Source organism: Rossellomorea sp. H136, from assembly GCF_056838065.1.
Window position 1 is genome coordinate 4,507,501 of record NZ_CM166371.1, and the last position, 57,671, is coordinate 4,565,171.

Annotated in this window: 42 protein-coding genes, 17 tRNA genes, 1 pseudogene and 1 riboswitch (2 of these 61 only partly in view); of the genes and pseudogenes, 8 read left to right on the top strand and 52 right to left on the bottom strand. The window is 42.7% G+C overall.

All coding sequences use genetic code 11. The features are described from left to right. From ACYH0O_RS22680 to ACYH0O_RS22760, 17 genes are all read right to left on the bottom strand, one after another. A tRNA-Tyr gene (locus ACYH0O_RS22680) sits at positions 1 to 45 on the bottom strand (it extends 39 nt beyond the left edge of the window). Between the two features lie 36 nt (positions 46 to 81). Continuing rightward, a tRNA-Phe gene (locus ACYH0O_RS22685) sits at positions 82 to 157 on the bottom strand. A 48-nt stretch (positions 158 to 205) separates the two neighbouring features. Then, positions 206 to 282 (bottom strand) — tRNA-Asp (locus ACYH0O_RS22690). A gap of 79 nt (positions 283 to 361) precedes the next feature. After that, positions 362 to 435, bottom strand: a tRNA-Met gene (locus ACYH0O_RS22695). A 27-nt stretch (positions 436 to 462) separates the two neighbouring features. Next, a tRNA-Ser gene (locus tag ACYH0O_RS22700) sits at positions 463 to 555 on the bottom strand. An 8-nt stretch (positions 556 to 563) separates the two neighbouring features. Further along, a tRNA-Ile gene (locus ACYH0O_RS22705) sits at positions 564 to 637 on the bottom strand. Between the two features lie 28 nt (positions 638 to 665). Continuing rightward, a tRNA-Met gene (locus ACYH0O_RS22710) sits at positions 666 to 739 on the bottom strand. A 74-nt stretch (positions 740 to 813) separates the two neighbouring features. Beyond that, a tRNA-Ala gene (locus ACYH0O_RS22715) sits at positions 814 to 889 on the bottom strand. Between the two features lie 8 nt (positions 890 to 897). Beyond that, positions 898 to 974: transfer RNA gene (locus ACYH0O_RS22720), tRNA-Pro, on the bottom strand. Between the two features lie 7 nt (positions 975 to 981). Then, a tRNA-Arg gene (locus ACYH0O_RS22725) sits at positions 982 to 1,058 on the bottom strand. 24 nt (positions 1,059 to 1,082) lie between these two features. After that, a tRNA-Leu gene (locus tag ACYH0O_RS22730) sits at positions 1,083 to 1,171 on the bottom strand. Between the two features lie 5 nt (positions 1,172 to 1,176). Next, a tRNA-Gly gene (locus tag ACYH0O_RS22735) sits at positions 1,177 to 1,251 on the bottom strand. A gap of 8 nt (positions 1,252 to 1,259) precedes the next feature. Beyond that, positions 1,260 to 1,344, bottom strand: a tRNA-Leu gene (locus tag ACYH0O_RS22740). A gap of 41 nt (positions 1,345 to 1,385) precedes the next feature. Continuing rightward, a tRNA-Lys gene (locus ACYH0O_RS22745) sits at positions 1,386 to 1,461 on the bottom strand. A gap of 29 nt (positions 1,462 to 1,490) precedes the next feature. Then, positions 1,491 to 1,566 (bottom strand) — tRNA-Thr (locus ACYH0O_RS22750). A 98-nt stretch (positions 1,567 to 1,664) separates the two neighbouring features. Further along, positions 1,665 to 1,740 (bottom strand) — tRNA-Val (locus ACYH0O_RS22755). Positions 1,741 to 1,744: 4 nt separating this feature from the next. Beyond that, positions 1,745 to 1,819: transfer RNA gene (locus ACYH0O_RS22760), tRNA-Glu, on the bottom strand. An 835-nt stretch (positions 1,820 to 2,654) separates the two neighbouring features. On the opposite strand from ACYH0O_RS22760, the gene ACYH0O_RS22765 reads away from it, so the two are divergent. Next, on the top strand, positions 2,655 to 3,881 hold the full coding sequence (locus ACYH0O_RS22765) for an SGNH/GDSL hydrolase family protein (protein WP_482632646.1): 1,227 nt from the start codon (positions 2,655 to 2,657) through the stop codon (positions 3,879 to 3,881). Between the two features lie 308 nt (positions 3,882 to 4,189). Then, positions 4,190 to 4,275, bottom strand: a riboswitch (cyclic di-GMP riboswitch). A gap of 386 nt (positions 4,276 to 4,661) precedes the next feature. Here ACYH0O_RS22765 and ACYH0O_RS22770 read toward each other — a convergent pair. The 4 genes from ACYH0O_RS22770 to ACYH0O_RS22785 all read right to left on the bottom strand — a co-directional run bounded on the left by ACYH0O_RS22770 (position 4,662) and on the right by ACYH0O_RS22785 (position 14,986). Then, positions 4,662 to 10,259: a pullulanase gene (locus ACYH0O_RS22770; RefSeq protein ID WP_482630434.1), complete on the bottom strand. Its 5,598-nt coding sequence runs from the start codon at positions 10,257 to 10,259 to the stop codon at positions 4,662 to 4,664. Between the two features lie 649 nt (positions 10,260 to 10,908). Continuing rightward, a complete protein-coding gene (locus ACYH0O_RS22775) occupies positions 10,909 to 13,020 on the bottom strand; it encodes an SA1320 family protein (RefSeq protein WP_482630435.1) in 2,112 nt (703 codons plus the stop codon). Positions 13,021 to 13,031: 11 nt separating this feature from the next. Then, on the bottom strand, positions 13,032 to 13,961 hold the full coding sequence (locus tag ACYH0O_RS22780; protein ID WP_482630436.1) for a DUF1672 family protein: 930 nt from the start codon (positions 13,959 to 13,961) through the stop codon (positions 13,032 to 13,034). Positions 13,962 to 14,767: 806 nt separating this feature from the next. Further along, entirely contained in the window at positions 14,768 to 14,986 is a 219-nt protein-coding gene (locus ACYH0O_RS22785; protein ID WP_149154622.1) for a DUF1672 family protein, read from the bottom strand. A gap of 575 nt (positions 14,987 to 15,561) precedes the next feature. Between ACYH0O_RS22785 and ACYH0O_RS22790 the strand changes: the two genes are divergently transcribed. Further along, positions 15,562 to 17,664, top strand: a complete 2,103-nt coding sequence (locus tag ACYH0O_RS22790; protein WP_482630437.1) for a GDYXXLXY domain-containing protein — start codon at positions 15,562 to 15,564, stop codon at positions 17,662 to 17,664. A 454-nt stretch (positions 17,665 to 18,118) separates the two neighbouring features. Here the strand turns inward: ACYH0O_RS22790 and ACYH0O_RS22795 are convergent, their stop codons facing one another. Continuing rightward, positions 18,119 to 20,098, bottom strand: a complete 1,980-nt coding sequence (locus ACYH0O_RS22795) for an acyltransferase family protein (RefSeq protein WP_482630438.1) — start codon at positions 20,096 to 20,098, stop codon at positions 18,119 to 18,121. Between the two features lie 285 nt (positions 20,099 to 20,383). Between ACYH0O_RS22795 and ACYH0O_RS22800 the strand changes: the two genes are divergently transcribed. Next, on the top strand, positions 20,384 to 21,616 hold the full coding sequence (locus tag ACYH0O_RS22800) for a LysM peptidoglycan-binding domain-containing protein (RefSeq protein WP_482630439.1): 1,233 nt from the start codon (positions 20,384 to 20,386) through the stop codon (positions 21,614 to 21,616). 54 nt (positions 21,617 to 21,670) lie between these two features. Here the strand turns inward: ACYH0O_RS22800 and ACYH0O_RS22805 are convergent, their stop codons facing one another. From ACYH0O_RS22805 to ACYH0O_RS22820, 4 genes and pseudogenes are all read right to left on the bottom strand, one after another. Beyond that, complete coding sequence (locus tag ACYH0O_RS22805) at positions 21,671 to 21,886, bottom strand: hypothetical protein (protein ID WP_188048388.1); 216 nt, start codon at positions 21,884 to 21,886, stop codon at positions 21,671 to 21,673. A 26-nt stretch (positions 21,887 to 21,912) separates the two neighbouring features. Next, the gene (locus tag ACYH0O_RS22810) at positions 21,913 to 22,608 is read right to left on the bottom strand and encodes a hypothetical protein (protein WP_482630440.1); all 696 of its coding nucleotides are present in this window, start codon (positions 22,606 to 22,608) and stop codon (positions 21,913 to 21,915) included. A gap of 495 nt (positions 22,609 to 23,103) precedes the next feature. Next, a complete protein-coding gene (gene comJ / locus ACYH0O_RS22815) occupies positions 23,104 to 23,571 on the bottom strand; it encodes a competence protein ComJ (RefSeq protein WP_482630441.1) in 468 nt (155 codons plus the stop codon). A gap of 20 nt (positions 23,572 to 23,591) precedes the next feature. Continuing rightward, a pseudogene (locus ACYH0O_RS22820) lies at positions 23,592 to 23,771 on the bottom strand (NucA/NucB deoxyribonuclease domain-containing protein); the annotation flags it as partial. Here ACYH0O_RS22820 and ACYH0O_RS22825 point away from each other — a divergent pair. Continuing rightward, positions 23,726 to 24,106 carry a hypothetical protein gene (locus tag ACYH0O_RS22825; protein ID WP_482630442.1) on the top strand — a complete coding sequence of 127 codons (381 nt, stop codon included), beginning with the start codon at positions 23,726 to 23,728 and terminating at the stop codon, positions 24,104 to 24,106. The pseudogene ACYH0O_RS22820 and the gene ACYH0O_RS22825 overlap by 46 nt on opposite strands. On the opposite strand, the gene ACYH0O_RS22830 is transcribed toward ACYH0O_RS22825, so the two are convergent. The 11 genes from ACYH0O_RS22830 to ACYH0O_RS22880 form a co-directional block, all read right to left on the bottom strand. Then, the gene (locus ACYH0O_RS22830; RefSeq protein ID WP_482630443.1) at positions 24,103 to 24,411 is read right to left on the bottom strand and encodes a hypothetical protein; all 309 of its coding nucleotides are present in this window, start codon (positions 24,409 to 24,411) and stop codon (positions 24,103 to 24,105) included. The two genes, ACYH0O_RS22825 and ACYH0O_RS22830, sit on opposite strands and share 4 nt — an antisense overlap. A gap of 339 nt (positions 24,412 to 24,750) precedes the next feature. Further along, positions 24,751 to 25,923 carry an N-acetylglucosamine-6-phosphate deacetylase gene (gene nagA / locus ACYH0O_RS22835; protein ID WP_482630444.1) on the bottom strand — a complete coding sequence of 391 codons (1,173 nt, stop codon included), beginning with the start codon at positions 25,921 to 25,923 and terminating at the stop codon, positions 24,751 to 24,753. A gap of 62 nt (positions 25,924 to 25,985) precedes the next feature. After that, positions 25,986 to 26,903 (bottom strand): ROK family protein, encoded by a 918-nt coding sequence (locus ACYH0O_RS22840; RefSeq protein WP_482630445.1) that lies wholly within the window; start codon positions 26,901 to 26,903, stop codon positions 25,986 to 25,988. After that, the gene (gene pfkB, locus ACYH0O_RS22845; protein ID WP_482630446.1) at positions 26,881 to 27,852 is read right to left on the bottom strand and encodes a 1-phosphofructokinase; all 972 of its coding nucleotides are present in this window, start codon (positions 27,850 to 27,852) and stop codon (positions 26,881 to 26,883) included. The genes ACYH0O_RS22840 and pfkB overlap by 23 nt, the downstream gene beginning before the upstream one ends. Then, positions 27,845 to 28,696, bottom strand: a complete 852-nt coding sequence (gatY, locus tag ACYH0O_RS22850) for a tagatose-bisphosphate aldolase subunit GatY (protein WP_482630447.1) — start codon at positions 28,694 to 28,696, stop codon at positions 27,845 to 27,847. Before gatY ends, pfkB begins: the two co-directional genes overlap by 8 nt. Beyond that, a complete protein-coding gene (locus ACYH0O_RS22855) occupies positions 28,693 to 29,892 on the bottom strand; it encodes an SIS domain-containing protein (protein ID WP_482630448.1) in 1,200 nt (399 codons plus the stop codon). The genes gatY and ACYH0O_RS22855 overlap by 4 nt, the downstream gene beginning before the upstream one ends. A 65-nt stretch (positions 29,893 to 29,957) precedes the next feature. After that, positions 29,958 to 30,677 carry a GntR family transcriptional regulator gene (locus ACYH0O_RS22860; RefSeq protein WP_482630449.1) on the bottom strand — a complete coding sequence of 240 codons (720 nt, stop codon included), beginning with the start codon at positions 30,675 to 30,677 and terminating at the stop codon, positions 29,958 to 29,960. Positions 30,678 to 30,763: 86 nt separating this feature from the next. After that, positions 30,764 to 32,023, bottom strand: a complete 1,260-nt coding sequence (locus ACYH0O_RS22865; RefSeq protein ID WP_482630450.1) for a Gfo/Idh/MocA family protein — start codon at positions 32,021 to 32,023, stop codon at positions 30,764 to 30,766. 29 nt (positions 32,024 to 32,052) lie between these two features. Continuing rightward, positions 32,053 to 32,886, bottom strand: coding sequence for a carbohydrate ABC transporter permease (locus ACYH0O_RS22870; RefSeq protein ID WP_482630451.1), 834 nt, complete (start codon positions 32,884 to 32,886; stop codon positions 32,053 to 32,055). A gap of 14 nt (positions 32,887 to 32,900) precedes the next feature. Next, positions 32,901 to 33,842: a carbohydrate ABC transporter permease gene (locus ACYH0O_RS22875; protein WP_482630452.1), complete on the bottom strand. Its 942-nt coding sequence runs from the start codon at positions 33,840 to 33,842 to the stop codon at positions 32,901 to 32,903. A gap of 61 nt (positions 33,843 to 33,903) precedes the next feature. Further along, positions 33,904 to 35,151, bottom strand: coding sequence for an ABC transporter substrate-binding protein (locus ACYH0O_RS22880; protein WP_482632647.1), 1,248 nt, complete (start codon positions 35,149 to 35,151; stop codon positions 33,904 to 33,906). A 471-nt stretch (positions 35,152 to 35,622) separates the two neighbouring features. Here ACYH0O_RS22880 and pgaC point away from each other — a divergent pair, with 471 nt between their 5' ends. Both pgaC and pgaD read left to right on the top strand, forming a co-directional pair. Further along, positions 35,623 to 36,858: a poly-beta-1,6-N-acetyl-D-glucosamine synthase gene (pgaC, locus tag ACYH0O_RS22885; RefSeq protein WP_482630453.1), complete on the top strand. Its 1,236-nt coding sequence runs from the start codon at positions 35,623 to 35,625 to the stop codon at positions 36,856 to 36,858. Next, entirely contained in the window at positions 36,855 to 37,211 is a 357-nt protein-coding gene (pgaD, locus tag ACYH0O_RS22890) for a poly-beta-1,6-N-acetyl-D-glucosamine biosynthesis protein PgaD (RefSeq protein ID WP_482630454.1), read from the top strand. The genes pgaC and pgaD overlap by 4 nt, the downstream gene beginning before the upstream one ends. Before the next feature lie 318 nt (positions 37,212 to 37,529). Here the strand turns inward: pgaD and ACYH0O_RS22895 are convergent, their stop codons facing one another. The 4 genes from ACYH0O_RS22895 to ACYH0O_RS22910 are packed head-to-tail and all read right to left on the bottom strand — an operon-like array spanning position 37,530 to position 42,029. Further along, positions 37,530 to 38,846 carry a (Fe-S)-binding protein gene (locus ACYH0O_RS22895; protein WP_482630455.1) on the bottom strand — a complete coding sequence of 439 codons (1,317 nt, stop codon included), beginning with the start codon at positions 38,844 to 38,846 and terminating at the stop codon, positions 37,530 to 37,532. Further along, the gene (locus ACYH0O_RS22900; RefSeq protein ID WP_149154646.1) at positions 38,839 to 40,263 is read right to left on the bottom strand and encodes an FAD-binding oxidoreductase; all 1,425 of its coding nucleotides are present in this window, start codon (positions 40,261 to 40,263) and stop codon (positions 38,839 to 38,841) included. The genes ACYH0O_RS22895 and ACYH0O_RS22900 overlap by 8 nt, the downstream gene beginning before the upstream one ends. Further along, positions 40,250 to 41,134 (bottom strand): DUF6282 family protein, encoded by an 885-nt coding sequence (locus ACYH0O_RS22905; protein WP_482630456.1) that lies wholly within the window; start codon positions 41,132 to 41,134, stop codon positions 40,250 to 40,252. The genes ACYH0O_RS22900 and ACYH0O_RS22905 overlap by 14 nt, the downstream gene beginning before the upstream one ends. After that, complete coding sequence (locus tag ACYH0O_RS22910) at positions 41,106 to 42,029, bottom strand: alpha/beta hydrolase (protein ID WP_482630457.1); 924 nt, start codon at positions 42,027 to 42,029, stop codon at positions 41,106 to 41,108. The genes ACYH0O_RS22905 and ACYH0O_RS22910 overlap by 29 nt, the downstream gene beginning before the upstream one ends. A gap of 180 nt (positions 42,030 to 42,209) precedes the next feature. Here ACYH0O_RS22910 and ACYH0O_RS22915 point away from each other — a divergent pair, with 180 nt between their 5' ends. Continuing rightward, on the top strand, positions 42,210 to 43,577 hold the full coding sequence (locus ACYH0O_RS22915) for a sodium/glutamate symporter (RefSeq protein WP_482630458.1): 1,368 nt from the start codon (positions 42,210 to 42,212) through the stop codon (positions 43,575 to 43,577). An 86-nt stretch (positions 43,578 to 43,663) separates the two neighbouring features. Further along, positions 43,664 to 44,395: a FadR/GntR family transcriptional regulator gene (locus ACYH0O_RS22920; protein ID WP_482630459.1), complete on the top strand. Its 732-nt coding sequence runs from the start codon at positions 43,664 to 43,666 to the stop codon at positions 44,393 to 44,395. Positions 44,396 to 44,572: 177 nt separating this feature from the next. Here the strand turns inward: ACYH0O_RS22920 and ACYH0O_RS22925 are convergent, their stop codons facing one another. From ACYH0O_RS22925 to ACYH0O_RS22975, 11 genes are all read right to left on the bottom strand, one after another. Next, on the bottom strand, positions 44,573 to 46,030 hold the full coding sequence (locus ACYH0O_RS22925; protein WP_482630460.1) for a CoA-acylating methylmalonate-semialdehyde dehydrogenase: 1,458 nt from the start codon (positions 46,028 to 46,030) through the stop codon (positions 44,573 to 44,575). Further along, entirely contained in the window at positions 46,030 to 47,079 is a 1,050-nt protein-coding gene (gene iolC, locus ACYH0O_RS22930; RefSeq protein ID WP_482630461.1) for a 5-dehydro-2-deoxygluconokinase, read from the bottom strand. The genes ACYH0O_RS22925 and iolC overlap by 1 nt, the downstream gene beginning before the upstream one ends. 51 nt (positions 47,080 to 47,130) lie before the next feature. Continuing rightward, positions 47,131 to 47,940 (bottom strand): 5-deoxy-glucuronate isomerase, encoded by an 810-nt coding sequence (gene iolB, locus ACYH0O_RS22935; protein ID WP_482630462.1) that lies wholly within the window; start codon positions 47,938 to 47,940, stop codon positions 47,131 to 47,133. 28 nt (positions 47,941 to 47,968) lie between these two features. Beyond that, entirely contained in the window at positions 47,969 to 48,877 is a 909-nt protein-coding gene (iolE, locus tag ACYH0O_RS22940) for a myo-inosose-2 dehydratase (protein WP_482630463.1), read from the bottom strand. A 36-nt stretch (positions 48,878 to 48,913) separates the two neighbouring features. Beyond that, positions 48,914 to 50,779: a 3D-(3,5/4)-trihydroxycyclohexane-1,2-dione acylhydrolase (decyclizing) gene (iolD, locus tag ACYH0O_RS22945; RefSeq protein ID WP_482630464.1), complete on the bottom strand. Its 1,866-nt coding sequence runs from the start codon at positions 50,777 to 50,779 to the stop codon at positions 48,914 to 48,916. Between the two features lie 60 nt (positions 50,780 to 50,839). Further along, positions 50,840 to 51,883 (bottom strand): inositol 2-dehydrogenase, encoded by a 1,044-nt coding sequence (iolG, locus tag ACYH0O_RS22950; RefSeq protein ID WP_482630465.1) that lies wholly within the window; start codon positions 51,881 to 51,883, stop codon positions 50,840 to 50,842. 48 nt (positions 51,884 to 51,931) lie between these two features. Further along, positions 51,932 to 54,034: a DUF5054 domain-containing protein gene (locus ACYH0O_RS22955; protein WP_482630466.1), complete on the bottom strand. Its 2,103-nt coding sequence runs from the start codon at positions 54,032 to 54,034 to the stop codon at positions 51,932 to 51,934. 23 nt (positions 54,035 to 54,057) lie between these two features. Then, entirely contained in the window at positions 54,058 to 54,879 is an 822-nt protein-coding gene (locus ACYH0O_RS22960) for a sugar phosphate isomerase/epimerase family protein (protein ID WP_482630467.1), read from the bottom strand. After that, positions 54,860 to 55,765: an aldo/keto reductase gene (locus ACYH0O_RS22965; protein ID WP_482632648.1), complete on the bottom strand. Its 906-nt coding sequence runs from the start codon at positions 55,763 to 55,765 to the stop codon at positions 54,860 to 54,862. The genes ACYH0O_RS22960 and ACYH0O_RS22965 overlap by 20 nt, the downstream gene beginning before the upstream one ends. A 106-nt stretch (positions 55,766 to 55,871) precedes the next feature. Continuing rightward, a complete protein-coding gene (locus ACYH0O_RS22970; RefSeq protein ID WP_482630468.1) occupies positions 55,872 to 57,125 on the bottom strand; it encodes a CehA/McbA family metallohydrolase in 1,254 nt (417 codons plus the stop codon). Then, a protein-coding gene (locus tag ACYH0O_RS22975; RefSeq protein WP_426909934.1) for a carbohydrate ABC transporter permease crosses the window boundary here: on the bottom strand, positions 57,122 to 57,671 show its 3' portion. The gene runs 308 nt beyond the window's last position; the window shows 550 of its 858 coding nt (coding positions 309-858); its start codon lies beyond the right edge, outside the window; the stop codon is at positions 57,122 to 57,124. The genes ACYH0O_RS22970 and ACYH0O_RS22975 overlap by 4 nt, the downstream gene beginning before the upstream one ends.

Below are 57,671 nucleotides of genomic sequence, written 5' to 3' on the forward strand. Positions count from 1 at the left end.
AGCGGATTTACAGTCCGCCGCGTTTAGCCACTTCGCTACCCCTCCAAATAAAACAAATACTTAAAGGTTCTTAAGTATAAATGGTGGCTCAGGACGGAATCGAACCGCCGACACATGGATTTTCAGTCCATTGCTCTACCAACTGAGCTACTGAGCCATATTATATAGAAGATTAAATTATCAAAATGAACACTAAAGAAATAAATGGCGGTCCGGACGGGACTCGAACCCGCGACCTCCTGCGTGACAGGCAGGCATTCTAACCAACTGAACTACCGGACCAAAGTTTTTTGACGACAGTCAAAATAACTATCCATGCGTGACTTATGAAGGGAAATGCTACCCTAAGTCAAAAATGGTATTGCGGGGACAGGATTTGAACCTGCGACCTTCGGGTTATGAGCCCGACGAGCTACCGAACTGCTCCACCCCGCGACGATATAAATATAGTAAAGGTAAAAATGGAGGAGGAAGGGGGATTCGAACCCCCGCGGGCTGTTACACCCCTGTCGGTTTTCAAGACCGATCCCTTCAGCCGGACTTGGGTATTCCTCCGTGTATAATGGACCCTGTAGGACTCGAACCTACGACCGGACGGTTATGAGCCGTCTGCTCTAACCAACTGAGCTAAGGGTCCTTATAATCGTGCGTCATGTATTTAGTAATAGCGGCGGAGGGGATCGAACCCCCGACCTCACGGGTATGAACCGTACGCTCTAGCCAGCTGAGCTACACCGCCACGAAACCTTTTCGATCAATCTGAATCTTGATTAAGCAAGATTCAATAAAGTTTATTTACTTTCGTAAAAAACTTGGTGGAGCCTAGCGGGATCGAACCGCTGACCTCCTGCGTGCAAAGCAGGCGCTCTCCCAGCTGAGCTAAGGCCCCAAAAGAAGTGGTCGGGAAGACAGGATTCGAACCTGCGACCCCTTGGTCCCAAACCAAGTGCTCTACCAAGCTGAGCTACTTCCCGATCTATATGGCGCGCCCGAGAGGAGTCGAACCCCTAACCTTTTGATCCGTAGTCAAACGCTCTATCCAATTGAGCTACGGGCGCTAAATGATTTTTTATAAGAAACAATGGTGCCGAGGACCGGAATCGAACCGGTACGGTAGTCACCTACCGCAGGATTTTAAGTCCTGTGCGTCTGCCAGTTCCGCCACCCCGGCAAGTCTGGAGCGGAAGACGGGATTCGAACCCGCGACCCCCACCTTGGCAAGGTGGTGTTCTACCACTGAACTACTTCCGCGAAATAAATGGTGCGGGTGAAGGGACTTGAACCCCCACGCCTTGCGGCGCCAGATCCTAAGTCTGGTGCGTCTGCCAATTCCGCCACACCCGCATGATAAAAAACATTAGATATTTCGCATTCACGAAAATCTTTGGTGAGCCATGAAGGATTCGAACCTTCGACCCTCTGATTAAAAGTCAGATGCTCTACCAACTGAGCTAATGGCTCATATAAAAAGATGATTCCCAAAACCAAAATGGTGCCGGCAAGAGGACTTGAACCCCCAACCTACTGATTACAAGTCAGTTGCTCTACCAGTTGAGCTACACCGGCATATATGATTGGTTTACTTTTATATGAAGACTAATTAATGAAAAATAGTTTTCATATAGGTATTTTAAGGATAGATATTTTGCTGACGCAAAAATCTTTGGTGGAGGATGACGGGATCGAACCGCCGACCCTCTGCTTGTAAGGCAGATGCTCTCCCAGCTGAGCTAATCCTCCATATTGGTGACCCATACGGGATTCGAACCCGTGTTACCGCCGTGAAAGGGCGGTGTCTTAACCGCTTGACCAATGGGCCGTTTTTTTGAAATGTCCCGCTTAAGGACATTTATTACTATATCATCCTATTTCGCAGAAGTCAACTTCCTAATCATAAAAAAAGAATTATTTTTCCGGTTGCTTATCAAAACCGTTTTGCAAGCCGAAGAAGAATATACCACATCTTCAAACCTTATATCAATAGGAAAATAATAAATCATTAAAAATTGCTACAGTCCAAACTACTGTCCCCTCGCCAGTCTTGAATGTGAGATAAGCGTTAAAGGTATTTACATTGCCAAAATTAATAACAATAGGAAGCGTAACTACACTCATCTTTCAAGTAGAAATCCTGGCTTCATTTGAAAGATTTCTATGATACTATTTGAATTTGAATCTTATACCCTGTTGCAATGGTAGCTTTGGTCACGGCTCGAATATCTCCGTCATAGTATGGAATGATCGAAGAGAGATTCCATAATTGCTGACACACTAAAAGCTTCTGTTAATTGGTGAATAAAAAAAGCAGCTACAAGAGCTGCATAAGTTTATCTCCATGATATTTAGATTTTTCACGAATTTTGTTGAATTGGCTTATATCACTTGTCATTTCCAATTTATAATTAAAACTGAAAAACCAAAACTTATGCCATTCTCTTTTAAAATTGCGTAACATAGAAACCCCTCCACATTATCAATCTTTTGTTCCCTGCATGTTTAGAATAGCAAATAAGTGTAAACATATATTTAAAACCATGTTAAGGTTTGTAAAATTTCTTTCTGGGTATAAAAAAGATTTTGCAATATCCTACAATAGTTCCTGTAAGTTCATATAAACTATAGAAAAAACTAGTAAATGGAAGGTTAGGAATTTGATGAAATGGAGACTCGGTCTTTTAATCACCTTAATTGTGATTTTCATTCTAATGTTGAGAATTTCCTGGAATGGAAGTTGGGATAATTTTAATAAATACAAAATAAATCAAGAAAACTGGGTAGGTGCATGGACCGCAAGTATGCAAACACCTTTAGACGATGGAATTTCCCATAAAGGATTTGAAGATCAAACGATTCGAATGATCCTCCTTCCTCATGTTGATGGTAATAAGATACGACTCCGCCTATCAAATGTCTTTTCTGAAAAACCCCTAGCCATTGAAGAGGTACATGTGGCCATTTCTCAAAAAGGCTCTGAAATTGTCCCAGATACAGATCAACAGGTGACATTTGAAGGCAAATCAACTGTGACCATCCCTCCAGGTGAGAGAAAATTCAGTGATTCCATTACATTAGAAGTCTCTGGTGATAAAGCTCTTGCAGTAAGTCTATATGTCAAAGAAAAATCCGGACCTGTCACTTGGCATCCAGTATCTATGCAAACGACCTATATTTCAAGGGGAAATGATGTTTCGATGTCCGATTCTTCGGCTTTTAACGAACTGGAAGAATCATGGTTTTGGTTGGATGGAGTAGACGTATTAACTGATTCATCTAAGAAAGGCATTGTTGTAATAGGGAGTTCTCTCGCAAATGGAAATAGTTCAACAGTAAATACAAATCGACGTTGGCCCGATTACCTGGCAAGACGATTAAATCAGGAAAATTCAGATTTGACTATCATGAATGCGGGGATCTCTGCCAATCAACTGATCAACAGTCTGCCTGATAAGGGTGAAAATGCCTTTGCAAGGCTCGAAAGGGATGTTTTCAATCAATCAGGTGTAAAAGCAGTGATCCTTCACCAGGGGTTGAATGATATAAGACATCATCCTGAATATGATGCTGACAAAATCATCGAGAGGATGAAGCAGATCATTGTTTCTACCCAAGAACAGGGCTTGACCATTTATGGTGGTACATTGACTCCTTTTAAAGGATCAGGAATGTTCACATCTAAAGGGGAAAATACACGTCAGGAAGTGAATGACTGGATAAGAACAAGCGGGGAGTTTGATGGGGTCATCGACTTTGACAAAGCTATGCGGGATCCAGATGAACCTGAACGCTACCTGCAAAAATATGACTCGGGAGATCACCTCCACCCCAATGATGCGGGTTATAAGAGAATGGCTGATACCGTTGATCTTTCATTATTCAAATAGTGGGATAAAGAGATATTGTACTTTGTCCCACATCCTTTTAATTTTGTTGTCTATGCTTCTTCCAATCATAACGCAGTTTACAAGCATTCCTTAGCGTCTTCATACGAATTCTAATGAATATTATTCAACTTCATTTCATGATACTTTATTTTTTCCTGCAACTTCTTTTTAATCTGACAGTCTAAACATCCTTCCAGCAAAACTCGGTTGTAGTGAATCCTCAAAAAATGCCATTTACATTTCATTTGCACGAATAACTGACTCACCTTCATCATCTCTCCTCCACTTCATAAATCGCAGGAGTCCGTTTCGAAAACTGGCAAGCATCGTCACTATGACCTTAGCTCCTATAGTTTTGCGTCATCACCTTTCAATGATTTTGCCCTTATCGTACGAATTATGAAAGATTCCATTAATGACAAATGCAGTGAAGCGGACAAAAATAACCGCATATTTACACATGTCTTATTTACTACTTTTGAATCGTATCATATTTTTATAAAGTACGTTTTAAATATTCCTAAAAGAATAAAAAAGGATCTATCATAATTTCATTCTTTCATTTCCTTTGCTGAATTAAATGAGTGCAAATAGAAATTGTCCACCCTTCACTCGCTTCCCGAAGAGCTCCATTTTCATAAGAGTTCTGTAGAAGTAGGATGGAACTCATCACTGTCGTAGCTATAATGAAAGTATTATAAGTCGATCGTTTGGATGAAAAAATGAAAAACCTCAACCTTATTAATAAGGTTGAGGCAAGCTCTGTGAGGTCTGACCCCATTAATGTTTCTTTTTCTTCTTACCTTTCTTACCCTGCTCATCTACCTTGATTATAACAGTAGTCAATGGATCCAAAGTTAAAGTATCTTTCTTCAATGTAAAACCAGATTTCTTGGAAACAGGCTTAGTTCCCGCTTCGTCGTTGTCTACTAGAACCCTCCCTTTAGAGAAGTCATAGCCTTCTATTGAAAGGGTACGCGCTTCGCTATCCGCATTGACAAATACGTAGTACTCACCCGTACCATCCGTGGATACGTTCTTGTAAGCAAGCATCAAGTCTGTATCGGCGATTTCAGGTAAATCAAGCAGGGATACATTCTGATCAACGAGCTCCTGCTCGCCTAAACGGAAAGCATCGGTTGATCTTCTCAGGTCAATCAAACCTTCTGTATACTCTCTTGTTGTTGTATTAACTTCATATTTCTTCTTATTCGTTGCTTTTTCCCAATCAAACTTATTGATGGCGTCGGATGAATCGTAGGAGTCATGGATGAAATAACCGAATGGGTTGCCCTCTTCATCTTCCAACTCATGATATTTCTGTTCCGGTACGCCTTCCCCTAGCCATTGCTTCGTTCTTCCATATTCCTGGCCTGCGTGGATAAAGGCCGTTCCTTGAGATGTCAAGATCATGGAGTTACCAAGGCGAATGCGCTTGTGAATCTCCAGGTTGTTTTCCGGAATGGCCGGATCCTTTTTGATCGATTGGGCAATGACATCGTATAACGGCAGGTTGTCATGTGCTGCGATGTATTGGACCATGTCGCCGGGATCGTCGTCTGCCGTGTTTCCAGGCTGCCCTTTGATGTTGTTAAAAATCGTGTTGATGTCGCGTGCGCCACCAGTGAGGAATCGTGGCTCACCTTCTGAACCGAATCCGGATTTCAGTTCATTTCGGATTTCGTCGGAGAAGACTCCTACGTCATCGGTTTTGTCCATCCAATCCTGGTCGGCACCCATTCCTTCAAGGGAAGGATCAGATAAGTGACCGGCAAATGTTCTCCAGCCTTCACCGATAAACAATGCATCCGGGTTGATTTCAGCCGCGACATCATAGGCTTTTTGGATGGATGGGTAGGTTGCGTCGCCCATCATATCGAATCGCATACCATCGATCTTGTATTCGTCGAACCAGTATTTCACTGAGTCGACCATCAGCTTTTCAGCCATGGTATGGTTAGTGGCCAGGTTGTTCCCGAAGCCTCCAAGGAAGTTTCCTTTGTCATCCTGGAACGCATAGTAGTTAGGCACGATATCGTTCAGTGTGCTTGTTTTGGCCATATGCGTGTAGACCACGTCGAGGACGACACCCATACCCTTATCATGAATGGCATCGATCAATCGTTTCGTTTCTTCGATTCGTAGTTGTGGATCAGTGGCATCCTGTGAATACGCACCATCCGGGGAGAAGTAGCTGTGTGGGTCATAGCCCCAGTTGTATTCATTGCCTCCCGCTGAATACTCTAGCTCACGTTCGCCCATATTCGTTTCATCGCCGTAGTACCATGCCATGATTGGAAGCAGTTGAACATGGGTCACACCCATTGACTTAATATAATCAAGCTTTTTGATGAAGGCGTCATAGGTGCCCCATCTTTCCTTCTTCAAATCTTTTTCAATCGAAGGATCGGAAGTAAAGTCACGGACGTGAACCTCGTAAATGACCGCGTCTTCACGTTTTTCATAGCCATCGATGGAAGCATGGCTGAATTTCTTAGGATCAGTTCCTTTTAAATCAACGATCGCCGCCTTCCCGACGTTATCGCCGTCAGGTCCCGCTTCACCCTCTGTATTCACTGTAAAAGCAGCCATGGATTTGGCGTAAGGATCCAAGACTTTTTTCGTTACGCCGTCATTGGTTACTTCATATTGATAGTAGTAGCCTTTCAGATCTTTCACCTTTAAGTCTTTGGCTTTCACGTCTGTTGACCAGACGCCTTTTTCGCCTAATGTCAATTCCACACTGCCAATTGGTTTCGCAGCATCATTTTTATCAAAGAAGTTCGCGACTACCTTGCTTGCTTTCGGTGCCCATAGTTTTAAGGTTGCATTTCCTTTATTATAAGTGGCACCAAGATCATCACCATCGTAAGCATACTTATTATCAAGCAATCTCCAGCCTGCCGCGGCTTTAACGGTTCTGCCCGAGTAGGTGATGGATAGTGGCAATTTTTCCAGGTCAAAATCAGCTTTTACTTCCACTGTTTTGTCTCCGGTGATTTCAGCACTTTCCACTGTCACATCGGATCCAGCACTGTCTTTGATGGCTAAACCGGACAATAACGCTTCTTCTGTCAAACCATCTGTCATTGTGAAATTCAAGCGGATCGTATCGTCTGAAATGACCTCAGAAGAAATCAGTCCCGTTGCCACATCCCCGTGTGGAGATACGTAGACGGTATCGTCCCCCTGCTTCACCCATAAGTGATCATATTTATCTAACAGATTGAACGTCTTGTTGCCTCCATCCTTACCGGCATCGCCTTTCGACTCATCCAGCATAATGAAGCCGATTTCTTTCGCATTTTCGTTTAACGGTATGTCTACATAAGCACCATAACGGTCTTTACCCGCTAAATCAGCGGCACCTGTCGGCCAGTTATCTGAAGGAGCTGCGACATCCCCCCAATTCCAGACACCGAAGTTCTCATAATTCCCGTCTTCACGCTCATAATGGATACGCACCGTGTTCTCCGGGAGATCAACCGGCTCATACGTATACACCTTATCCGATCCTTGTTGGATCCAAATCTCGTTTACCTCAGGTGAAGGGATCGTAAACCCTTTATCCCCACCATCTTTACCTGCATCCCCTTTTGTAATATCCATTACAAGGAAGCCAATATTTTTTGCGCCTTCAGCCAGGGGAACATCAATGTAGGCGCCATAGCTGTCGGTCTTTTCAAACATGGTAGCACCGGTCGGCCAGTTAGCCGATGGTGAAGCCACATCATTCCAAAGCCAAGCACCGTAGTTTTCATAGTTTCCATCGGTACGGTTGTAGTGGATGCGGATGTTGTTTTCCGGAACCGGCTCTACTTCAGGATCTTCACCAGAACCTGCTTCAACACCTGTAATCTTACCGCCTTCAACGGTCAACAACGCAGTACCGCCGTCTGCTTTAGAAGGAAGTGTCAGCGTAATTTCATTTCCTCCGTCAGCATTGAATGTCTCCCCGGAATACGCATTCGTCACGACTGCATCCGGAGAATCCATTGTCAAAGTAATTTCATTCGCTTCGTCCGACACGTTCAAACCAACGTAGACGGAGTCCCCATTATAGTCACGAGAGAATACCAGGAATTCATCGCTATTCGAACCACCTACCGTCTTTCTCTCCCCTTTAGCGAACACATCGGAATGCGCCCCTCTAAAGTTTAAAATCTTAGTATAGTGGTCTAATACATCATTATTTTCTACATCATCCCAGGCAAAATCATAGCGGTTATCGTACTGAGGATAATTGTTCGCTCCGCTCTGTCCAAGCTCTTCACCGTAATAAATGACCGGTTGTCCCTTCGACGTTGCCTGAAGCGAAGCGGCCACTTTCAGCTTGCCTTCATCTCCGCCTAACGAATACAAGAATCCGTCTTCATCATGACTTCCTAAAAATTGACCGAGTGTTGCTGTGTTATCGATTTTCCCGTTTCGAGCCGTCAGTTTATCATTGGCTGCTTTCAGGTCGCCGTTTACAAATTCACGTGCGATATCTTTGAAACCGAAGTCCAGAAGGGAGTCCATCATTCCAGTATCAAGATATCCTAATTGGTTGTCTGCACTTGCTCCCCAAGCTTCACCAATCATTTTGTGCTGAGGCATTTTTTCCGTGATGGCGTTTTTAAATGCCATCCACGTCGCATCTTCCACGTGCTTCACTGTGTCTACACGGAAATAATCGATTGTATTACCTTTTGCCGTTGTCGCTTTCTCGATCCAATCCGTTTGCCAATCGATGATTTGTTGGCGAACTTCTGGATTTTCCGTGATCACGTCTGGTAATCCTGCTAATTCACCGACCACTTCATCCGTACCGACATCAGTACCTTGACGAACGATGTCGCTGTACTTATCTCTTTCTGCATCGGTCGGATAACCGGCAGGACGCTTATCCTCAGCAAGCTCTCCATTGATTTCTTTTAATCCATATCCCGTATGATTCAACACCACATCGACCATGATTTTAATCCCACGGTCATGTGCCTCATCAATTAGCGTATGGAATTCTTCCATTGACCCAAAGTGAGGATTCAGCTCACCGAAGTTACTGGCCCAGTAGCCATGATATCCGAAATAAGGCTGATCAGATTCCCCGTTTGTTTCAACGGAACGGACATCATACTTAATATTCTCAACCACCGGACTGATCCAAATCGTATTCACACCAAGATTATCAAGGTAATCAAGTTTCTCCGTGATCCCTTTGAAATCTCCACCCTGGTACGTTCCTCGTTTGCTTTTATCATAATTTAGATTGTAAGGATCATCATTCGATGTATCCCCATTAAAGAATCGATCTGTCAGCATAAAATAAATGATGGATTCATCCCAATCAAGATCCGAATCACCGACAGACTGTCTTGCTTTTACTTCGATTTCAGTCGTTCCCTCATAATAGTTCCCGTAAGAATCCACTACGGTCAGAGGAATCGATTTTGTTCCTGCCGTTACATCATCATCGACTGCTAATGTCACTTCCTTTAATGAAGGATCGATTTCGAGTTTCTCTGATCCGCCTAATGAAGAAACATCCGCCGTGATTTTTTGGATTTTCACATCCTCTGTCAGTCCATCAACACCCACCGTTAAGACAGCGTTCTTGTTATAGTCCACAGCAGTTGGTGACACTGAACCCGTAACCGTCAGATCCGCTTTTTGGAAATCAAGAAACGATTCCCCATCGACTGTATTGTAAGGGTCACTTACTTCTGTCGTTTTACCATCTTTCGTGACTAAAAAGGAGTACGGGTTTTTCCCATTTGGAATGTTTTCATATGCTAGTACGAACCGTTCATTCTCCGGTTCATATGTCATTTCTCTCGTTTCCCCGTTGTACTTCAACTCTACTTTATCAATCGTATCCATCGCGTCGTTTGCGAATAATTCTTTATCACGATAATAGAACGTCGCATTTCCCTGATCGATGACAGGTGCCGATCCATCCGGTACAATACGAATCTCCTCGACACCGCTTGTTATGTACGCCTTGGTGATGGTGTCGTTTTTGTTCACTTTAATAAAACGATCGCCAAACTCCTTCTCCGCCGTATTCCAATCCTCGGTACTACGAAGAACAAAGCCGAATTGCTCTGTTTCAGGTGCCACGGCAATGTTAGCTACCGCCACTCCGTTTTCATAGGAGTCAAAGTTGATTTGATCATCCTTTACCCCTGTGTTCCAAGCCCATATATTCCAGCCGTCATACGTTTGGTCTTCACGATCATACGTGAAGCGTACTGTGCGATCACTAGACTCTGCTGATTCAACCGTGGCATTCCCATCCGCCACTGCAGATGCTGCCGGTGCAAATGGTGTCCATAGACTTAGCAGCAGCGTCAAAGTCATAAAAATCGAGAATCGACGCTTTGACCTATTTCCCATTCATGTTTCCCCCTCTTAAATTGGATTAATAGAATAATAGTAGTGCTCTTGGTGGTTGCGGAAACGTTTGCACAAACAACTAAAAAAATGTGAGGTGATTCATAGGGTAGTTATTTCGAACTGGTGCAAGCGCTTGCAATTATCTGTCTTTTTTATTTTACAATATATTCATTGAAGTAGCTATATGACAAAAGGGGGATTTTATTCCTAGTTTTTATAATGGCTCTTATCGTAATCATAATGGCTAGAATAATGTAGCCTGCTCCTTTTTGGGCGACACTGTGCTCGACTTGGAGGTCCAACGGCTATTTATTGTCTGCTTTTGGATACAGAACGACTTTAGATTGTCTTTTTTTAGCTGAAGTGGAAAGCTGAACGGATTATAGGGGGCCAGTTTGGCTTTAAATCCTGATACGCAACCCTCTCCCAGAGAAATCGATCCAGATTGGACTATTTTCAATCCGGATATGAAAAATTCAATCCTGTTTTGAAATTATTAATCCTGATTTTGAATAATTGATCTGATCCTCCGTGTCGAATTTTCTTCGAGTAGAGGCTGCTCAGAAGCAGTGATCATTCAAGTCTAAGGTTCATATTTACGCTTTGCGAAAAGAGCACAAAAAAATAGGAACAAGCGGATACCCTGTCCCTACAATGTCACACGATCCACTTGTTGACGCAGTTGGATCAAGTTGTCTTTCACTCGTTGTGAAATTTCACATAATGCTTGAATTGAATTTCCTTTATGTTGACTGAGCTGGTGGACGATGTCGTCAAAGAGCATTTCCATTTCTTCATGAATGGCCATGGCCGATACATTGTATACATGGATATTGGAGTAACTCGTTTTATCAAAAATCGCAGAGTCGATATAAGGTCTGAAGCTGTCAAGTAACGCTGGAAATCCGATCGTTAACCTGGTTAATCCGTCCCGGAGTCCTTCAATGGTTGCAGCAAGTTCGTCTATCGGCTCCAGTGCGGAAGAAACGTACGAGCGGATTTTGTCGTCGAAGTCCGAGAACATACTGATAAGCTTTCCGGGAACCGTTCCACTCAGGGCAACATTCATGGCACCCTTGATTTGAGCCGAGATGACCTCCAATGTGTTTTCGATGGCAAAAGCAAGACCCGTCAAACCGCCTAGAAGCGGAAACAGAAAACGGTGTGAAACTCCCTTGAAGGCTTCAAAGGATCCATCCAAGTAGATTTCTTTCACCTTCATACCGATGAGCATGTGATCAGACGTTTCCAACACGTAATCGTTTTTCTTCGGCATCATTACTTCATGTTGAACCGAAGCTCCTCCAGAGATGCTTGCACTTAAAGAAGAATCACGTTCTCCAAAGTTTTTTGCAAGGTCCCCAACCTGACTCTGAAATTCTGCTATGTGACTATTCATTTGCACACTATTGGCTTTGATAATCTCATAGTGTGCCAGCATCTCGTTCACAAGGAGATCCTCCAGTGTCTCCTTCCCTCCGCTAAACAGTTCCGGGATTTCTTTATGAAGGATGTTCTGCAGGAATCCTGTCAGACTGATAATCTCCTGTTTGAATTCAAGCAGCTGATTCCGGGCCTGACCGAAAATGCTTTCGACACTGATGCTTCGGTTGAATAAGTGCTCAACGAGTTCGACAGGTGGGGAATTCAACACACCATTGAGAGATTTACTGGCGTTTTCAGCCATATTAACGAGAGAAATTAGATGGTCGATTTCCGAGGTCAGACGATGTACCGTCGACGTGATGCCTATGAATAAAGGATTTCCGATCAAGTTTTCGAACGAATCCTCAAAGATCATCTGCAGGCGGCTCAACCGTTCCGAGTAACGGTCTCCTTCATGCCGGGCGATTTCCTGCGAATTGGTCAAGTAGTCCCGGGCATACCCCAATCTTGTGGTGACATCCCCAGCCAAGGCTTCAGCCAATAGGTTCAAATTGTCGCGGTTGATTTCAATTCTATCCGAATGGCCGCCATAGAGGGGTTCTCCCGTCCATATGCTTGTCATGATATGGGCATCGGCTTCAACATGGATTTTACCATAACCAGGTTCCCCATCTAGACCAATTACGTATTTCCCACCGTCGGTATACCCCGTATGATTGTTTGTCAGGATACTGAACTTCTCGCCGATCACCGGTATACCTGTCGAAATATCGTACCTCTTTCCGGGGATACGGGAATCGAGATTCAGGGCAATGAGAGTCCCCGTTAAGACATCATAGTTGGTGAAGTAATTGGTGATGTTGTCGTAGGGTTTGTCGGAATCGGCCATCCCTTTTGGGAGAAGCGCAGGATTAAGGGTAACAGATGTAACTTCGGGATGATTAATAGCAACAGAATTGGCCAATGGTCCACCCAAAGAATTACCCGTAACGGATTTAACCCCTCCAATCGACTCATATTTTTTGTTCATATTATTATAGTAATCTTGTGCTGTTTCCAATTGGGGCAGGGTAAGGTCACTTAATAGCTGAGCGTCGGTTAGGAGATCTTGTTTTCCATTTTCAGCTGCTGCATCTGTACCTACATAAACTATTGTTATTTCCTTTGTTAATTCATTTCTAACAGTAAGAGCGTCAAGTCCAGTCGGATGATTGTATTGTGTGTTTAACACTCTATATTTCGTATCATTCACTTTAATATATGAGTCTACCTTTTTCTCTTTATACGCATGTAATCCAGCTAATTCTACAAGATCCTGATCATTACTCTTAAAAGTGATTTCCTTGCTTATTAACTTATTTACTGGCTTCTCCATTTAATTCACCCTTACTTTTTAACAATGGAATCCGGAAACGTTAATTGCAAAGAATTATCTTTAATCCCATCGTCTACTTTTTCATTAATTAAATTATCATTAATGATTACACTGTAATTTCCTTTAGGTATAGAACTCATTGACTTAATATCCTGTTGAATTTTATTGAATATTTCTTTATCAGGTTCTACATTTTCATTCTCCATATATAACTGAATCGTAATATTATAATCTTCTGCTACATAATCAGCTTTTGAGAATAGCGATTTAAGTTCACTGACAGGTGTGTCCGGATCATTTAGATATGCCTCAAAAACTGGTCGGATAGCTTCGTCGTCAGGTGGAGTTGATAGATAATAGTATGGGGTCATGTAGCCTGCCCCTCCAACATTTTCAAGTGATTCTTTCGTTTTTCCAATAACTGCATTCTCAGAGACTATCTTACTTAAATATTGATCCAGGTTATGAAATTCAGCTTCGAATAAAAGGTGGTATAGACCTCCTTGAATGGCACTCTCAATTTCTCCATCTAAAGACGTAATACTGTCTTCTAAAACCTTTTTTTGACTCAAATCAATTGGCACTATTGCGGTCGTATAGAAGTGAACAGGTCCTGTTGATTCGACAAACACAGTCGCACCATCAACATTCCCTACAATATTGTGCACTTTGACGTCTATTTTATATTTTTCCATAAAAAAATCTTTAACAGCTTTTTGAACTTCATCACTTATTTCTTCTGCAATTTTATCTGCATCTTCTCCATTTCTGAGTACATATCCATCCCCTTTGTAATCTTGCACTCTCACAAAAGAATCTTTATATGGACCTGTTACCTCTTTTGAATCCACATTATTTTTTTCATTATCCATATTCATACATCCTCCAAGTAGTAATGAAAGTCCGATTCCGCATATAATCCATTTATTTTTCGTATTCATGAATGTCTGATCCTCCCTAATTGGATGGGTTCATTTAAAGAATTACCTTTATATTGTATAAAAGTCTGTAAAGTATTAACAGTTCAATCGGGTAATACTTAGAGCAATCAGATAAAACAGGAAAAAAGTAGGGGAGCAGACTTCTTTTTCGCGTTTCTTTTATACTATACATTTTGCATAAATAAACTTATGCCTTCAGACTCATACATTTGTATAATTACACCAATTATTCAAATGATAACCACGCACCATACAAAAGCGTGTTGATGGGAACGACAGCATAAGTATGTACACAGGGGTCTCCCACTGACTCTACGATCACCGAAACCCCTCCACATTCCCCACGAGATTATGGGCCCTCACCGTTGTGTTATATTCATCTAGAAAAAATCCCCACCTCTTTTTCCACTTCTTCACGATGAGACTCGGCGACCTTATCCGTTTCTTCTCCATTGTTCAGAGTACACCCTTCACCTTCGTAGTCCTGGACGCTGACGAATCGATCTTTAGTTTCGTCTTCTTTTGCCCCACACATTCGCCAAGCAACGGGTTAGATCACCTCATCACAGGTAAAGGTTGATACAAAATAATGGGGTGTCATATAACCCGATCCTTCCACATTCTGTATGGCCTCATTCGTTTTTCCAATTACTTGTCCCTCCGCTACCCTCTCTTTGAAATAACGATCAAGCTCCTTGAATTCTTCTTCATAAAGAATAGTATACAGACTTCCCCTTATTGCATTTCAACCTGTCCTTTAACTGATGACACACTGTCCGCTATCACCATTTGTTGTGTCTTATCTATCATAACCACCGATAGTGGTAGAAATGAAGCAGACCGGTGGACTCAACATACACGGTAGCCCCGTATTCATTCCCAAAGATGACCTTCACCTCTGTCTTATATTCATTTAAGAAAAACACTGTCACCGCTTTTTCGACTTCCTCACGGTGAGCTTCTGCGGTTTCATCTGTTTCGCTACCACTTTTCACTTCATACCCTTGCCCTTCATACTCCTGCACACGAACCTACCGGTCATCCTGATCACCCTCAGAAACCTCTCGTAGCTGGTAGCCTAAGGAGAATTATTATTCCTGCCGTTCCTATAAGCATCATTCTTATACTATTCAACCAAGTCCACCTTCCCTTTAACCTCTGACAATCTCATTTGGAAACGCCCGTTCAAGAGAGTTGTCTTTGACACCATCAAAGGACAGTGTCTTCTTCTATACACAACAACCTCTTACATTATCCGCATAAAAGCCATCTTATCGATAAGATGATCTACTCTATCACAATTATTTCTGCAATTTTGTCGTGTTTATTTCCATAGTGTAGGTCAATAGTTTTCATAAGCAAGATCTCCTAAGATACTATTAGAATTTTTGTAAATAAACATCTCTATAACGCTATATTGTACTATTGTATAATTACCTAAATATTGTATTTTCAACCATTTATAAATTAAATGACAAATTAATCCGCTTCTTTTCTCCTGCTCCTCCACTCCTGACTTTCTACATGCCTATACTTTCCTAACCCCACATATAGTTAAGTGAGGAGATTCACCAGAATACATGAAAAAGGTGTGAAGTGTATGAAGAAATTAATTTCACTAACGTATTTATTCGGAGTTGTTTTCCTATTAGTCAGTGCTCTTTATTTTTTTGCATCTAACTGGCAGATGTTTTCCCGATTGGAGAAAGTGGCTTTAGGGGGTTCTTTGATTGTATTGTTCTATGGAGCTGCTTTTCTGTTGGACCGTTTTTTAAAGGGGGCCCATTTCCTTTCAAACTGGATGTTGGTTAGCGGTGTAATATCCTTTGGTCTATCTGTTGCTTTACTCGGGCAGCTGTACAATTCTCACGCGGACAGCTACTTATTGTTTCTAATTTGGGCAATCCCGGCCTTCCTATTTAGCTTGTACACAAGGTATGGTGGATTTTACGTATTAACCCATATCCTCATCCATTTGGCGATATATTTTCACCTCTTTCCTTCGTCTCCATTTGCCCACTGGACACTCGGCCATACATGGATCGCGTTCGGAGTCGGAATCGTGAACACGTTCTTATTTTTGATCATAAAAAAAGGCTACACCCATTCAAAACCGTTGCTTTATCTGAGTCTGATCTCAGCCAATCTCCTCCTCATGGTCACTGCATTCGATAATGAGTATTCCGTTTTCTTCACCCTGTTTTATGTTTTCATCCTGGGGGTTGGGGGGTACCGGTCCTTTCATAGAGAAACATCCATCTTTATCATTCTTTCGATATTCGGAACGGGCTTTATCATTATCAAAATGTTCGAGTTGATGGCACAGTATGTGTCCAGTCTTTTCTTTGTCGGTCTCTTATTAGCAGCCTTTCTGTTATTAGTGGGAAGTGTATTCCTTGTTAACTATTTACGGAAGCATTCCTCTTCCCTTCATTGGACGAAGACGATCTTCGTTGCAAGTGTCACGACCATTGCCTCAGTTTTCATCATAGCTTCTGTTTTCGGACTGCTTTCATTACTAATGGTGGATGTCTCAATGGTCACTCTATTTGTATTCGCGACGGTATTTCTCGTCGTTCCAAGTACGTTAACCAGCTGGCCGTCTCCTGTAAAGTATTCACTCATGATGACCGGCATCATCGTCGGAATGATGGCAAGTGTGTTTGATGAATTTCCCTTTATTATGTTCTTCGTTCTGGCCTATGTGTTTTATGTTGAGAAACGGTTCGCCGCGAGGTTTGTATTCTACGTTCTGTTTCAATTGAACTCAGCGATCTTCTTAGGGCAAACGATGGACTTAGGTACTCATGCTCTCCTTGTCGTGATGGTACTCTTGAATGTTGCAGTGTACCTTGCTCTGACTAAAAAACATGTCATCCAGTATGGAGCGTTTCTCATTGGTTTCTTTGCCTTTTTCTCGTTAACTGCCATCGATCTTTCATCGACGCTTCATATTATCTATACCGCTCTGTTCTTTCTGACAACTACAGGATGCGTCTATTTTTTCAAAAAGCAGGATCGCACCTTCTATTGGGTCTCCTCCCTTGTGTTCTGGTTCATACTTATCGTTCAACTGTATTACGATTTGGCTTGGAAGCTTGTCCATAAATCCCTGCTCTTTGCCGGGTTAGGTCTCCTCTTCTTGATGGTGGCGGTTTACTTTGATAGGAGAGTTGGCTCCGATCAGCAATCGCACTACATGCTTGCAGGAAAAAGGCTGGGGATCCTTCTCATCATATGCCTTCAAGCCGGATGGATCGGATATCAAGTCTATTCAAACGAAACCCTATTACAAAACGGGGAAACAATCATATTAGAGCTTCAACCTGTCGATCCGAGATCTCTCCTCCAGGGGGACTATGTGGAATTGAACTACACGATTTCTCAGCTTGAAGACACCTCCATTGATGACAGCGGTCCCATCACCATTGTGTTACGTAAAAATGCACAAGACATCCACGAATATACAGGTGTTTATAGGTTTAACGGGAAATGGAATGCTCCTTACGAAAAGAAACCCGGGGATGTGCTCTTAAACGGAAAGGTTACAAGCTCCTGGGATAACAGTGCCCATGTCACATACGGAATTGAACATTTCTTCATCCCGGAAGGAACCGGACTGGATGTGGAAGGGAAGGTGAAGGCTGCCGTGGTAAAGGTGAGTGATAAGGGGGATGGGATTTTGGAGCGGTTGCGGGACTAGGGATCAGTTCTGGTCTGGAGGAAAAAGGGCTACGTTGCTGTTTTTTTGTGAGGAGTGTGAAAATTGTCCTGTAACTTTCGATTTCATCACTCTTGGACCGGTTTTGGCGCTGATTTGGAAGTGAAATCGGATCATTTCCAGGATTTTCAGTTAGAAATAGTACGATTCTCGGGGGGAGTGGGGTGATTTGAAGGTTTATCCTTGTATAAATGATCCTCTTTCCCACCTTAAGATCCAGTTTCGTGTCTTTATGATCCGTTTGTCGAAAAATGCTGTTTACTAATTAAGAATAGAGGTGGATGATGCGAAAAAAATCTCGTAGAAAAAGAAAGAGTCATTTTATTCCTTCTTGTCAACACTGTTTTCAACGACGATAACAATGAAAAGAGGAATAAAAATGACTCAATGAATAGATGATTAATTCCTTATCACAAAAATCTCATTGAAGCTTTGCTTACTCACCGGAAAGAGCATTCTTCAGCTTCTCCCCCACTGCTCCGGCCAGGGTCCTTGAATACAAAGTAGAAATATGATGATAATCTCGATATACCAATACATTCCCAACAACGGGCGGACAGGTTCCATTTTGACAGAAGTACTCCGAAAGATCAGCAAACGTGACATTTCCAGGGATCCCCTCTGTATTTTCCCAAGGGACAGTGTCGGATAAGACTTGAGCTTCTGGAACAGAACATTCCTCTACTCCTTTTTCTTCCACACATTGTGGCGGGTCCCCTTCCATGAAAGGATTGTCACGGACGGCAAAGATGTTGGTGATGCCGTCGAGTTTTTCCCATTGATGAATATACCCTTCCGGCACGGTGTCCCCTTCCCCAACGTTCGCTGTCGTAAATACCAGGTCCGGTGGATCGGACTTTAGCATCTTCAGGACTTCCTCATTCCAATCCATGCAGGATTCATTCAACAGCCCCTCGAAATCATCAGCAGAGAAGCGGCATGCGTCTTTGTTATAGATATCGATTTGCAGTTTCATCCTTTTTGATAATTCCTCCAGTGCCGGGTACCAGTGACCCGAATGGGAACCACCGATAAGGGCAACCGTATACTCAGGATCGTCCGTCTCACCGCGGGAACAGACGGTCACTTTATCATCCTCCATATTCGAGAAGCATTCAGGATTATCATAAAATGCCGGCAGGTCCTCTTTAACAATCAGGGCTGATGGAACGGGCTTTTTGTCCGGAGCAGGTTCCATGTTATCTGAAATCGCCCTTGCACCCGGATATTCATTCAAGTCATATTGTTGCTGATTCTGGTCTTTAACATATAAAGCCCACACTGTATTCAAACACAATAACGGAAGGATAAGACCCAATAATACTGTTGCCAGCCTTTTTTTAGACTGTTTAATACTGATTTTCCGAACGGGCGTTTCAAGGATTTTGACTGATAGAAACGAGAGTAAAAAAGCACTCAAAATAATCGCCACCCCGCCCATCAGAGAAACAGTATTAACATCAAAATAGCTGTAATAGAAAACCAAAAGCGGCCAATGCCACAAGTAAAACCCATAAGAAATACCTCCGAAAAACATGAAGGGTTTTGAACCAAGCAGTCTGTCTACACCAAACCGAGCAGGATTCTCAGCTGCAATGATGATCAACATCACCCCAGTTGTAGGCAGGAGGGCCGCATATCCCGGGAAAACAGTGGAGACAGGCAAAAGGATTCCCGTTAAACAGATGACAGCCAAACCAAGCCAGCCTATCACCATATTCACGGACTTTCTAAACGTTAAATATGGAATGAGAAGGGCTAATATTCCACCCAAGCTAAACTCCCATACACGTGCCAGCGTATCAAAATACGCCCATGGCTGATTCACTGCTGTCTTATAAACGGAATATCCAATCGATAGGGTGAAAAGGGTGATTAAAACAGCTAGTAATGTCTTTCTTATCGGCGTTTTCAGAACTTTTTCCGCTACTAGAAAAGAGAACAAAATGACGAATGGCCAGGTCAGATAAAATTGTCCCTGCAGAGAAAGGGCCCAATAATGCTGCAATGGACTGGCTTGATTGTTCTGAGCCAGGTAATCCACTGCACTCACAGCCAGTTGCCAATTCTGAACGTATAAAGCAGAAGAAAAGACTTCCGTGATTATTTGCTTCCATTGTGCCTGGGGCATAATCAATATGGAGAGTCCGACCGTAAACAACAGCACCGTAAAGGCCACTGGGAATAATCTCCGGGCAAGCCCCAGCCAATATTCAACTAAGTGTATCCGGCCTTCCCTCTCCACCTTTGTCAATAAGGAAGTGGTGATCAGGTAACCTGATACAATAAAGAAAACATCCACCCCGCCTGATACCGACCCAATCCATATATGATAAATGGCCACCAAAAAGGCAGCTACCGTTCTTACACCTTCTAATTCAGGGCGGAACTTTTTTTCCGGTGCTCTTAAGTCCATCCTAACCATCTCCAATACAAAACCATTTATGATTCTAGTGTTCCTGTTATGTACTCTTTTTAAGCATTGCAGGCTCGAATTGCCTATCCAGTTATAAAGTATTGTAATGGAGGAATGTAAATGGTTTACTACATTATCGTTAGAATACTGTAAATTTCTAAAACATTTGTCGAAAAATATTGTTTTCTGATACATCTAAAACCTATTTTCATTTTTTTAGCAAATTAATATAATCATATAAGGAATAAAATTCCTATACTTATATTTTCTTGAAGGAGAATGAACATGATCACGAAAAAAATGCTAACGGCTTCTGTATTGGCCACTACACTTGTGTTTTCAAGCAGTACACTCTTACATCCGGGCCATTCAGTAGAAGCCGCTCAAAGCATGAACTATCAATTGGAGTTAGATCAATTCGCCTCGCATTATGCGAAAATAATCCGAATGCTGGAAAGCTACACGACAAAAATAGATGCAGCAAAATCCGAAAAAGAAGCGATGAAGCTTTACGATGAATATATTGCCTATTTCGATGATGCCTTGGAGAAAGAGGCTCCGGTCAACTTTTCCAATAAAGAAATCGTGACCTTGGATGAATACATTTATAACAGTTTAATAGAAGTATATAACTCAGAAATCGATACCATCGACTACTTAAATGGAGACTTGTCGGAACACGACTACGGCATCGCGATGAATGATATGGAAATCAACGTAGAAAATCTGGAGAAAATGTTCAAACAGGTGGCCATGACCTATAAATCAAAGCGCCACATCACCTTCAGCAATGATATGTATTATCTGCTTGGAGAAACGCCCCCTGTGAAAACGGAAGCGAAGGGTACGTACAAAGTGAAAAAAGGTGACACTCTTTATGCCATCGCCAAGAAGTATAAGACCTCCGTCAATCAATTAAAGAAGATCAACAATCTGAAAAGTGATCACATCTACGTCGGACAAGTACTGAAGGTCTCAGGTTCCACGACGGCACCTTCCAAAAATGAGCATACCTCACCAAAGACCACAAGCTATAAGGTGAAGAAAGGCGATACCCTTTCTTCCATCGCAAAGAAAAATAAGACGACTGTCAGTAATCTAAAGAAAATCAACAGCCTGAAGAGCGATCGTATCTATGTCGGACAGGTGCTTAAGGTTTCAGGCCCTGCAACAACTCCTGCCGCGTCACCTTCGAAATCCACGACATATAAGGTGAAAAAAGGCGACACCCTGTCAGTGATTGCAAAGAAATATAAAACAACGGTAAGCAGCCTGAAAAAACTCAACAACCTAAAAAGCGATATGATCTATGTCGGACAAGTTCTTAAAGTGACAGGTTCAACACCTACTAAAGATAAAAACCCGGCTCCCGCTAAAGTCACAACGCATACAGTGAGAAAAGGGGATACGCTGTCTGCCATCGCGAAAAAATATAAAACGACGGTTTTGAAATTGAAGAAAACGAACAAATTAATCAGCGATCGAATTTATGTGGGGGAAGTATTGAAAGTTCAATAAGTTGGTTTCATAGAAAAGAAGCAAGTAATGGCCACTTGCTTCTTTTCTTATTCCCTATTTTTTTGTTTTAAACTTCCCCTGCTGCCCTTCCCTAAAAATATACTCACTCGTAATAATAGCCAATACAATCATGACCACTATGAGAATATATTCAAATACGGTATATTCTAAATCGAAGTATGGAACGACATACGATAATATATTTAGGTAAATGACAATCAATACGATTGTGACAGCATATTTAAGAACTTTTCTTACGAAGCGTTTCATTTTTCTCACTCTTTCAATAGGTAGACTTAAGCAGCCTCCCCCGCTTCGGCAGCAGCGGACCTGCGTCGAAGCCATACAGCCCCGATTAAAGAAAGAATGCCGAGGAAAGCAAGGCTGACCAAAGAGACTGTCCCCCCCTTTTGATACGGAAGATCGGTGTAATACCCATGGGTTTCATCAGAAAGTCCCCTTATCCATTGTGTCTCCAGCTTGTTCTTTGTACGAAGCGTAAATTCACTAGTGCTTATGACTCCATTCTCGTTGATGTTGTAAGTCTTATACTTGGCAGGACTGGAATCTTGCGTCTTTTTCAAGGCAATGATGAATGACTCCTTGCCTGTTTCCTTCTCCACCATCATCTTGTATTGAATCGCATCGCCAAACGCACTCATTCCTTCGTTTCCGGAGTCGACCTGAAACCCTTTAAGTTTTGCATCCGGTTCATCCTTCACCTCAAAGATGATATCCCCGCTCTTCTTACCCGATGCATCATCTTCCTCGAGAAACGTATTCAACTTCACTCCATGAAACACTTGAACCGGATCAACCACTCCATCTTCCTTCAATGATAAGTAATCATACACCCGCTCAAATTTATTTTGATAGAAGGTTTCCCTGACGCTTTGGACCAGAAAATAAAGAACGATGGAGAACAATAATAAGCCTATGAATGATAGAAGACAACTTGCATACACAAGGCGTTTCTCTTTACTGAAATTCATGGGTTCCTCCCTTCCTTTCTTTTATAGTTCATATTAAAAAATAATAGATATGTACATATTCTAGTAAAAAGGTGAAATACCTTGTTGGTTGGGGTGAAAAGGGGATTATTTAGGTGAGGAGGATGTGTTCTTTTTCAATTCACAACCTTCGGGAGTAAATCTTGGTGATACGATTAAAAAGAAGTTTAATTAGAAATCCATCCATCAAAAAACCTATGGAGTATTTCCCCGTAGGTTAATCACAAATCTATAATTAATCATTTATTTCTTTTTTACTAATGTGCATTATATAGGATTTCCAGATAATCAAAAAGGTTGTGAGTACCCCTATTTCTTTAGGTAATTTCTATTAAAAGAGCCTCTTTCTCTTCCTTTAAAATATTCACAGGCACAAGAAGGTATTTTATTGAGATAATATGGATTTCCCCAAAATAATGAAGACACTCCTTACACTAAAAATGAACGGCTAACACACAATTAGCCGTCCAATAAATTTTATATGGCTGGGGTTGCTTCCATTAATAAATTATCAGGTAAATTTAATTCATCGTCCGCTTTTAACACTTTTGCATTGGGATTTTCGTTTTCTATAAATGAAAATGTATAGTATTCTGTACTATTTAAACTTTTAGCTGTAAACAATACTTCATAAGTACCCTCAGGTATATCAATTGTAATTGTTTCCATTACAGAACCTATCTCTATGCCACCCTTTTCAACTTTAAACGGAACAACAATCGCTCTTATTATATCCTGTTCAATTTCTATCTTTTCAGTCAAATTAACAGTAATCTTACAATCAATATCACTAGACAGCGTTCCAAAGGATACTGAACCGTCTCTCCACGAAAACCCTTGATTTATATGAGTTTCATTCCAATCATTAAAAGGATTATCAATTCCATATTGAAACAATGCAATTTGTGAATAAAGTATTTCTGTTTCAAAAGAAAACTCACTCATTATATAAACCCTTCCTTCCATTATTTAAGCCTTACTCTTGTTCCATCTGGATAATTTCTTAGCTTATTCCCTAAATAGGCACCCGCACCTCGGTTATCAGACGGACTAACAGGTCTCACACTTGCACCCGTTCCCCCCTCTTTAAACATTGCTGGTGGATATTCATCTAAATCTTTTCCTGGAAATTTATCAAGATGGAGCAGTAGCTGACGGAGTAAATGCCCTCATCTATGCGGTGGATGGAGATTATAAAAACGCAGGACTGAGTTTGTTGGCTGCAGTGCCGATTTATGGAGATGGTGCGAAGCTCGGGTTGAAGGCTGGCGGGATGGTTAGTCGGGCTGTTAAGGGTAGCAGAAAATATGATATTGAAGTAACTATACCTAGCAATAGGTATCCTGAAACAAGTAAGTATATTCATGACGCACAAAAAGCAGGTCATCCAGACATATTAACAATTGGTCGTTCAGGTGCAAAATCACGAAGAAAAGATAGCTTAAGCAATTTCACTTCATTATGTAGGGTCTTGTCTTAGACTTCCTTGATGTTCCCGAAGTCATCATAGTCGTACCCTTTAACCCGTTTGGCGTCGGAGTCAACGACGTTGGTGACGCTTCCCCGTAAGTCGTAGTGATAGAAGAAGTATTGATTTTCATAGTTTCCATCAAATCGCTTGGACGCTACGATTTCTCCATCCGGGTTCAGGACATTTTCTGTGATCTTTCGATTGTTTTCATCGGCAGTATACAGAAGGGCGTGTTCATCGTACAAATAATTAGTGATGGTTCCGTCTGTGTCCCGACGGATCCGCTGTCCGTCCCCATTATACCAGTTCTTCACTTTGGACTTGTCTTTCCCGGGAGTCAGGGTTTAAACAACCTTGGTAACTATTTTTTGTATAAAATTCCAAATTTTCCGGATGATAGATTTATAAAATAAAAAAATATATTGTCTATGTAACATAACCGAAATGATTACCATGACGAATTCCTTACTCAGCACAAAGAAGCACGGGATGACCCGTGCTTCGTTTAGATATATGTCCTAACAGATCCGGCTGGGAACTTCCCTGTTACTTGCCCGCCCTTAATTAATTACCAGATCACCATCGTTTCTCTTTTTCCGGCATGACTTGACATCCTAAATTCTAAGATGGGCCGAAAAACCCTTCCTTGGCCCCTAATTCTCAGGCTGGGAAACAGCGACTGTCCTCCCATCCCACACCATTTCCCCACCGACAAAGGTTGCTCGAACGTCCAACTTTTCATCAATCAACGCAATATTCGCCTTTTTCCCAATCTCTAAGCTGCCAACCTCGTGATCAATATTGAGCAGCTTTGCCTGGTTTAGACTAACCATGGGTAAAATCTCCTCAAGGGGAAGCTTCAATACTTCTTTCATATTTTTAAGGCATTCCAGTAAGTTGGTTGTGCTTCCTGCCAGGGAGTTGGTGTCCACAGTCTTCGCGATTCGATCTTTGACTTTCACCTTCATTGTACCGAGGTTGTAATGGCCGTCCGGCAAGTCGGCTGCAGCCATGGAATCGCTGATTAAAAGGATTTTATCGCTTCCTTTTGTTTTATGTAATAGTTTGATAGCGCCTGGGTGGACGTGATGGAGGTCGGCGATGCATTCACAAAGGCAGTCATCATTGGTCAGGACGGCCCCGACGCATCCCGGATCGCGGTGCTTGAATCCTCTCATTCCGTTGAACGTATGGACTGCGATTCTTGCTCCTTGGGAGACAGCAAGATTCGTTGTTTCATAATCCGCGTTAGTATGCCCCATCGAAACGTGGATTCCCATGCCCGTGAGATAATCGATAATCTCCATGGCTTGTTCTTTTTCAGGGGCAATCGTCAGGACTTTTATGGTGTTATCCGAAGCATTGATCAACCCTTCCACCTCTTCGATTGATAGTTCTCGCATATACTCGACGGGATGGGCTCCTTTATGCTCGGGTGAAATGTAAGGACCTTCCACATAGGAGCCAAGGATTTCGGCTCCAGTTGTTTGACCGATCGCCATACTTACTGCTTCAACTGCCTTCCGGATACTTTCCAGATTGTGGGTGAGTGTGGTGGGCAGGAATCCTGTTACTCCATATTTCACAAGAGAGTTAGACATCTTCTGTAAAGAATGGACACTTCCATCCATGGTGTCATGTCCCGCTATGCCATGGATATGCAGATCAATCATGCCCGGTATGGCGGAACAACCGGGGTATTCGATGGTGTCACATGGAGGAGTTTTCTTAGTAACGCCTGAAATGCGCCCATCTTCCAAGAGCAGATACCCACTTTCAACGATTCCTTCCGGTGTATAAATGCGGCCGGCCTTCACGGCTTTCATTATCCTCATCCCCTTTTATTTAAAATAAACAGAACAAGCAACACCATGATGGGTGCTGCTTCTCACACTGATTCTTTCATGTTCATCCGGTTTAAAGCCAAGTAACATGCTCCGTATAATCCTGCGTCATTTCCTAGAGAGGAGGCAATGACCGTATCCTCATTCCCATATACATCCATTACTTCATTCCTTAATTGGATATTGATATCTTGAATAAAAGGACCCTCACCCTCCGTGATACCGCCCCCAATGATGATCTTTTCAGGGTTGAGAAGATGGATTACATTCGTTAATCCCATACTAATATAATGAATAAACCGTTCATATACGGCCAAAGCAACTGGATCTCCCTGCTTGACAAGCTCCATAATCGTTTCGCCGGAAACGTTCTCAACAGCCACTCCTTTTTGCTCCTTATAGTCTTGAACAAAAGCAGAAGTGGACGCATATCGTTCAAGGCAGCCTTTTCTGCCGCAGCTGCACGACTTACCACCTGCAACAACGACGGTATGACCCAGCTCACCAGCAAGTCCCGAAGAGCCATTGACGATCCTTCCATCCATCACAATGCTGCTGCCGATTCCAGTTCCCAGTGTTAAAAAAACGGCATTTCTCTTATCCTTGACAGCACCTTTCCACATCTCGCCAAGGCACGCACTTTTTACATCGTTTTCAACTGATACCGGTATTTGGGTCAGGGAAAATAGTATCTCTCCCAGCTTCATTCCGCTATATCCTTGAATATTATTCGAGAATAATATCATTCCTTTCGCACGATCCACGAGACCGCAAGAGGAAATGCCAATGGCAGAGATGTGAAAATCATGCTGAAGTGATTTCACTTTGTTATTTAATACGTCAGGAATCTCATGGCTTGTGGGGGTTGCCATTTTACTTTTAACAAGAAGCTGACCCTTTGGATCAAAAACGCCATATTTAATAAACGTTCCTCCTATATCAAAACAGACGATATGACTCATTTTCCATCCCCCCAATTCTTTCAACTACATCTATTTCCCTCACGAATCGTCGAATGTCCAACAGGTTAACCTCACCCGTATTTTCCATTATGGCGTTTGACATTCCACAAGCACAAGCCCATTTCAAGACTTCTTCAATCGGGAATCCATGAGAATACGCATAAGTAAACCCAGCGAGCATGCTATCTCCGGATCCAACGGGATTCACTGCTTTAACTACAGGAACCTTTGCCTTCAGAATTCTTTTTCCATTAACTAAAATGGCCCCTTCTTCCCCCAGAGAAAGAAGCACATAGTGTATTCCTTTCTGACAAATAGCTTGGGCATGCCGTAACATGTCATCGGTAGAATCAAATGTTCTCCCTATCAACCTAGCAAATTCTTCTTTGTTCGGCTTAATTAAAAAAGGTTTTCCTGCGATACCTGCGGCAAGTCCTGGTCCACTTGTATCCAATAGCAAGCGAACCCCTTTTTGATTGGCCATCTTTGAAAGTTCACTGTAAAAGTCAGTAGGGACTCCTTCTGGCAAACTTCCGGAAACGACGACAAAATCTACAGTATCTAGAATCGAAGAGAATGTTCGATCAAAAATTTCTAACTCATTCCTTGAAATAAAGGGACCCGTTTCCAGAATCTCGGTCTGACCTTCCTTTGATAGAATGGCCAGACACGTTCTAGTCTCTCCTTTAATGGGTACAAATGAATTGTGTACCTCCAAATGAGATAATTGGTTTTCAATCCACTCTCCGCTCTTTCCACCCAGGAAACCGGTACAAGTAACCTTCTGCCCCAATCGGGATAGAACCCGGGTGACGTTAAGACCTTTACCACCTGCCGATTTATCAATGGTAGAAACACGATTGACCTCACCCATTTGAAACTGGGAAAGTGTATATCTAACGTCTATCGCCGGATTTAATGTGACCGTCGCAATCATGGGCTTACCCACGATTTAAGCTGCCGCACAGCTTGATTTTGTCTGCTACAACCTTTTTCATCTGAGCAACCGCATCCGTGAAATAATAGCGGGGATCATTGGCTTCCGGGTTTGTTTGCAGATAGCTGCGTAGCCCTTTCACAAACGCCATCTTCAGCTCCGTCGCCACATTCACTTTGCAAATTCCCCTCTCAATGGTCTTGCGGACGAGCTCATCGGGCAATCCTGATGCCCCATGGAGAACAAGGGGGATATCGACTTCCTGTTGGATCGCAGACAACCGGTCGATATCGAGCTTAGGTTCACCTTTATAAAGTCCATGAGCAGTCCCGATCGCCACAGCCAGAGAATCTATTCCGGTTCTCGATACAAACTCCTTTGCCTGCTTGGGGTTGGTATAGATCTGATCCTTTTCGTCCACTTCTAAATCATCTTCCATTCCACTTAGGCGACCAAGCTCAGCTTCAACCGTCACACCGAACGGGGCAGCATACTCTACAATTTCCCTGACAATCCGGATGTTTTCGTCGAATGAATAATGGGAGGCATCGATCATGACAGATGGAACACCCTTATGAATGAGGTTCTTGATATCATCCAGGTTTTCATGATGATCAAGGTGAAAGCAAATCGGGATATCATAGCTTGTTCTTGCCGCTTCCATCATCTTGATCAGGAACTCTTTCCCCATATATCGGACGGTACCGGGCGTAGCCGCGATCATGACGGGTGAACGGAGGTCTTGGGCCGTTTCCAGAACCGCTTTGAGCGTTTCGAGATTGTGTATATTAAAGGCAGGCACCGCGTAGCCTTTCGATTGAGCATCCACCAGAATCCTACTTCTTGAGACAATCATACCCTTTCTCCCCCATTCCGATAAGGATAAATCGTGACACCTTTTACGACCCGGTTGACGAGCCCTGAGGGAGATGGATTATCCGGGGAAAGTCCCAGATGCATGGATTTACAAAGGGCGAACTGCTGGGCATACATGACAAATGGAAAGGCAAGGAATATATCCTCTTGGACCGTCTCCAAGCCGGTACTTAAGAACAGGTCACTGTAACGTTCAGCGACATCATCCTGGTAAGAGGAGATTGCCACCACCTTCCCTCGCTTTTGTTCATGGTATAGCTCCTTCAATAAATCCAAATCATATTTTCTCGTGTACGGATGACAGGATAAGAAAACGAAGACGATCGTCTCTTCATCTAAGATTGATTTCGGGCCGTGACGGAATCCCAGCGGAGAATCAAAGAATGCTGGAATCATACCTCCCGTTAATTCCAACAGTTTTAAAGAGGACTCTCTTGCAAGCCCCTGGAAAACGCCTGAGCCTAAATATACAACCTTCGAAAAAGTGGAGGAAGCAAGCGCTTCTAACTCTGTCTTTCCGGTCTCGATAATCTTTTCACCGGCCGAACCTATTTCCTTCACAGTCTTCTCCAGAGTATGAATGTGCTCCGGCTGGAAAAGGAGCAGGACCGAAAGAAGCATGGTCGTAAAACTGCTTGTCATCGCAAACCCTTGATCATTCGCTTCCTTCGGCATGTAGATGACCAGGTGATCCGGATCCCCCTTCTTCTTCTCAGCCAGTAAACCATCTCGATTACACGTAAGAGCGATGCCGTAAAAATCATCAATGATTTGCTCTCCCAACTCAACCGCGCCTACGCTTTCAGGACTGTTACCGGAACGGGCAAAAGAAATCATCAATGTCGGAAAATCCTTGTCTAAATACTTATATGGATTGGAGACAATATCGGTAGTGGCGATGCTTTCTACCGTCCATTTCTTATTCTTAACCATTTCCTTTATGGAAGTAAGAACGGTTTCCCCGACAAAAGCAGACGTTCCCGCTCCTGTCAATATCACTCGAAGATGAGGATGCCTTTCTTCCAATTTCCCAAAAAAAGTCAGCAGTGTATCTCTATGTTCAAGCAGGATTTCCACGGTTTCTTTCCAAAGTCTTGGTTGTTGAGCTATTTCTCTTGTTGTATGGATGGCACCGGGATCATTTGGTTCCCATTTGTTTGATTGTATAAGTTCCATACCCATTCCTCCCAAACTGTTAATGTCATCATTACCAGTTAAGTGAAATAGATACTCGAAAGCACCTACTTCAATTCAACTGTGTACGTAAATTTATCTCCCCTTGCGATGGAGATGGTATATTCAATGACGTCTTGATCTTCATACGTAATACGCTCCAGTCGGAGACACGGTGAGTTCTCTTCAATGGTTAGCATGCCGGCTGCCTGTCTTTCGGCGCTGACAGCATTGAAGCTTTCCAGTGCTCTTGTAATCGTCACATCGTATTGGGACCGAAAGATTTCATACATTGGCGTATATTCCAATTGTTCCTTCGTGAGATTGGTAAAACGCCCTACCGGAACATAAGAGGTTTCATAAATCATCGGTTCTTCGTCAGCAAGTCTCAGCCTCGTGATCTTGAATACTTCTTCTTCCACCGGCAGTTTCATGGATTTCGAAATCGTGCTGTCACAATGTACTTTTTCAAACGAAACGACCTTTGTGGATGGCTGTTTCCCGATTTTCTTCATTTCTTCTGTGAAGCTGTAGAATTCAACAAGGCTCTGCTTATAGGTCTTCGGCGAAACATAGGATCCCTTGCCATGAACCTTATAGATGTAGCCTCCCTTTTCAAGTTCCTGCATCGTTTGCCTTACCGTCGTCCGGCTCACTTTGTATGTTTCACACAACTCCCGTTCAGAGGGTAACTGCTCCTGCTCCGCAAGTTCACCCTTTTCGATCTTTTCGAGAAGGATATCCATCAGTTGGTAATATAACGGTAAGCGATTATCTTTTTCTATCATGTTAAACTCCTTTAGTGGTATCTTTGTATACTCATTATACATAAAATTGCGACAATTATCACTTGAGGCCATGATAGAAATTTTGATTAAGCATTTTCTTTTGTCTTCTCCAATTCTTCAATATACTTTTTTATATCGATAGTCACACCTGACAGTCTCGATTCCTCCGCTGCAAAGGCAATCAAATGACTTTGAGAAGAAACTCTGGCAGATGTTAATGTCCCTTTATCCTTCGTGCGGACTCGGTTGATAAAATCCTGCATGATACTCGTATCAGCACCCATGTGACCGCCATCCACGGTTGGAGGATAGATCACTTCCTTCTTCCCGGCAAAATGCTTGATGATTAATTCGTTATTTGCGTCATGACCTGTAATTTCCCCTTTTGTCCCCATGATCTTGAAGTTTCGATACGTTTCCTTCGTAAAGGCCGTCATCGTGAAAGAAACCGTCACGTCCCCGTCAAATAATAAATTGACGACTTGATGGTCCACCACATCATTGTCACACCGGTAAACGCAGCGGCCATAAGGACCTTCCTTGATCGCCTTCAAGCGGCTTTCGATACTGGAATTCGCTGACACAACATTCGCTGGCCACACATCCCGGTCATGAAGGTACCACTTTGCTGCGGAATACGGGCATTCTTTCTCCACCTTGCAGCCATCCAGACAGCGGTGGGTCGATCCCTCAGGAGCGTTCTCCTCTTTAAAATAGGTGAGACTTCCATAAGACGAAACGCTCTTACATTCCGTTCCGATCAACCAGGCGAGCATATCCATATCATGACAGCTCTTCTGAAGAATCATCGGACTTGATTCCTTCGAATTGCGCCAATTTCCACGGACAAAACTATGAGCCTGATGGAAATAGCCGACATTCTCATTCCATTGAACCGAGACAATTTCCCCGATCACCTTCCGATCAATCACTTCTTTAAGAGACTGATAGAACGGAGCATACCTCATCACATGGCATACACTGAGGAGCGTATCATGCTTTTCAGCCGCTTCTGCGATAGCCAACGTTTCAATGGGGCTCGGTGACATCGGTTTCTCCAGTAGAATACTATATCCCTTTTCAATGGCACGCATGACAGGTTTATAATGATCCCTGTCCGGGCTGCATATAAGCAGGGCTTCACATACCCTTTCTTGTTCCAACAGGTCCGGCCAGTCTTCAAATCTCATATTCTCGGGGATTCCATGTGCTTCTGCAAATTTCTCCCGCTTTTCTTTATCCGGTTCTGCTACCGCGATAAACTCGATTTCATGAGGATACTGGAGGGCATAGGACCCATATGCATAGAATCCCCTGCTTCCAGCCCCTATTAATGCTGCTTTCATTGTCATTCCTCCCTTAGTTGCCTACCAACTTATTTTCCACCGGTAATCGCAATTCCTTCTATAAATTGCTTCTGTAATATGATAAATAGGATCAACATCGGTAACACGGCTAAGAATGAACCTGCCATCAAGATCGGATAGTTGGTGCCATATTGCCCCTGTAAAGAAGATAATCCCACTGCCAGGGTCATAGCGTCCGGTGAACTATTCACGATCATCGGCCACATCAGTTCATTCCAGGACCATAGAATCGTGAAGATCCCAAGGGCGATCAAACCCGGCTTAGCGAGCGGAAGCATGATGCGCCAATAGATTTGAAAATGATTGCACCCGTCAAGTCGGGCCGCCTCCTCCAGCTCCTTCGGTAACCCCATGAAGAATTGTCTTAAGAGAAACGTTCCAAAGGCACTAAATATCCCGGGAACTACAACGGCTTGCAGCGTATTGAGCCAGCCGAGCTTCACCATGATCATGTATTGAGGAAGCAAGAATACCTGGCCTGGGACCATCAATACGGACAAAGCCAGTACAAACAGGAGATTCCTTCCGGGAAACACGATCCGCGCAAAGGCATAGGCAGCCAGTGAGCAGAGAAACAACTGCCCCGCCGTCCGGAGTACCGTAATGATTAATGTGTTCATCATAAATTTAAAGAATGGCAGCAGAGTGAACACCTCTTGATAATTCTTCCACTGGAAGTCTTCCGGTATCATCACAGGCGGAACCTGAATGGACTCTGCATAGGTTTTCAACGAGGTCAGTATCATCCAGATAAAGGGAAACAACATGACAATCGAGCCCATGATCAGGATGAAATGGATGAGAAATGTCTTACTCCTTACAAACTGAATCGATTTCTGCATAGGTCATTCCCTCCTCAATCATAGTGGACCCACTTCTTTTGCAGGGCCATCTGGATCACAGTGATGATGAGAATCACCACTAGTAATAACACCGCAATCGCTGCGGCATATCCTTTATCATTTAAAACAAAGGCATGCTGATAGAACAAATACACAATGGATTGAGTATTCTCCAGCGCCGTACTGCTCTTACTGATCATCATAAAGATCAGGTCGAAGAATTGAAAAGCTCCGATTAACGACATGATCGACACGAAGAAAATGACCGGTGAAAGAAGCGGCAAGGTAATTTTAAAGAACATCGTCACAGGACCTGCCCCATCCATTTCGGCTGCTTCGTAATACGTTTTCGGGATCCCCTGGAGCCCCGATAAGAAAATGACCATGTTGTACCCGATCCCGCTCCAAATCGCCACAGCAATAATCGAATATAACGCGATGTTTGGATTCGTCAACCATTGTGGACCTTCTATCCCAATAAAGGACAACAGATAATTCAATAAGCCGAAATCCGAATTGTATAACCATTTCCACACCATGGCGATCGCTGCCGGCATCGTAATGACGGGCAGGAAGTACAACGTCCGATAAATCGTCGTCCCCTTTATCTTTTGATTGAGCAAAACAGCGACTAGAATCGAAAGGAAAATACCCAACGGAACGGTAAATAGGATATAGATCCCTGTATTCTTGAATGATTGCAGAAGATTCACATCCGAAAGCATCCTTGTATAATTCTTCAGTCCGATCCACTCGTATGTCCCAAATGCCCCCCACTCGGTAAAACTGAAGTAAAAGGTCTGAAGCATCGGCCATAAATAAAAAACAAAGAGACCTATAATCGTCGGTGCGATCATGATATATGCCCATAAATAGTCAGAACGTTTCTTCGTACTCGCATATGAAATCACGTGAAGCTTTCGTTTCGATTCAACCTGGAGAGGAAGCGGTTCCATTTCATTTCTCCTCCTTTGTCAGGAAATGAAGAGAAGAAACACTCTTCCCTTCTTCCCTTTCCTACTCTTCCAGTTCTTTATTTGCTTTATCCGCCAGCTCTTTTACTACTTTCTCCACACTTTCTTCACCGGCCCAGGCCTTCTTGAGGATATCCGTTTCATACTGCCAGATCGCCCCAGTGTTCTTCACACTTGGAAGTGGATTCGAATACTCAGCTCCGTCGATATATGCTTGAAGATTCAATTCCGGAACAGAATTCAACCAGGCCTCCTGAGTACCGTTAAAGGCAGGTATGACCGTACCTGTTTCGGCAAACACTTCGGCTGCCTCTTTCGAACCAAGGTATTTCACAAACTCCCACGCGGCTTCTTCATGCTTGGTGTTGGCTGCGATGACATTGGACAATCCATGAATCGAAACTGCCCTCTGCTTTCCTTTTGGCAGAACCGCTACGTCCAAATCAGGATTCTTCTTATATTCCGGGACCATCCAGGGACCATCGAACATCATGGCGATCTTTCCGGATGAGAACAGATCCGATGCTGCCGTTTCATTCATCTGGGCTTGGGTCGGAGACATTCCCTCTTCTATGAAACTAATATTGTATTTCAATGCCTCGATCGCTTCAGGCTGATCGAATCCTACCGATTTTCCATCCTCTGAAATCACGTGTCCTCCGTTCTGCCAAATCAAATCGTAGTAACCACCTTGATTCCCCATCACTGCTGCAAATCCCCATACTCCTTTATCCTTGTTCGTCAGTTTCTTTGCCGCTTCCTTTAACATATCCCAATCCCATGTGTCATCAGGATAAGAGACACCGGCATCATCGAAAATTTTCTTGTTATACCATAACCCCGTCGTATCATAATCCTTAGGTATTCCATATACCTCATCATTTACCGTATACAGATCAATGAGCGACTCAGGATAATTATCCAGGCTGTAATTATCTTCCGCGGCGAGGTCACTCAGTGGCAGAAGGACCTTCCCTTCCGCATATTGAACAATATGAGGACCATTCATCCATAACACATCAGGCAATGCACCCCCGGTTGCTGCTGTTTCAAGCTTCTGAAAATACTGCCCGTATGGGATCAGTTCCGTCTTCACCTTAATGTCCGGATGTTCCTCATTAAACTGTTTAATGATCTCTTCAATCGCAGGTACTTGCTTCTTGTCCCAGAACCCGTAACTGATCTCGACCTTTCCGTCCTTCGATTCCCCTGAAGAGCTGTCACTGCACCCTGCCAACAATCCAAACCCCCCAAGTACTAACGATAGTAAAACCATAAGACCCTTTCTCACCATGCTTCCCCCTCTTTCTTCAAGTGATATTCATATACAGCTATCTGCCTTACTTATTGTCATGATGTTATTACCAGTTAAAGTATAAGGCGTTGTTTGACCTGGTAAGAAACCGAGGATGCTCCGTCTTAGTAATGATGTCATTACCAGTTAAACAAAGTATATCACCTTCATTCCTGAAGATGAACTATTTATTTTAAATTTTCTAAAAATTATGTCGACATGATTCTACAAAATTCTTTTTCTTTAATATCCCAATTACACCAATAATATTTTCATCAAGTGACTACGAAAGACCGTTCAAAGACTTTCATTCACCACCTTACTATGATTCAATCATCTAGAAGCTGTTTTCACTTAACCTATTGAAAACATAACCCCTATGTACGTAGAATAATATCCTATCATTCTACTATTCATAGCCTCGCTTACTTATCTATTGATTCATTGCACCATGAAGGAGGTCAGGAATTGTTCATTACTATCATACATTCCGTTGGAAACTTTCTTTTCATTTATCCTTTGTTCATGAGCCTCGTTTGGATTATTTCGGGCCTACTCTTCTATATAAGACGTGAAAGAAAACCGATGGACATACAAGACAACCTGGAGGAGCTTCCATTCGTCTCCATTCTCTTGCCTTGTTACAATGAAGACGCTCATATTGAGAAGACAATTAAGGAATTAAATGATATCAACTATAAACATTATGAAATAATCGTGATCAATGATGGCAGCTCTGATCAAACACAAGACATTTTATCCGTGTTGACCCGCTCAATTGATCGGCTAAAAGTAATCAACATTCTAGAGAACAAAGGAAAAGCAAATGCCTTATACTTTGGAACCATCGCCTCGAAAGGTGAAATTGTAGTGACGATGGACAGTGATGCCATGTTGGATAAAAATGCGTTACTCTATATGGTCCCTCATTTCACAACTCCCAGAAATAGTGAACGTGTAGGAGCAGTATCCGGGAATCCTCGTGTTCGTAACAGGAATTCCTTATTGGGAAAGATACAGGTGGTAGAGTACTCTTCCATTATCGGCTTAATTAAACGATCCCAAAGGATTTTAGGCAAGATGATGACCGTTTCTGGGGTTTTCGTTGCCTTTCGGAAAAAAGCCCTTCTTGACGTCGATTTCTGGGACAAGGATTTAATAACGGATGATATTGGCATCACCTGGAAACTTCAGCAACGATTCTGGGATGTACGGTACGAACCAAGAGCATTGTGCTGGATGCTGGTCCCGGAAACACTAAAAGGGTTATTAAATCAGAGGATCAGATGGGCCCAAGGTGGAATGGAAGTGCTCATAAGGCATAGATCCATCTTTAAGGATTTCAGACAAAGAAGATTATATCCCGTTTATATCGAACAGACTCTCAGCATCCTGTGGTCTATATCTTGGATGTTCTATCTTATTTATCTATTATTCTTTGGATTTTCTCCTTCTATGCTGCTATACGGTGCCTATATTGCCTTCATCTCTTTAATTCAATTAATGGTTGCTTTATTCATTGATAGACAATACGAAGAGAAGCTTCTCCAATACGTATGGTGGGCAGGATGGTATCCAATGGTTTACTGGATGGTAAGTATATTCGCACTGGTTCCAGCCATCCCGAAAGCCTTTAGACTACTAACATCAAATAAAACGGAGTATGCCATTTGGGAAAGTCCGGATAGAGGGAAACAGACATGAAGATCGAAAGAACACAGAAGAAAAAGCGTGTGATTACCCATGTCATCAGTGGATTGATGTGGTTAGTCATCATACTATTAAACGGAGTCCTTTTCACTCCAGCCTTTAACTTTATCACATCATTTAATCATATTGCCTTTTTACAATTTGTCCTCCCATTGACCGTCGTGTTTATCATCGTCATTGCGATCCTATCATACGGTTGGAGCTTCTATAATAAGAAGCGTTTCGGTAAGCTAAACAGGCGTACAATGCCTGATGAAGTAACACTTGAGGACCTCGAAAAAGCAATCCCCGAAAGGAATGAAACCCTTATGGAACTTCAATCACAGAAATGGACGAATATAGGGTGAATATTAGGGATACACGTGTGAGGCATTCATTCTAACTACAAGGATGCCTGCTAAGGAAGACCTTATTCCCTCATCATTAACGCAAAAAAAAAGCAAGGGGGACCGTCCCCCCTTGCTTCTTTTCAATACGGTCATTCTCCAGATTTCAGTACTTCCTTGTATACACCTACAATAAATTGGAATTTATCTTCAGTCTTCCGTTACTACAACCACAAACAAATAACAGCGAAAATTAAAGGGATTGAGTCTGTTCCAACCCGTTCTCGTTCCATAAGCGCTACTTAATTTTCTTATCTACCTTTGGAGATCATTCTCTCTTCATTGAATGTTAATTCCGCATGCTCTGGCTATTAGTTCAACGAGGTGAATGGATTCTGGTTGTCCCTGGCCGTAGGTGTTGATACCATGGGTCATTTGAATCAGGCATCCTGGATTTGACGTTACAACAATATCCGGCTGGATCACATTGACCTCTGTCATTTTACTACCGAGAATTTTCATCGATTCATCATAGTGTTGAATGTTGTAGACGCCTCCAGAGGCACAACACGAATGCTTACTTGGTAATTCTACATAGGTTATGCCCGGGATTTTTCGTATGAGCCTTTCAGGGTAAGCTCCCGCCTTTTGAACATTGTTAAGATGGCAGGATGGCTGATAGGTCACAACTGTATTCAATCTCCCTTTAAATGGAAGGGAATTGAGAGAACTGAGTACTTCCGAGATGTCCTTGATCTTTTCAGTGAAAGTCTTTGCTTTAGCTTTCCATTCTGTATCATTTTCATCTTTTAATAGGTGATCATATTCCTGAAGGATTGCTCCGCATCCACCCGCATTGGTGATGATGGTGTCTACTTCGTACTCCTCAAACGCAAGAAGATTTTCTTTTGCCAGTGTCTTTGTTTGTTTAGTCTGGCCTTGATGAGCATGAAGGGCCCCGCAGCAATTTTGCTCTTTAGGAACGTATACGTCACACCCGGATAAACGGAGTAACTCCAACGTATAGTAGTTTACATGATAAAACACCGCATCATTGATGCATCCAAGGAACAAAGCAACCGTTTTAACAGTTTTATCCGTTTTGGCCGGATATCGTTTTCCTCTTTCAATCTGATATTTCTTAGAAGGAACACTAGGCATCGCTTTTTCAAAGCTTCCTATATTCTTCACTACTTTTTCTGGTAAATTCGCCGATCGGACAACTTTCTGCAGTCCGCTTTTCTGATATAAGTAATATAGGTCACTTGAAATTTTCATCGTTTTCGGTTTCATAAACAGCTGGTTTAACGCAAAATCTTTAAATCGATTATTACCTTTTCTCTGCACTTCCATATCATGAATCGTTTCTTTCGCATGTTCCAATATCGATCCATAGGGGACATCCACCGGACAAGCCACCTCACAAGCACGGCAGCCAAGACAAAGGTCGATCGGTTCCTTTAAATCTTCTAGAATATCAATCTTGCCCTCTGCAGCCATTTTGACCAGGTTAATCCTCCCCCTTGGGGAAGCACTCTCAGTCTCCATAGATGCATAAGTGGGACAAGCAGGAAGGCAATAACCGCACTGGATACATTGATTGACCTCCTCATACGTTTTCTTATGAAGAACTTCCATTGCGTTTGCATTAGTCATTTTGCGTTAACACCACCTTTGTCTGCCCTTTCTGAGGAAACATCTTGCCCGGATTTAATATATTATGAGGATCCCAGGCTTGTTTAATCATTTTCATCAAATCCAATGCAGGACCGAGCTCGTTTCTCATATAAGGTGCCTTTAAAATGCCTATACCATGTTCACCAGAAAGTGTTCCTCCCAAATCAATCGCCGCCTGAAAGATTTCTCCGACAGCCAACTCTGCTTTTTTCATTTCTTCTATATTTCTTTTATCCGTAATAATATTGGGGTGCAGGTTTCCATCACCCGCATGCCCGAATACGACTAGATTCAAATCGTATTTCACACGTATTTGGTGAAGTTTTTCAATCATTTCCGGAATCTTGCTTCTTGGAACAGTGGCATCTTCTGAGATCTTCGTTGGCCCTAATTGAGTAATCGCTGGAGAAACCATCTTACGCGCTTTCCAAATCTTCATTCGCTCTTCTTCTGACTTTGCTACCTTCACGATCGCTCCAGGGAACGATTGACAAATCTCTGAACACTTATCAATTTCTTCATTCACAGATGCTTCATGCCCATCGACTTCAATAATTACGATTGCTTCCGCATTGAGTGGAAGACCCGAAGGATGATAATGCTCCACGGCCTCAATGCAATATTTATCCATCAGTTCCATCGCAGCTGGTAAAACCCCCGCTGATAATATGTTCGTAATTGCTATCCCCGAATCTACTACACTCTGGAACGACGCAAGTAAAGTCATTTTGTGAGCTGGATTAGGGATGAGTCTTAAAGTGATTTCTGTGACCACTCCCAGTAAGCCTTCTGAACCGACAATCAACCTTGTCAGGTCAAATCCCGTCACATTCTTGACTGTTTTACCGCCTGTTCGTACAATCTCTCCTGTTGGGGTAACCATTTCTAAACCAATGACATATTCCTTCGTTGTTCCATATTTCAAACCTTTGGGTCCGCTTGAGTTTTCAAGGATATTCCCCCCGATGGTCGATACATGCGAACTACTTGGATCAGGGGGATAAAATAATCCTTCCTTCTCTGCTTTCTCATGGATGGTGGAAGTAATGATACTAGGCGTCACAATGGCCAGCATATTTTCTTTATCGATCGATATTTCTTTGGGATATTGGGACATATCAAGAACGATTCCGCCCATTGTCGGAAGTGGTCCGCCACTTAAAGAAGTGGCAGAACCTCTAGGATAAACAGGGATATGATGAAGGTTGGCGATCATCACGATTTTACTGACTTCTTCTTTTGATTGAGGCTGAAGGACCACCTCCGGTAAATATTCGCCAAATGAAGCATCGAAGCTAAAAGAATACAATTCATTCTTTTTCGTCAGTATCCGATTTTCCTGTACGATTTCTCGTAACTCATTCAGAATCTGTTCATTGATCTTATTCATGTTCATCAACACCTAATAGTGATCTTGGATTCTCTTGCACCATCTTTCTTATATGCTCTTCTTTAACGCCATGGAAGATAAGGTCTTCAATAAAACGGCTCAAGGCGTATACCGGCGGTTCATGGTGAGGCTGCCCGTAATCAGTTACTAACACACAGGACTCGTGCCCAATCACTTCGATCGTCTTGGCCATTTCCTCTGCGGTCAAGTCATGAAAGTCCGAGCTGCATGCCAGATAACACTTTTCGATCATACACCCTAAAGAGGCAAAGTATTGTTGGTCTTCAATTGGTATTCTCGATATGCCCATGTCTGCGTGCTGTATGATTATTTTTTCTATACCTGTTTCTTTGGCTGCATGGACAATTGTATGTTGTTCAGCTAATGACAAATGTCCTGTCGCCAACACTGCGTCATAATCTTTAATCAATTGTAAGATAACAGTTACCTCATCGAGCAACTGACCATCCTCTTCAATCGAAACCGTTCCTTTGGATAATAGGGGGTTCCCATTAAAGAGCTTTGTATTATTCCGACTAAAGTACTGCTGGTGCTGCCCGGCAGAGAGGGTAGGAAACCAAACGATCTTCCCCCCCATTTTCAACGCAGTTTCCACTGCGTATGGGTTAAGGCCACCAACATGCTGGTTTAGAACAATACCGCCAAAAGCCTGTATAGAGGATTCCTTTTCATTTAATAGAAATGCCCGTTCGACGGTTGAAGATTCATGACTCTTTAAGACGATACCACCCATCTTCGCCTTTTTGGCATCTTCAAGCAGCTCCCAATCCGTCTGCTTTCGTTTGAAAATACTTGGTGAACTATGAACATGACATTCATATGCCCCTTCAAGCAAGGGATGAAATTGACTTTTCATACGTACCACCTTTAAATGCTTCTTGTAAAAATTCATCCAATTTATGATTTAATCTAATAAACTCGGCATGATCACCGAACATAAAGTCATTATGCTTCCCTTCTATCCAATAGAACTCCTTAGGAGAACCTGCTTTTTGATAAAGGGAGACGGATTCAGATTTCGGATGAAGTAGATTTTCTTTCCCATGACCGATAAATAGAGGAACAGGAGATATTTTTTCTACCACATCCTCTGCATTTGTCTCTAAAATAGAATCAGTAAACAACAGCTGTGTTTCATGACCAAATCCATATACCGATGACAATTCATTCTCCACATAATCTTTCGTCGATGGATCAAGCGGGTAATGGATGAATGTATCGGCAAATTGAGATTGCCCAGTCGTTGCCCTTAATTTCCGATCTTCATTAAGCGCCTTTTCAATCTCCACAAACTCAACATACGAGTGAATCGATTTTAACCATCTCTCTCCATGATAGAAGCCGTTTAGGCCGGCTACTGCTTTGACTCTTTTATCTTTGGCTGCCACATGGATGACATTGCAGGCTCCCATGCCCCAGCCGATGAGTCCAATTTTCGTCTCATCTATATGGTCATGATTGGATATGTAGCTAATCGCATGTTGGATATCACGAACTTGTTCATCTAAGACGACTCTGCCTTTTTCTCCTTCACTGTCGGCAAAACCTCGATAATCAAATCCAAAGCACATATATCCCTTTTGAGTTAATTTCTCAGCAAAGAGTTTCGGATAAAAATCATTAAAGCCCTGATAACCTGAATTAATAATGACCGCAGGATATCGTTTATTTTCATTAAACTGTTCAGGATAATAATAACTTCCTTTTAATTTCAACCCATCACTGAAAAACTCGACCTTTTTCTCTACCATTCTGCTCACCTCTTATTGATTATAGTATTCCCAAAAATGAAAACGCTTTAACCTAAACTTGTAATACAAGTATACTACTAATTGGATGAATTTCAATATCTAATTGTAATTTTCTAAATATATTGTATACTTGTATTACAAATGTTAACGCTTACTATTTTGAAAAAAGGGGAGATAAGCTTGAACGATTTTTCTATCTGGTCATTAATGGGGGATGTAAGTGTTATTTCTGGGTTACTTCTATTAGGAACGATTTTGCGGGCAAAGATTAAATGGATTCAATCCCTGTTTTTACCGGCAAGTATGATTGCCGGTTTTATAGGGCTTGCTTTAGGGCCAAGCGGGGTGGATATCCTTCCTTTCTCTGATCAACTTTCTTCTTACCCAGGTTTATTGATTGCGGTGATCTTTGCTTCTATACCAATCGGTGCGGCAAAAGTGAACCTAAAGGAAATCATTCACCGTGTGAGAGAAATGTGGTCGTATTCCATGCTGCTCACCTTATTGATGTGGGGTGGTGGTGCTTTCTTCGGACTAGTGGTCATTGGTCAAGTTTTCACAGATCTTCCCAGCGGGTTTGGTCTCATCTTAGGGGCCGGATTTCTAGGAGGACACGGTACAGCCGCCGCCATCGGAGAAGGTTTCAGTCAGTACGGCTGGGAGGAAGCAATGACGCTTGGTATGACATCTGCTACGGTCGGGATATTAGTGGCCGTACTTGGTGGCCTGTTTCTGGTGAAAAAAAACACGGAAAAAGGGCATACCCAATTTATTTCGAGTTTTAAAGACCTGCCCAATGAACTAAGGTCAGGACTGATGCATACAGATAAGCGGGTCGCTATGGGAAAAGAAACCGTTTCGCCGAGCTCTATTGATCCATTGGTTCTCCATTTGTCCATTATTTCATTTGTCGTCGGGGTCTCTTATTGGGTAACAGGGGCACTAGAAGCATTACTTCCAGGAATCTCTGTTCCTCTATTAAGTATCGCCTTTGTTGTCGCACTAGTCTTTCAGGTTCTTGTACGTAAAGTAAAGGCGGACGAGTATATCGATCAGCGAGTAATGGAACGGATTGGCGGGAGCGCGACCGACTATTTGGTCGCCATAGGAATCGCTTCGATTAATCTTACAGTGGTCATGGATTATGCTGTGCCTTTAACCCTATTATTTGTGTTCGGAACGATTTGGGCTTACCTTATCTTTCGCTTTATCGGACCAAACATTTTCAAAGATTTCTGGTTTGAGAAATCCCTATTCGGCTGGGGCTGGAGCACAGGTACGGTAGCAATGGGGTTAGCACTTCTCCGAATTGTAGATCCAGAATTAAAAAGTAAAACAATGGACGATTATGCCCTGGCATACATAGGGATGGTCCCAGTTGAAATCGTCATTATCACCTTTTCACCAATACTATTTTCAACAGGATTACCGTGGGTGATGCCGATTGTCCTTCTTATTGCAGGGGCTGCCATCATTGCCGTCCATAAGCGCTTTGGCTTATGGGGAAACAGCCTGAGCGAAAATCATGACAAGAGAAATATCAGTTAAGTTTTCAGAAGAGCCTTTCCTATCCACTATTCGTTTCATGTTATAATAGTAGGAAACGAAAGGCTCTTACATTTAAAGGAGAATCAATGATGATCGTCAGAAAACGTGTTTCTCATCAAATTATCGATGAAATTAAAGACAAGATTAGATCAGGGGAGTTCCCGGTTGATTCAAAACTTCCATCCGAGAATGAATTGGCAAAAATGTTCAACGTCAGCCGAGTCCCGATACGTGAGGCATTAAGCGCTTTAGCTTCACATGGTATCATTGAATCCGTCCATGGCGGCGGCAGCTATGTTCGCCCTAAGCCCCTTGAACAGCTTCTAGATCAACCCTTAATGGAAGTCATTTCATATCATCAAGTCATAGAGCTGCTGGAAACAAGAATCATTCTTGAAACAAAGGCGGCTGCACTGGCAGCTGAACGGCATGATGAGGAAGACCTGAGTAAAATGTATCTAGCACAGGAAATGCTTTTCAAGGAACTTCATGATCCCGATAAGATCAATGACAAAGCCGACTTTCTATTCCACCAATCCATCCTTCATTCAACCAAAAACAACGTGCTTATTCATACACTTGAAAACCTATCTGATATTTACAATCGGGCCTTAAAAGCCTCCCTTGCCATCAACACAAGGATCAAAGGAAAAAAACAACAGGTTTATGAAGAACACCAATCTATTTTGAAAGCCATTTCATTAAAAGATGCGAAAAGTGCAGAAAAACAAATGTACGTACACTTATCAAACAGTATGGAAAAGTTAAAATCAAGGCGAAGCGACTTTAATGAGGGTTTGGGCGAAGAGAGTGAATAATGAAAGAGCATCAATCTCAATATGAAGAGTTACATTTCGTTGTGATAATCTTACGCACGCGAAACTCATCGATTTATCCTACTGTTTCGAGATCAATGCTTCTTTAACATACCTGGCACACACCAAAAAGAGGATGCACAAAAATAGCATCCTCTTTTTAATTGTATTAAAAGGCTATTACGTCCAACTAGCAGTAACCATTTTCCGCTTCGTATAAAACTCCACACCATCCGAGCCATTTGCGTGAAGATCTCCATAAAATGAATTTTTCCATCCAGAGAAAGGAAAAAATGCCATAGGTGCAGGTACTCCTATGTTAATTCCGAGCATCCCAGCTTGTATTTTTTCTCTGAAATATCGAACATTGCTGCCATCCTGAGTGAACAAGCATGCTCCATTTCCGAATTCCGATTGATTCGCCACCTCTATTGCCTCTTTTAAATCTTTTACTCTCACAATGGAAAGGACAGGTGCGAAAATTTCTTCCTTCCATATTTTCATATCCGGAGTCACTTTATCAAAAATGGTTGGTCCGACAAAATATCCTTTCTCGCACGCTTCATTGCGACCATCTCTTAGTAATATGGCCCCTTCACTTTCTCCTGATTCAATGTATTGTACCGTTCGTTCTAAATGTTCCTTACGGATGACAGGTCCTAAAAAGACTGATTCATCTAAACCGTCTCCCATTTGGATCACATTTGCTTTCTCTACCAATTTCTCAATCAATGTATCCGCTATACTATCAACCGCTACAACGACCGAGCATGCCATACACCTTTCCCCTGCTGAACCGAAAGCTGCATTGATAATTTGTCTCGATGCTTCTTCTACTTTCGCATCCGGCATGACAATACTGTGATTTTTAGCTCCGGCTAACGCTTGGACTCGTTTTCCATTCGCCGATGCGCTTTTGTATACATACTCGGCAACAGGCTGTGATCCAACAAATGAAATGGCAGGTACCCCGGGATGGTCCAACAACCCATTGACTACATCATGTGCACCGTGAACGATATTCAGAACCCCTTCCGGTAATCCCGCTTGGTGAAATAACTCCGCTAATCGATTAGCTAATAAAGGAGTTCGTTCGGATGGCTTTAAGACAAACGTGTTCCCGCATGCAATCGCCAAAGGAAACATCCAGCATGGCACCATCATTGGGAAATTGAACGGGGTGATACCACCCACAACCCCGACAGGATATCGATACATTCCGGATTCCATATTGGTCGCAATGTCTGGAAGCTGCTTGCCCATCATCAGAGTAGGTGCACCAGCAGCAAATTCTACACATTCAATTCCTCTTTGTACTTCACCGTAAGCTTCTTTATAATTCTTGCCATTTTCCTTTGTTATAAGAGTGGCTAGCTCACTCCAATGGTCGATTAATAGCTGCTGATACTTGAATAAGATCCGGGCTCTCTTGGGGACAGGTGTTTCACTCCATGTTTCGAATGCGATGGATGCGGTTTGGACCGCTTGATCAACCTCATCTTTCGTTGAAAGGGGGACAAATGCCATCACTTCTTCTGTTGCAGGGTTAGGCAAAGGGATGGATGAAGGCGAGGACGACTCGATCCATTTACCGCCAATGAAGTTCTTAATCGTTTCCACTTTCGTTTCTATACTCATTATTGTACACCTTCTTTCTGATTTGATTGGTTCGCATTTGAATGAATGGGCTGCTTCCCTGTATTACAATCATGGATAAACTCTTTAATTTGGTCTGCTGTCGGCATCGCATCCGAACAACTGTGACTGGAAATGACAATGGCTGCAGCAGCGCTTCCAAACTCCATGGCTTCAGGAAGCTTCCAGCCTTTCATCAACCCATATATAAAACCGGCGGCATACGAATCCCCAGCTCCAAATGTTTTGATTACAGTTGCAGGGAAAATAGGACTCTCAAAGGACTGGCCCTCTTTTGTATAAGCAATCGATCCTTTTTCTCCGTGCTTAATGACAACTATTTTCGCCTCATGCCTGAACCAGTCTTTCGCTGTCGACCAGTCATTTGGTTCTTCTCTGTTATCAATGCGTTCCATCAGATTGAATTCTTCCCGCGTGCCAATAATGATATCGCTCTTTTCTGCAGCAAGCTTATAATAGATCGCCGTCTCATCTTCAGATGTCCATGAATATGGACGGTAATCAATATCGAAAAAGACCACAGTTCCGTGCTTTTTTGCATAATGCAGGGCTGTAAAAACCGCTTCTCTTGAAGGACTCTTGGATAAAGCGGTACCCGAAATCAATAAGGCTTTGGAATCCTTTATATACTCTTCCTTAATGTCCTGTGGTTCTAAATACAGATCTGCCACATTGTCCCGATACATCAATATACTGCAATCAGAAGGGCTTTTAATTTCAGTGAAGGCAAGACCTGTCACACTATGATTCGTATCTGTTATGACACTTGAAGTGTCTATGTCATTTTCATCAAGGTATTGCTCAATGAATCTTCCCATTTGGTCATCGGCAACTCTGCCGATAAAGCCTGTCTTCATCCCTAATCTCGCCATACCGATTGTTATATTGGCCGGTGATCCTCCTACGTATTTCGTAAAGGTAAGGGTTTCTTCCATTGGGCGGTGGATTTCATTCGCATTTAAATCGATACATAATCTACCAACTCCGATAAAATCGAATGGTTTAGTAGAATCAAAGGTTAATTGGGTCATTTTAGATTTACCTTCCTCTCTGATCTGTTCGAAAGCTTTGTCTACACTGAATTAACGATTCGTCTTCATGAGCCATTCGTGATCGGGATCATTTTGAAACTTCCATGTTCGGACCGGACCCGCCATGACATTTAAGTAATATCCCTCATAGCCTGGAGGCGCACTCACAGGATGATACCCTTTTGGCACAAGCACAGCATCGCCATTCTTCACGGTCATGGTTTCGTCCAGTTCACGATCATCTGTATAGACCCTCTGAACCATAAAGCCATTTTCCGGTTTCACCCTGTGATAATATGTTTCTTCCAGATAGGATTCATCCGGTAAATTGTTTTCATCATGTTTGTGCGGGGGATAACTTGACCAATTTCCTCCTGGTGTAAAGACTTCCACAACGAGCAAGCGATCCGCTTCTTTTTGTTCAGGCAATATATTATGGATAAATCGCTCCATATTTCCTGAGCCGCGTATTTCTACCCCTACATCGGTTGGTTCAATTAGCCTCGCATTGTAGGTCCCTTTCCCAGGTGCTTTGCAAAGGGCAAATTCAAGCGGGGTATTGGCTGAAATCGTTAATCGGTCTCCAGGAGGGACATACACAGAATAAGGAGGGATTTTCTCAAAGATACTCATTCTTTCACCAATGTTTTCCCAGATGAATTCTGCTGTTTTCACATCCGCTTTCCCTGATAATAAAACGACGCAGATTTCGTTCTCTTCAGTGGAAAAGTTCTTTTCTTCCCCTTCTTTTAGGGAATACACTTCAAATCCGACATATTCCCAACCGGCACTTTCAGGGGTAATCGTCAGAACCTGCCCCCTTTCATTGGGTTTGTTGCTTGGAACGATTAACTTAGACATAACTTCCACTCCCTATAAAAAAGTTCGATTATTTGGCCAAAATTTCATTCCAGATACAATCCAGATACTGCTTGGCAATTTTGGCATGCGTATAAGGGTTTTTCTCATCAGGATTTTGCTCGGCTTCAACAATCATCCAGCCGTGATAATCCATTCCATGAAGCTCCTCAAGAATCGGCTTAAACGAAATGATTCCATCCCCTGGTACTGTAAACACATTTTCCAGAACTGAGGTTTTAAAGTCCAAACCATCTTTTCTTACCTTATCCAACACTTCTTTGCGGATATCCTTTAAATGAACATGTTTGACGCGGCCTTTATAGGATTTAAGTAAAGACAATGGATCTGCTCCAGCATAGTAGGCATGCCCACTATCAAATAACAAATGAACGAGTTCAGGATCCGTTCCAGCCATTAGACGATCGATTTGATCCCGTGTCTCTACATTTGTTCCCATATGATGGTGATACACAAGATAAAGACCGTGTTTCCGACATATCTGCCCTGCTTTCTCAAGGCCTGTCATCATGGACTCCCACTCTTGATCAGACCATGTCAGAACCGTATTCTCACCAGACTCTCGTCTGGGATCCCCAAGGGTGGAACCACCTATGTCACAAGTGACAACCGTATGGCACCCCATTTCCTTTAAGAAGAAAACATGGTCCGTAAATGACTTGAGCTCCTCTGAATGCCTTGTATGATCCGAAAACAATACACCCTTCCATTGAGATGCCAATTCCATCCTTTTATCTGAAAGGAACGATTTTAATTGAGGTACTTCCTGAGGGAATTTCCTGCTCATTTCTGTACCTGTATACCCCAATGACGCCATCTCAGAGAGGATGGTATCACCTGAATAATGATCACCCAATGAAAGCACATCTTCATTGGCCCAATTGATCGCAGAAACGCCCAGTTTAATAGGTTCCATCATATAGCCATCCCCCTTATTTCGATAATGGGCATTCCATCAGTATTTTTTGGCAAGCTCAGTATTCGCTTTCATTTCTTTATGAGCCTTTGTTACTTTTTTACTTTTTGAAACCTCCGCTACATCCACTCTCCACCATGAATCATACCCATCTGTATTGGTACCTGGGACGACGTTCATATGAATAAGGGTCGAAGTGGTTTCATTTTTCGCCTTGCTTACCGCAACTTGGAGTTCTTCAATTGTCGAGACAGAATAGGTTTTCACTCCAAGTGCTCCCGCATAAGCTGAGAAGTCAATCGGCATATACTGTCCAGTTAATTGACCCGAATCAAGAGAACGATATCTGAATTCATTTCCATAACCGTCGCTTCCGTGTCCACGCTGCAAATTATGGATACATTGATATCCATGGTTATTAAATAATAATACGTTTATTTTTTTCCCTTCCTGAATGCTAGTCAGGAGTTCTGAATGCAGCATCAAGAAACTCCCATCCCCGCACATGGCATAAACTTCTTTCGTTGGTTCGGCAAGCTTTACCCCGAATGCCCCGGAAACTTCGTAACCCATACAGGAAAAACCATACTCCAGGTGATAATCCTTTGGAGAATGGCTTCTCCATACACGATGCAGGTCTCCTGGGAGGCTGCCTGCAGCACCAACAATCACCGATTCTTGACCAACCAGTTCATTTAACTCACCGATCACTCTTGACTGGGACAAACCGTCAGGATGCTCCTCCGCAAATAATCGATCTACCTCAATTTTCCACTCCAAGTTCAAGGAAGAAATTCGTTCCATATCATGATGGGATTGATAGGACAACTTTGATAATTCATTCTTTAACGATGTCAAGGCTTCCTTTGCATCTGCCACAATGGACATACCATTCATCTTCATGGCATCCATTGGATTGACATTAATGCTGAGTAGTTCGACACCAGGTTGCTGAAAGGCTTGCTTCGAGGCGGTTGCAAAGTCCCCTAATCTAGTACCGATGGCAATGACCAAATCAGCCTCTTTGGCTAATCGATTAGCTGAAGATGAACCTGTTACACCAATCGCCCCGACATTTAAAGGGTGATTCCAAGGAAGGGAGCTTTTCCCGGCTTGTGTTTCAGCAACAGGGATGTGGAAATGCTCTGCGAACCTGATCAACTCTTGGGTTGCAAATGAGTAATGAACACCGCCTCCGGAGATGATGATCGGATTCTTTTTCGATCTTATCAAATTGGCTGCCCGCTGGATTGCTGAAGATGGCGAGGGCTTACGTTCTATAAAGTGGACCCTTTTATTAAAGAACTCAATGGGATAATCATAGGCTTCACTTTGAACATCCTGTGGTAAACAAAGGGTTACAGCTCCCGTTTCTGCCGGATCTGTCAGGACACGCATGGCATGTATAGCTGCGGTCATCAGTTGTTCTGGCCGCGTAATGCGATCCCAATATTTACTTACAGCTTTGAAGGCATCATTCGCTGAAACCGTGTAGTCCATCGGGTTTTCAATCTGCTGTAGGACGGGATCCGGCTGCCGGCAGGAGAAGGTATCGCCCGGTAGTAGTAAAACGGGGATGCGGTTGGCAGTCGCAGTCCCGGCTGCTGTGACCATATTCAATGCACCAGGACCGATAGAGGTTGTGCAAGCAAAGGTTTCCAACCTATTTTTCTGCTTGGCAAAAGCTGTAGCAGCATGAACCATCCCTTGCTCATTCTTCCCCTGAATAAAGGTCAACTCGTGACTCTCTTGTTCTAACGCTTCACCTATCCCCGTCACATTGCCATGGCCAAAGATGCCAAACACACCTTTAAAGAATTTATTTTCGGAATGATCCATCTCGATATACTGTTGATCCAGGAATTTAATTAACGCCTGCGCCATGGTTAATCGAATCGTTTTCATGACAATACACCTCCTGAAGGTTTCATAAGCAATTATTCTTACAGTCTCTACAATTTGTTCCTAACCTAAAGAAAATGGTCTGGCTGACTTATTTAATGACTCCAGCTTCACAGCATGCCCAGTTACAAATGATTCCCTGGCTGCCCGAGCAATCCGTTCCGCTTGCAGCCCATCATTTCCATCGCAGATAATAGGCCTTTCATGACAGATCGATTGTATGAAGGAATTGATTTCATCTATATAGGAGTCTTTATAGCGTTCGAGGAAGAAATATTTCGGTTTATCCCGATAAACACCTGTTTCAGTGCTTACCTCCACTGTCGTCGGGTGATCATTGTTTACAGTGACAGACCCTTTTGAACCAAACACTTCTAATCGTTGATCATACCCATACACGGCCTTCCGGCTGTTATCGATGACTCCGATTGCTCCATTGGCAAACTTCAAGGAGATGATCGCTGTATCGATGTCGCCATTCTCAGAAAAGACCGGGTCGATCAGGCTTACTCCATGTACGAACACTTCCGTTACCTCACTGCCGCACACATATCTGGCCATATCAAAATCATGAATGCTCATATCCATGAACATCCCGCCAGAAGATTTGATGTATTGTTCAGAGGGCGGGCTTGGATCACGTGAGGTGATTTTCACAATATGAGGTGTACCAATAGAGCCCTCTTGAACAAGCTCGAAAGCCTTTTTAAAGTTATGGTCAAACCTGCGATTGAACCCGACTTGAAGGGAAACACCTTCCTCATGGACAACCTTTAGCGCTTTCTCTGAATCTTCTATATCAAAGCTGATCGGTTTCTCACAGAAAATATGTTTTTTCGCTTTGGCTGCCTCCCTAATGATGCTCGTATGTGTATTCGTAGGTGAACAAATAAACACCGCATCGATCTCAGCATCCTCCAACACTTCCTTATAATCACTCGTTATTTTCGGGACTCCAATAGAGGCCGCCCAATCAAAGAGTGTTTCCGACTGAATATCAGAAACGATTTTAAGGTTTACGTTAGGATGATGAACCAGGTTTTCAGCATGTAATTTTCCGATTCTTCCCGCACCGATGATTCCAATCGTTAGTTTTGTTTTACTCATATGGACTTTCCCCCTTTAAAAAGTGGTTAGATTAATAGACTGGTAAAACTACAGTTTGATTGAGAATCTAAACTTGGCATCTTCTTCGTACCACATTGGAAAATTTGTTCCCCAAACGTTATTGTATAAATTGAAGTGAAATCCTCCTTCAAGAGAAGAAAACGTATTATCAAGCTCAAGCAATCTTGGTTTGCCCGGTGACACCAAGGGGGCATCCTTGCTTTCAATCACAGCCTCACCGTCCGCCCCATGATAGGCTACCCCTGTTTGTACGGCATGAAGATTACGATTTCCATTTTTCACGACTTCCAAAGGTGAAACCCACTCTCCGATTTTGTCCATTTTCCATAAGTTATGATTATCAACCATTGGGATAAACGAAAACCAAATGGCCTCTGGTAATCGGTTCGCATCCTTATCAAACCAATTCAATTCAATCTCGATAGTCGAGTCGGTTTTACTAAACAGATACAAGAGTTCTATCACTCTTGGAGCTCCAAAATATTCAACCGCTTGATTAGGCAATTTCAACCTTACTTGCACGTGATCTGCTTCTTTATGCGTCACTTTCCGAATCGATTCCACTTTGGGTTTATACTTTTCTTGTTTTGGCATGGGGTTGACTAGCTCGATTCCAGGTTTTCCTTGATCCGCTTCAGACCAACGATACGTTTGCCCAATATTGACGACATATTGCTGAAACCATGTGTGATAGTTTTCAACACCAAACGTTTCATACGTAATGACCCCTAATGGGTGATACTGGTCCGCCCATTCCTTGCCGGAAGCGTCCACTAATTTAGAAATCGAACCATCCCCGGAAAATGCCGCCTCAAATGCACCAAACTTATAGAGAGAGTCTAAATCGAGTGGATCTCCTTCCATTCCTTCTAATCGATCGGGAGTAAGGGAATGAAATGCCTCTTCGACTTCTTTCTGTTTATCCTCTGAAAGACAGGCAACCGCTTTTTGTAAATAGGCTCGTTGTTCGTTCCATGAACGCTCAAAGAAGCGGTAACTTCTTTCCTCCCAGGTGGTTGAAAATAATTGCTCTGACATGCCATCAAATTCATGCATCGCAAATGATCCTATGTAGCTATATTTGTCAGGCACCGCATCCTTTGAGATGCGGTTTTGTTTTCGAGCCCTTTGGAAATCCTGTTTCGAGTAATTCTTGTAATCATTTAGGTACTTCTTTTCATCTAGCCCCCATGTATGTTCAGGAATTAACAATAATGTATCGGAAAATCCTTTATATTCCTTACTGTTTTCTCGCATTCTTCCTTGATCGAGCCATTTGTTTCGTAGTCTCAGCAGTTCACGGTAGTGTGATATTTTCTTTGGATCTGTGCCGGTGCCATGGATCCACGTGTCCCCGATCTCCTCAAGGACAATCGGTAATCTATGTTTAATGGCTCTAAGTTTCACTGCAAATTCATCCATGGTCGATGCTTTAATCTTGGCATTTGGAAATTTCTTGGCCAGTTGGTGAAACTCATGTTTGATCTCTTCTATGGAAGGTGGCCCGCAATTATCACCGGTATGAGCGAATACCATGACTTCATTTATCCCGTCAATCTTGAGGACATCACCATAGTTATCAGCATAATTGACTATCACTTCTGTTCCATCGCTTCCTCGCCAACGAAATAGATTTGGGACGTTCGGCACTTTTGATGCCGGGTTCACCCCTAAATGCAAATATTCAATTCCGTTTTCAGCTAAAGAAGAAACCATCGCATTCGTATGTCCAGGAACGTCGGTCATTTTCGAAGAAATGGTATGTTTCCCGAATCTCTCATCTAGATTCTTTGAAATGGACAATGCATGTTCAAGGAGGCGTCGATCCATCAATTCTGTATGGGTTGTAAAGGGTAAACCATGCCAGGAGACATATCCTTTATGAATGGCTTCTTCCATTTTCTTTGCCTGTTGTTCATCGGCTCTTTTTAAATATTCATGAATGAGCCAGGAGCCCGTCGTCCAGACAAACTGGGCTTCTCCCCCCTCTTTTGCAAGCTCTTCGCTTAACTGTATGGCCTTTGGTATATAGGAACTCATGTATTGATTGGTTACATTCTCTTCAAGGTCCGTAAATCCAAGATCTAAATGGGTCTTGAAAATTACATGCACCACTTCGATATCCTTCATGTCGATTCACCTCTAGTCATTTCTTAATTGGTCAAGTGGTTGGATGTCATATTCATTAAATTCTTCAGGCTTAATTCAAGACTGTCCAGTGGATTTCCTGAACACTCATCCTGTTCTACCGCATACCACTGAACACCGTTTTGTTCACCCCAGTTAAGGATAGGAAGAAAATCGATACACCCTTCACCGATTTCAACAAAATCTTCATAATTATCGGCACTCATATCCTTAAGGTGCACAATTGGCATGCGAGATGTACATTGCTGGATATAGGTAAGGGGGTCTAAGCCTGCTTTCTTCACCCAATAGGTATCAATTTCCGGGAAAATACGGACCCCATCTTCAGGGGCAAGAATATAATCCAGCGCAGTTACACCATCGACCGACGTCATGAATTCGAAATCGTGATTATGATAGCCAATATGAAAGCCTAGAGGGGAAGCCTTCCGGGAAATTTGAATCAGTTCTTTCTTCGCCTGAATATACCCTTCAGCATTTCTCATCTTTTCATCTAAATATGGGCAGATGATATCACTTGTTTCAAAGATCCTGGCTTCCTCGAGCACCTGGTCAAATTCATTCTTTAATCGATCTAGCGGCACATGCATGCCCGCTGTCTCAAGTCCTGCCTGCTTCATGACACGGGCAATTTCTTGTGCTGAATAGCCAAATAAACCATCGATTTGTACAGCTTCCCACCCCATATCTTTTAATTTCCATAACACCCCTGGAAAGTCTAAGTTTATTTCGTTTCTTAAGGTATACAATTGAGCTGCAAATTTATGCTTCATGGGTTTCCCTCTCCTTCCGTCCATGCTTCTTACATCAGATGTTTTCCAGTACATCTTCTTTTCCCCTGAGATTTAACCAGTTCATTTCCTTAGAAGTAAGGGTTATCTTAGAACCTACTACGGAAGATGTCAGTTCTTCCTTTGTTTGAGGACCGATGATCGCACCCGCTAAGAACGGTTGATTGAGTACATAGGCCAGAGCGATTTGAATAGGGGTACACCCCTTTAACTCTGCCAGGTTCTGTGCACGCTTGTAGCGTTCCCAGTTCCCTTCATGATAGTAGACTCGCACCATTTCTTCGTTGTCTTGAACGTCCGGGGAGAATCGACCGCTAAAGAATCCGCCTGCTTGAGAAGACCATGAAAAAAGTGGCATCTGCGTGCCGATATGCCAATCAAGCATGTCATCATTCACTGACACACAACCAGGCCATCTTGGCTCATTGCACTTTGCCAGGCTCAGATTCGGGCTGTTGAAGGTAAACCCGATCAATCCATGTTCAGCGGCATACTCATTCGCTTCCTGTATGCGCAGATGAGTCCAATTCGAGGCACCAATCGCATGAATGAGTCCAGCATTAAGATGTTCATTTAAAGCTTCAATTATCTCGCCCACCTCAACCGTTTCATCATCTCGATGCAGCGCATAAAAATCGATGTAATCTGTCCGAAGACGTTCGAGACTTTCCATGAGATCATTATTTATTGCTTTAGGATGTAAACGCGGACCAGGTTCCCCATCATCCGGATGGGCACCTTTTGTCATGATAAAGAGCTTATTTCTCTTCCCGCTCTTCTCCAGCCATTCTCCTAATATAGACTCACTTTCAATATATTGATGAGCAGTGTCGAACATATTGCCGTCTAAGGCTACATACTCATCCAATATGGAAAAAGCTTGCTCCTTGCTCTCATATTCATATAAGTGAGCTGTCCCCATTATTAATCGCGAACAGCTTTTCTCCACATACTTTTGTTCAATAACAGCCTTTAATGTGTGATAGTTCACGAGGTCGTTCCCCCTTCTAATCTGGTTACTTTCGAAACTAGTCAAAGTAAATCGGATTACTGATCACAATCGGTTCTTCCGAGTTTACGTCCCAAAGCTCGACTCTAATATACTTACTGACGTTAGGAATACCTTTAGAATAGTAGACTTTCTTGGAATTAATCATCTCGTTGATAACAGTCCCTTGATTAGTTATCACTCTAATGATTCCTTCAACTTTGTCTTTGAATTCCACCTCTAATGGAACGTCGTTGAGATTATCTGTCCTTGGGTAACTTTCCCCCATACAAGTGTCCATCATTTTGATATCAATCCAAGGAGATTCAGGCGTCCTCGTTACACACGCCTTTCCTGACTTCATGGCCTCCACTAACTTACCAGGGCTATGACGCCAGGCATTTAACCAAGTCGTAGGGACACCATATTTTATCCTCTCATGTTCCCGGTGCGTATCACTTCCCCCTATCGCCACCACCCTTTTACCTTGTTTAAGCTGGGAATCCCACCAATCTAATGTTTTTTGATTAGCTTCACTCCAAGGACCATTCCAGATTTCTACCATGCTTATATCAAACTGTTCCAACCCCCACTCCCAAGGGCAGTACTGACAATGGGGATGATTAATGGAGTAAAGGGAACCGTTGCTTAATCCTTCATCCATTTTTTCCTGTACATCCTCCTTTGAACGGCAACGGAAATCCAGGAAAGGCTGATGCACACCATAAAAGTTGGCATGACCTTTGTTCGTCGTCAGTTCCACCCCGGGGATAATCGCGATATCTTCCACTACTGGGTACTGAATATTCTGACTGAACGTATTATGGTCCGTTAAAGCAAGAAATTCTAAACCCGCAGACCTGACGTTCTCAACAACCTCTGAAACCGTATAAGCCCCATCACTATGATTGGTATGGAGATGCAAATCTCCTTTATACCATCTCCTCTTACTACGGATACAAGTCACGTTGACTGAGACTGTACATTTGTTGGGAACCCGATAGGCATTTAAGATGACACCCCACCTGCCTTCAGGTAAGTCCCCTAGGTTATAGCCTGGAGTCGCACGATCTTCACGCAAGAAAATTCCCTTTCGTGCCCCGCCGCTCCATCCTCTAAACCCATTTGGATCTTCAACTCCCAAATCGATGACATTGGTTTCTCTATCGGTGAAGTCCAACTCAATCTTGACTTCCTCAACATCATCGACAATCGTAAAGGGCAAAGTAATATATTCACCTTGACTGGAATGATCAATGGTTTTAGTCAGCTTCAATGTTTCATCCCTACTCAAGTCTCTTTCCCTCCTGATCCCAGGCCACCTAACCCTTGTTCAAATAACGGTTGAAGGATAAAGTACAAGATGATCATTGGAAGTGCAGCCGTCGTTGCTCCCGCCATAATTAACGGCCAATCGATATTGTATTGACCTTGAAATGCCTTTAAGGCAATTTGGATTGTATACATTTCCTGGGACCTGGCAATCGTTAACGGCCATAGATATTCGTTCCAGTGACTTAGGAAGCTGAAAATCGTAACCAACGCGATCGCAGGTTTATTCAACGGAAGGATGATCTTCCAATAAATTTGAAATTTAGAACACCCATCAATGGTAGCTTGCTCATCCAATTCCCGTGGAATCGAAAGGAAATTCTGCCTCATGAGGAAAATGGCAAACCCCGTCACCGCGAAAGGGAGAATGAGTCCGGCATATGAATCCAACAATCCATCAGGACCCGCAAATGGAACATTTTTCATCATAAAGAACAATGGGACAACCATCAGTCCAGTCGGGATCATCATCGTTGCCAGCACCAGCATAAATAGTCTATCCCTACCC

What these genes read in the sequence shown, in the direction of transcription:
- ACYH0O_RS22900 (WP_149154646.1), bottom strand. Translation starts at nt 40,263, where the DNA reads ATGAACATGAATAAGATCAATGAACAGATTCTGAATGAGTTACGAGAA.
- comJ (WP_482630441.1), bottom strand. Translation starts at nt 23,571, where the DNA reads ATGAGTGAGTTTTCTTTTGAAACAGAAATACTTTATTCACAAATTGCA.
- ACYH0O_RS22770 (WP_482630434.1), bottom strand. Translation starts at nt 10,259, where the DNA reads ATGGGAAATAGGTCAAAGCGTCGATTCTCGATTTTTATGACTTTGACG.
- ACYH0O_RS22920 (WP_482630459.1), top strand. Translation starts at nt 43,664, where the DNA reads ATGATGATCGTCAGAAAACGTGTTTCTCATCAAATTATCGATGAAATT.
- iolC (WP_482630461.1), bottom strand. Translation starts at nt 47,079, where the DNA reads ATGACCCAATTAACCTTTGATTCTACTAAACCATTCGATTTTATCGGA.
- iolG (WP_482630465.1), bottom strand. Translation starts at nt 51,883, where the DNA reads ATGAGTAAAACAAAACTAACGATTGGAATCATCGGTGCGGGAAGAATC.
- ACYH0O_RS22775 (WP_482630435.1), bottom strand. Translation starts at nt 13,020, where the DNA reads ATGGAGAAGCCAGTAAATAAGTTAATAAGCAAGGAAATCACTTTTAAG.
- pgaD (WP_482630454.1), top strand. Translation starts at nt 36,855, where the DNA reads ATGAAGATCGAAAGAACACAGAAGAAAAAGCGTGTGATTACCCATGTC.
- ACYH0O_RS22780 (WP_482630436.1), bottom strand. Translation starts at nt 13,961, where the DNA reads ATGAATACGAAAAATAAATGGATTATATGCGGAATCGGACTTTCATTA.
- ACYH0O_RS22895 (WP_482630455.1), bottom strand. Translation starts at nt 38,846, where the DNA reads ATGACTAATGCAAACGCAATGGAAGTTCTTCATAAGAAAACGTATGAG.
- ACYH0O_RS22810 (WP_482630440.1), bottom strand. Translation starts at nt 22,608, where the DNA reads ATGAATTTCAGTAAAGAGAAACGCCTTGTGTATGCAAGTTGTCTTCTA.
- ACYH0O_RS22910 (WP_482630457.1), bottom strand. Translation starts at nt 42,029, where the DNA reads ATGGTAGAGAAAAAGGTCGAGTTTTTCAGTGATGGGTTGAAATTAAAA.
- ACYH0O_RS22955 (WP_482630466.1), bottom strand. Translation starts at nt 54,034, where the DNA reads ATGAAGGATATCGAAGTGGTGCATGTAATTTTCAAGACCCATTTAGAT.
- ACYH0O_RS22870 (WP_482630451.1), bottom strand. Translation starts at nt 32,886, where the DNA reads ATGCAGAAATCGATTCAGTTTGTAAGGAGTAAGACATTTCTCATCCAT.
- ACYH0O_RS22875 (WP_482630452.1), bottom strand. Translation starts at nt 33,842, where the DNA reads ATGGAACCGCTTCCTCTCCAGGTTGAATCGAAACGAAAGCTTCACGTG.
- ACYH0O_RS22855 (WP_482630448.1), bottom strand. Translation starts at nt 29,892, where the DNA reads ATGGAACTTATACAATCAAACAAATGGGAACCAAATGATCCCGGTGCC.
- ACYH0O_RS22965 (WP_482632648.1), bottom strand. Translation starts at nt 55,765, where the DNA reads ATGGGGACAGCTCACTTATATGAATATGAGAGCAAGGAGCAAGCTTTT.
- iolE (WP_482630463.1), bottom strand. Translation starts at nt 48,877, where the DNA reads ATGATGGAACCTATTAAACTGGGCGTTTCTGCGATCAATTGGGCCAAT.
- iolD (WP_482630464.1), bottom strand. Translation starts at nt 50,779, where the DNA reads ATGAAAACGATTCGATTAACCATGGCGCAGGCGTTAATTAAATTCCTG.
- ACYH0O_RS22795 (WP_482630438.1), bottom strand. Translation starts at nt 20,098, where the DNA reads ATGGACTTAAGAGCACCGGAAAAAAAGTTCCGCCCTGAATTAGAAGGT.
- ACYH0O_RS22925 (WP_482630460.1), bottom strand. Translation starts at nt 46,030, where the DNA reads ATGAGTATAGAAACGAAAGTGGAAACGATTAAGAACTTCATTGGCGGT.
- ACYH0O_RS22805 (WP_188048388.1), bottom strand. Translation starts at nt 21,886, where the DNA reads ATGAAACGCTTCGTAAGAAAAGTTCTTAAATATGCTGTCACAATCGTA.
- ACYH0O_RS22960 (WP_482630467.1), bottom strand. Translation starts at nt 54,879, where the DNA reads ATGTACTGGAAAACATCTGATGTAAGAAGCATGGACGGAAGGAGAGGG.
- ACYH0O_RS22800 (WP_482630439.1), top strand. Translation starts at nt 20,384, where the DNA reads ATGATCACGAAAAAAATGCTAACGGCTTCTGTATTGGCCACTACACTT.
- nagA (WP_482630444.1), bottom strand. Translation starts at nt 25,923, where the DNA reads ATGAAAGCCGTGAAGGCCGGCCGCATTTATACACCGGAAGGAATCGTT.
- ACYH0O_RS22905 (WP_482630456.1), bottom strand. Translation starts at nt 41,134, where the DNA reads ATGAAAAGTCAATTTCATCCCTTGCTTGAAGGGGCATATGAATGTCAT.
- ACYH0O_RS22860 (WP_482630449.1), bottom strand. Translation starts at nt 30,677, where the DNA reads ATGATAGAAAAAGATAATCGCTTACCGTTATATTACCAACTGATGGAT.
- ACYH0O_RS22840 (WP_482630445.1), bottom strand. Translation starts at nt 26,903, where the DNA reads ATGAGTCATATCGTCTGTTTTGATATAGGAGGAACGTTTATTAAATAT.
- gatY (WP_482630447.1), bottom strand. Translation starts at nt 28,696, where the DNA reads ATGATTGTCTCAAGAAGTAGGATTCTGGTGGATGCTCAATCGAAAGGC.
- ACYH0O_RS22790 (WP_482630437.1), top strand. Translation starts at nt 15,562, where the DNA reads ATGAAGAAATTAATTTCACTAACGTATTTATTCGGAGTTGTTTTCCTA.
- iolB (WP_482630462.1), bottom strand. Translation starts at nt 47,940, where the DNA reads ATGTCTAAGTTAATCGTTCCAAGCAACAAACCCAATGAAAGGGGGCAG.
- ACYH0O_RS22865 (WP_482630450.1), bottom strand. Translation starts at nt 32,023, where the DNA reads ATGAAAGCAGCATTAATAGGGGCTGGAAGCAGGGGATTCTATGCATAT.
- ACYH0O_RS22765 (WP_482632646.1), top strand. Translation starts at nt 2,655, where the DNA reads ATGAAATGGAGACTCGGTCTTTTAATCACCTTAATTGTGATTTTCATT.